Source organism: Streptosporangium sp. NPDC053982, assembly GCF_055585205.1.
This window is the reverse complement of sequence record NZ_JBVJKQ010000023.1, coordinates 1-54,757: the sequence shown is the minus strand read 5'-3', so window position 1 is coordinate 54,757 and position 54,757 is coordinate 1. Positions and strand designations below refer to the sequence as shown.

General features: G+C 72.3%; 54 protein-coding genes and 1 riboswitch (1 of these 55 cut by a window edge). Of the genes, 31 read left to right on the top strand and 23 right to left on the bottom strand.

Annotated features, from left to right (window positions below; genetic code table 11):
• Positions 1-505: the 5' portion of a M28 family metallopeptidase gene (locus tag ACZ6W9_RS33975; RefSeq protein ID WP_470121442.1), read on the bottom strand. The gene continues 1,067 nt to the left of window position 1, outside the view; the window shows 505 of its 1,572 coding nt (coding positions 1-505); it begins with the start codon at positions 503-505; its stop codon lies off the left edge, out of view.
• A 222-nt stretch (positions 506-727) separates the two neighbouring features.
• Positions 728-2,461, bottom strand: a complete 1,734-nt coding sequence (locus tag ACZ6W9_RS33970) for a M28 family metallopeptidase (RefSeq protein ID WP_389962348.1) — start codon at positions 2,459-2,461, stop codon at positions 728-730.
• A gap of 271 nt (positions 2,462-2,732) precedes the next feature.
• Between ACZ6W9_RS33970 and ACZ6W9_RS33965 the strand changes: the two genes are divergently transcribed.
• Both ACZ6W9_RS33965 and lipB read left to right on the top strand, forming a co-directional pair.
• Positions 2,733-2,921 (top strand): PspC domain-containing protein, encoded by a 189-nt coding sequence (locus ACZ6W9_RS33965; protein WP_362936580.1) that lies wholly within the window; start codon positions 2,733-2,735, stop codon positions 2,919-2,921.
• Positions 2,922-3,048: 127 nt separating this feature from the next.
• A complete protein-coding gene (gene lipB, locus ACZ6W9_RS33960) occupies positions 3,049-3,699 on the top strand; it encodes a lipoyl(octanoyl) transferase LipB (protein ID WP_362936583.1) in 651 nt (216 codons plus the stop codon).
• A 41-nt stretch (positions 3,700-3,740) separates the two neighbouring features.
• On the opposite strand, the gene ACZ6W9_RS33955 is transcribed toward lipB, so the two are convergent.
• Genes ACZ6W9_RS33955 through ACZ6W9_RS33945 form a run of 3 tightly spaced genes read right to left on the bottom strand, consistent with a single transcriptional unit; the run spans position 3,741 to position 5,730 of the window.
• Positions 3,741-4,370, bottom strand: a complete 630-nt coding sequence (locus ACZ6W9_RS33955; RefSeq protein ID WP_470121437.1) for an HAD-IA family hydrolase — start codon at positions 4,368-4,370, stop codon at positions 3,741-3,743.
• Positions 4,306-5,025, bottom strand: coding sequence for a thymidylate synthase family protein (locus ACZ6W9_RS33950; RefSeq protein ID WP_470121433.1), 720 nt, complete (start codon positions 5,023-5,025; stop codon positions 4,306-4,308). The genes ACZ6W9_RS33955 and ACZ6W9_RS33950 overlap by 65 nt, the downstream gene beginning before the upstream one ends.
• Positions 5,026-5,730, bottom strand: a complete 705-nt coding sequence (locus tag ACZ6W9_RS33945) for a hypothetical protein (protein ID WP_362936592.1) — start codon at positions 5,728-5,730, stop codon at positions 5,026-5,028.
• A gap of 355 nt (positions 5,731-6,085) precedes the next feature.
• On the opposite strand from ACZ6W9_RS33945, the gene ACZ6W9_RS33940 reads away from it, so the two are divergent.
• Positions 6,086-7,054, top strand: a complete 969-nt coding sequence (locus ACZ6W9_RS33940) for an anti-sigma factor RsbA family regulatory protein (RefSeq protein ID WP_389962334.1) — start codon at positions 6,086-6,088, stop codon at positions 7,052-7,054.
• On the opposite strand, the gene ACZ6W9_RS33935 is transcribed toward ACZ6W9_RS33940, so the two are convergent.
• A complete protein-coding gene (locus ACZ6W9_RS33935; RefSeq protein WP_389962331.1) occupies positions 6,938-7,477 on the bottom strand; it encodes an STAS domain-containing protein in 540 nt (179 codons plus the stop codon). The two genes, ACZ6W9_RS33940 and ACZ6W9_RS33935, sit on opposite strands and share 117 nt — an antisense overlap.
• Before the next feature lie 48 nt (positions 7,478-7,525).
• Positions 7,526-8,527: an MBL fold metallo-hydrolase gene (locus ACZ6W9_RS33930; protein WP_470121430.1), complete on the bottom strand. Its 1,002-nt coding sequence runs from the start codon at positions 8,525-8,527 to the stop codon at positions 7,526-7,528.
• A gap of 286 nt (positions 8,528-8,813) precedes the next feature.
• Between ACZ6W9_RS33930 and ACZ6W9_RS33925 the strand changes: the two genes are divergently transcribed.
• Positions 8,814-9,617, top strand: a complete 804-nt coding sequence (locus ACZ6W9_RS33925) for an SAM-dependent methyltransferase (RefSeq protein WP_389962325.1) — start codon at positions 8,814-8,816, stop codon at positions 9,615-9,617.
• Between the two features lie 110 nt (positions 9,618-9,727).
• A riboswitch (ZMP/ZTP riboswitch) is annotated at positions 9,728-9,810 on the top strand.
• 12 nt (positions 9,811-9,822) lie between these two features.
• Positions 9,823-10,899 carry a bifunctional 5,10-methylenetetrahydrofolate dehydrogenase/5,10-methenyltetrahydrofolate cyclohydrolase gene (locus ACZ6W9_RS33920; protein WP_470121428.1) on the top strand — a complete coding sequence of 359 codons (1,077 nt, stop codon included), beginning with the start codon at positions 9,823-9,825 and terminating at the stop codon, positions 10,897-10,899.
• Between the two features lie 156 nt (positions 10,900-11,055).
• On the opposite strand, the gene ACZ6W9_RS33915 is transcribed toward ACZ6W9_RS33920, so the two are convergent.
• Together ACZ6W9_RS33915 and ACZ6W9_RS33910 are read right to left on the bottom strand one after the other, a co-directional pair.
• Positions 11,056-11,415 (bottom strand): DUF1801 domain-containing protein, encoded by a 360-nt coding sequence (locus ACZ6W9_RS33915; RefSeq protein WP_362936610.1) that lies wholly within the window; start codon positions 11,413-11,415, stop codon positions 11,056-11,058.
• A gap of 222 nt (positions 11,416-11,637) precedes the next feature.
• Positions 11,638-12,225 (bottom strand): flavoprotein, encoded by a 588-nt coding sequence (locus tag ACZ6W9_RS33910; RefSeq protein ID WP_389962319.1) that lies wholly within the window; start codon positions 12,223-12,225, stop codon positions 11,638-11,640.
• Between the two features lie 317 nt (positions 12,226-12,542).
• On the opposite strand from ACZ6W9_RS33910, the gene ACZ6W9_RS33905 reads away from it, so the two are divergent.
• Positions 12,543-13,421, top strand: a complete 879-nt coding sequence (locus tag ACZ6W9_RS33905) for a GNAT family N-acetyltransferase (protein WP_470121426.1) — start codon at positions 12,543-12,545, stop codon at positions 13,419-13,421.
• Positions 13,422-13,514: 93 nt separating this feature from the next.
• Here ACZ6W9_RS33905 and ACZ6W9_RS33900 read toward each other — a convergent pair whose 3' ends face one another.
• Complete coding sequence (locus ACZ6W9_RS33900) at positions 13,515-14,324, bottom strand: MBL fold metallo-hydrolase (protein WP_470121424.1); 810 nt, start codon at positions 14,322-14,324, stop codon at positions 13,515-13,517.
• Between the two features lie 435 nt (positions 14,325-14,759).
• Between ACZ6W9_RS33900 and ACZ6W9_RS33895 the strand changes: the two genes are divergently transcribed.
• The gene (locus ACZ6W9_RS33895; protein ID WP_362936622.1) at positions 14,760-15,002 is read left to right on the top strand and encodes a cell division protein SepF; all 243 of its coding nucleotides are present in this window, start codon (positions 14,760-14,762) and stop codon (positions 15,000-15,002) included.
• 103 nt (positions 15,003-15,105) lie between these two features.
• Here the strand turns inward: ACZ6W9_RS33895 and ACZ6W9_RS33890 are convergent, their stop codons facing one another.
• Positions 15,106-15,321, bottom strand: a complete 216-nt coding sequence (locus ACZ6W9_RS33890; protein ID WP_389962310.1) for a hypothetical protein — start codon at positions 15,319-15,321, stop codon at positions 15,106-15,108.
• Between the two features lie 147 nt (positions 15,322-15,468).
• On the opposite strand from ACZ6W9_RS33890, the gene epsC reads away from it, so the two are divergent.
• From epsC to araA, 9 genes are all read left to right on the top strand, one after another.
• Complete coding sequence (gene epsC, locus ACZ6W9_RS33885; protein ID WP_389962307.1) at positions 15,469-16,257, top strand: serine O-acetyltransferase EpsC; 789 nt, start codon at positions 15,469-15,471, stop codon at positions 16,255-16,257.
• Positions 16,258-16,365: 108 nt separating this feature from the next.
• Complete coding sequence (locus ACZ6W9_RS33880) at positions 16,366-16,728, top strand: ArsC/Spx/MgsR family protein (protein WP_362936631.1); 363 nt, start codon at positions 16,366-16,368, stop codon at positions 16,726-16,728.
• A 637-nt stretch (positions 16,729-17,365) separates the two neighbouring features.
• Positions 17,366-18,358 (top strand): ABC transporter substrate-binding protein, encoded by a 993-nt coding sequence (locus ACZ6W9_RS33875; protein ID WP_389962303.1) that lies wholly within the window; start codon positions 17,366-17,368, stop codon positions 18,356-18,358.
• Positions 18,359-18,449: 91 nt separating this feature from the next.
• Positions 18,450-19,961 (top strand): sugar ABC transporter ATP-binding protein, encoded by a 1,512-nt coding sequence (locus ACZ6W9_RS33870; protein WP_389962300.1) that lies wholly within the window; start codon positions 18,450-18,452, stop codon positions 19,959-19,961.
• Positions 19,958-21,055: an ABC transporter permease gene (locus tag ACZ6W9_RS33865; RefSeq protein ID WP_470121421.1), complete on the top strand. Its 1,098-nt coding sequence runs from the start codon at positions 19,958-19,960 to the stop codon at positions 21,053-21,055. Before ACZ6W9_RS33870 ends, ACZ6W9_RS33865 begins: the two co-directional genes overlap by 4 nt.
• Positions 21,052-22,041 (top strand): galactofuranose ABC transporter, permease protein YjfF, encoded by a 990-nt coding sequence (gene yjfF / locus ACZ6W9_RS33860; protein ID WP_389962294.1) that lies wholly within the window; start codon positions 21,052-21,054, stop codon positions 22,039-22,041. The genes ACZ6W9_RS33865 and yjfF overlap by 4 nt, the downstream gene beginning before the upstream one ends.
• A gap of 58 nt (positions 22,042-22,099) precedes the next feature.
• Positions 22,100-23,749, top strand: coding sequence for a ribulokinase (araB, locus tag ACZ6W9_RS33855; RefSeq protein ID WP_389962291.1), 1,650 nt, complete (start codon positions 22,100-22,102; stop codon positions 23,747-23,749).
• A 162-nt stretch (positions 23,750-23,911) separates the two neighbouring features.
• A complete protein-coding gene (locus ACZ6W9_RS33850; RefSeq protein WP_362936649.1) occupies positions 23,912-24,589 on the top strand; it encodes an L-ribulose-5-phosphate 4-epimerase in 678 nt (225 codons plus the stop codon).
• Entirely contained in the window at positions 24,586-26,067 is a 1,482-nt protein-coding gene (gene araA, locus ACZ6W9_RS33845; protein WP_389962288.1) for an L-arabinose isomerase, read from the top strand. The genes ACZ6W9_RS33850 and araA overlap by 4 nt, the downstream gene beginning before the upstream one ends.
• 58 nt (positions 26,068-26,125) lie before the next feature.
• Here the strand turns inward: araA and ACZ6W9_RS33840 are convergent, their stop codons facing one another.
• On the bottom strand, positions 26,126-26,755 hold the full coding sequence (locus ACZ6W9_RS33840; protein ID WP_470121419.1) for a saccharopine dehydrogenase family protein: 630 nt from the start codon (positions 26,753-26,755) through the stop codon (positions 26,126-26,128).
• Positions 26,756-26,867: 112 nt separating this feature from the next.
• Here ACZ6W9_RS33840 and ACZ6W9_RS33835 point away from each other — a divergent pair, with 112 nt between their 5' ends.
• Both ACZ6W9_RS33835 and ACZ6W9_RS33830 read left to right on the top strand, forming a co-directional pair.
• A complete protein-coding gene (locus ACZ6W9_RS33835) occupies positions 26,868-27,830 on the top strand; it encodes a helix-turn-helix domain-containing protein (RefSeq protein WP_470121417.1) in 963 nt (320 codons plus the stop codon).
• 66 nt (positions 27,831-27,896) lie between these two features.
• Entirely contained in the window at positions 27,897-28,604 is a 708-nt protein-coding gene (locus tag ACZ6W9_RS33830; RefSeq protein ID WP_389962278.1) for a class I SAM-dependent methyltransferase, read from the top strand.
• Positions 28,605-28,644: 40 nt separating this feature from the next.
• Here ACZ6W9_RS33830 and ACZ6W9_RS33825 read toward each other — a convergent pair whose 3' ends face one another.
• Together ACZ6W9_RS33825 and ACZ6W9_RS33820 are read right to left on the bottom strand one after the other, a co-directional pair.
• Positions 28,645-29,145, bottom strand: a complete 501-nt coding sequence (locus ACZ6W9_RS33825) for a hypothetical protein (RefSeq protein ID WP_389962275.1) — start codon at positions 29,143-29,145, stop codon at positions 28,645-28,647.
• Positions 29,146-29,383: 238 nt separating this feature from the next.
• Positions 29,384-29,926 carry a TetR/AcrR family transcriptional regulator gene (locus tag ACZ6W9_RS33820; RefSeq protein ID WP_389962271.1) on the bottom strand — a complete coding sequence of 181 codons (543 nt, stop codon included), beginning with the start codon at positions 29,924-29,926 and terminating at the stop codon, positions 29,384-29,386.
• Between the two features lie 60 nt (positions 29,927-29,986).
• Between ACZ6W9_RS33820 and ACZ6W9_RS33815 the strand changes: the two genes are divergently transcribed.
• The 5 genes from ACZ6W9_RS33815 (at position 29,987) to ACZ6W9_RS33795 (ending at position 35,063) form a co-directional block, all read left to right on the top strand.
• Positions 29,987-31,156, top strand: a complete 1,170-nt coding sequence (locus tag ACZ6W9_RS33815) for an FAD-dependent monooxygenase (RefSeq protein ID WP_470121415.1) — start codon at positions 29,987-29,989, stop codon at positions 31,154-31,156.
• A 161-nt stretch (positions 31,157-31,317) separates the two neighbouring features.
• Positions 31,318-32,088 (top strand): NAD(P)H-binding protein, encoded by a 771-nt coding sequence (locus ACZ6W9_RS33810; protein WP_470121413.1) that lies wholly within the window; start codon positions 31,318-31,320, stop codon positions 32,086-32,088.
• 133 nt (positions 32,089-32,221) lie between these two features.
• Positions 32,222-32,842, top strand: a complete 621-nt coding sequence (locus tag ACZ6W9_RS33805; protein WP_470121411.1) for a helix-turn-helix domain-containing protein — start codon at positions 32,222-32,224, stop codon at positions 32,840-32,842.
• A complete protein-coding gene (locus ACZ6W9_RS33800; protein WP_470121409.1) occupies positions 32,839-34,194 on the top strand; it encodes an MFS transporter in 1,356 nt (451 codons plus the stop codon). The genes ACZ6W9_RS33805 and ACZ6W9_RS33800 overlap by 4 nt, the downstream gene beginning before the upstream one ends.
• 161 nt (positions 34,195-34,355) lie before the next feature.
• Positions 34,356-35,063, top strand: a complete 708-nt coding sequence (locus tag ACZ6W9_RS33795; RefSeq protein ID WP_470121407.1) for an SDR family oxidoreductase — start codon at positions 34,356-34,358, stop codon at positions 35,061-35,063.
• 106 nt (positions 35,064-35,169) lie between these two features.
• Here the strand turns inward: ACZ6W9_RS33795 and ACZ6W9_RS33790 are convergent, their stop codons facing one another.
• Together ACZ6W9_RS33790 and ACZ6W9_RS33785 are read right to left on the bottom strand one after the other, a co-directional pair.
• On the bottom strand, positions 35,170-35,742 hold the full coding sequence (locus ACZ6W9_RS33790; protein WP_470121406.1) for a 2'-5' RNA ligase family protein: 573 nt from the start codon (positions 35,740-35,742) through the stop codon (positions 35,170-35,172).
• Between the two features lie 65 nt (positions 35,743-35,807).
• Positions 35,808-37,022 (bottom strand): hypothetical protein, encoded by a 1,215-nt coding sequence (locus ACZ6W9_RS33785; RefSeq protein WP_389962248.1) that lies wholly within the window; start codon positions 37,020-37,022, stop codon positions 35,808-35,810.
• A 403-nt stretch (positions 37,023-37,425) separates the two neighbouring features.
• Here ACZ6W9_RS33785 and ACZ6W9_RS33780 point away from each other — a divergent pair, with 403 nt between their 5' ends.
• On the top strand, positions 37,426-37,719 hold the full coding sequence (locus ACZ6W9_RS33780) for a hypothetical protein (protein WP_389962245.1): 294 nt from the start codon (positions 37,426-37,428) through the stop codon (positions 37,717-37,719).
• Between the two features lie 375 nt (positions 37,720-38,094).
• Here the strand turns inward: ACZ6W9_RS33780 and ACZ6W9_RS33775 are convergent, their stop codons facing one another.
• Positions 38,095-38,898, bottom strand: coding sequence for an aminotransferase class IV family protein (locus ACZ6W9_RS33775; protein WP_389962242.1), 804 nt, complete (start codon positions 38,896-38,898; stop codon positions 38,095-38,097).
• 118 nt (positions 38,899-39,016) lie between these two features.
• Here ACZ6W9_RS33775 and ACZ6W9_RS33770 point away from each other — a divergent pair, with 118 nt between their 5' ends.
• Positions 39,017-39,361 carry a MerR family transcriptional regulator gene (locus tag ACZ6W9_RS33770; protein ID WP_470121403.1) on the top strand — a complete coding sequence of 115 codons (345 nt, stop codon included), beginning with the start codon at positions 39,017-39,019 and terminating at the stop codon, positions 39,359-39,361.
• A gap of 156 nt (positions 39,362-39,517) precedes the next feature.
• Here the strand turns inward: ACZ6W9_RS33770 and ACZ6W9_RS33765 are convergent, their stop codons facing one another.
• Positions 39,518-39,808 (bottom strand): hypothetical protein, encoded by a 291-nt coding sequence (locus ACZ6W9_RS33765; protein ID WP_470121401.1) that lies wholly within the window; start codon positions 39,806-39,808, stop codon positions 39,518-39,520.
• 195 nt (positions 39,809-40,003) lie between these two features.
• On the bottom strand, positions 40,004-40,456 hold the full coding sequence (locus ACZ6W9_RS33760; RefSeq protein ID WP_470121399.1) for a carboxymuconolactone decarboxylase family protein: 453 nt from the start codon (positions 40,454-40,456) through the stop codon (positions 40,004-40,006).
• 113 nt (positions 40,457-40,569) lie between these two features.
• On the opposite strand from ACZ6W9_RS33760, the gene ACZ6W9_RS33755 reads away from it, so the two are divergent.
• From ACZ6W9_RS33755 to ACZ6W9_RS33735, 5 genes are all read left to right on the top strand, one after another.
• Positions 40,570-43,362: an AfsR/SARP family transcriptional regulator gene (locus tag ACZ6W9_RS33755; protein ID WP_470121397.1), complete on the top strand. Its 2,793-nt coding sequence runs from the start codon at positions 40,570-40,572 to the stop codon at positions 43,360-43,362.
• Positions 43,363-43,503: 141 nt separating this feature from the next.
• The gene (locus ACZ6W9_RS33750; RefSeq protein ID WP_362936712.1) at positions 43,504-44,055 is read left to right on the top strand and encodes a phospholipase; all 552 of its coding nucleotides are present in this window, start codon (positions 43,504-43,506) and stop codon (positions 44,053-44,055) included.
• 307 nt (positions 44,056-44,362) lie between these two features.
• The gene (locus ACZ6W9_RS33745; protein ID WP_470121395.1) at positions 44,363-45,346 is read left to right on the top strand and encodes a BtrH N-terminal domain-containing protein; all 984 of its coding nucleotides are present in this window, start codon (positions 44,363-44,365) and stop codon (positions 45,344-45,346) included.
• Positions 45,347-45,619: 273 nt separating this feature from the next.
• Positions 45,620-46,618, top strand: coding sequence for an ATP-binding cassette domain-containing protein (locus ACZ6W9_RS33740; RefSeq protein WP_389962222.1), 999 nt, complete (start codon positions 45,620-45,622; stop codon positions 46,616-46,618).
• On the top strand, positions 46,615-47,490 hold the full coding sequence (locus ACZ6W9_RS33735) for an ABC transporter permease (RefSeq protein ID WP_389962219.1): 876 nt from the start codon (positions 46,615-46,617) through the stop codon (positions 47,488-47,490). Before ACZ6W9_RS33740 ends, ACZ6W9_RS33735 begins: the two co-directional genes overlap by 4 nt.
• A gap of 27 nt (positions 47,491-47,517) precedes the next feature.
• Here the strand turns inward: ACZ6W9_RS33735 and ACZ6W9_RS33730 are convergent, their stop codons facing one another.
• The 3 genes from ACZ6W9_RS33730 to ACZ6W9_RS33720 all read right to left on the bottom strand — a co-directional run bounded on the left by ACZ6W9_RS33730 (position 47,518) and on the right by ACZ6W9_RS33720 (position 53,069).
• Positions 47,518-50,706, bottom strand: a complete 3,189-nt coding sequence (locus ACZ6W9_RS33730) for an ATP-binding protein (protein ID WP_389962216.1) — start codon at positions 50,704-50,706, stop codon at positions 47,518-47,520.
• A gap of 183 nt (positions 50,707-50,889) precedes the next feature.
• Positions 50,890-51,792 carry an aminoglycoside phosphotransferase family protein gene (locus ACZ6W9_RS33725; protein WP_389962213.1) on the bottom strand — a complete coding sequence of 301 codons (903 nt, stop codon included), beginning with the start codon at positions 51,790-51,792 and terminating at the stop codon, positions 50,890-50,892.
• Positions 51,793-51,794: 2 nt separating this feature from the next.
• Positions 51,795-53,069: an MFS transporter gene (locus ACZ6W9_RS33720; protein WP_470121392.1), complete on the bottom strand. Its 1,275-nt coding sequence runs from the start codon at positions 53,067-53,069 to the stop codon at positions 51,795-51,797.
• Positions 53,070-53,172: 103 nt separating this feature from the next.
• On the opposite strand from ACZ6W9_RS33720, the gene ACZ6W9_RS33715 reads away from it, so the two are divergent.
• Positions 53,173-54,075, top strand: coding sequence for a LysR family transcriptional regulator (locus ACZ6W9_RS33715; RefSeq protein ID WP_470121390.1), 903 nt, complete (start codon positions 53,173-53,175; stop codon positions 54,073-54,075).
• 52 nt (positions 54,076-54,127) lie between these two features.
• On the opposite strand, the gene ACZ6W9_RS33710 is transcribed toward ACZ6W9_RS33715, so the two are convergent.
• On the bottom strand, positions 54,128-54,469 hold the full coding sequence (locus ACZ6W9_RS33710) for an MmcQ/YjbR family DNA-binding protein (RefSeq protein ID WP_470121388.1): 342 nt from the start codon (positions 54,467-54,469) through the stop codon (positions 54,128-54,130).
• Positions 54,470-54,757: the final 288 nt, after the last annotated feature.

Genomic DNA, 54,757 nt, shown 5'->3' with positions numbered 1-54,757 from the left:
TGGAGGTGTTGGGGACGGGCGCGGGCGGGATGACCGGGTCGACGACCTGGATCTCCGCGGTGACGTCCCCGCCGTCGGACGGGGTCACGGTGACGAAGTCGGTGGGGTTGGCGTACGTCTTCGCCTCGGGGGAGACCTTCTGCAGGACCGAGGGGGAGAACTCCTCCCACTTGATCGGGAACTCGACGTCGGTGGTGGACACCTTGTAGCCGGCCCGGGTCACCTTGTCCCTGATGTAGGCCAGCGAGGCGTCGTAGCCGGGCGTGCCCACGGCCCGGTTGCCGCCGTTGGCGCCGGCGACGGCCTGGAGCGCGTCGAGGTGCTTCTTGACGTTCTGGCCCTTGACCAGGTGGGCCACGGCCTCCGCCAGGATGTCGGAGACGCCGGACGCGGCGGGCGCGGCGGTCCCGGCCGTCGCGGCGGGTGCCGCGAGGGCGAGGGGAAGGGCGACGGCCGTGACCAGGACGGCCGTCCTGACCGTGCCGCGGCGTGACGTAAGGCGCATTGCGCTCCTCGGGAGGTGGAACGTGGAAGGTCCCCCGTGTGTACTAAGGCGGAACGTACCGTCATAAACGGCCCGCGCCTAGATCCTCCCGAACGGGGATGTGAAACGTTATGGGGCTCCCCTGGTCGCCGCGGCACGGCCCGCGCGGGCCCCTTCCGGTCCCGCGGTGCGGCCTGCTTCCCGGGTACGGCTCCCGCCCGGCGGGAGCCGTACCCGGGGTCCTCAGAGGAGCCGGTCGGATCCCCAGTTGATCCTGACGTCGTCGACGCCGGCCTCGACGAGCGAGGGGTTGGCCTCGTCCGCGGCCTCGATGAGGATGCGGACGGTCTGACCGGCGAACTGGGAGATGTCCGTCTCCGCGGTGGCCCAGGCGCCGTCGCGGTTGGCGGGCTGGCCGAGCCGTTCGAACACCTGGCGCTTGTCGCGGCCGACGACCGAGACGCGGAAGTAGTCGGCGTCGGTGGCGTTGGCGGCGTGCGCGAGATACCAGGAGAAGGAGAGCTTCAGCGGCCCGCCGGCCGGCAGCGTGATGGGCGGCGACTGGATGCTCGTCCTGCCTCCGTCGATGTCGTTCGCGCCCGCGGACGACCCGGCCCGCCGCCCGGTGACCAGGTCGTTGACGCCGCTGGTCGTGGTGCCGAGCTGCTTGGGGCCCTCGTAGGAGGTGGCCTCGGGGCGGCCGCGCTCCCACCGGCCGCTGGTGGCGGTGTCGGTGCCCGCGGGATTGGTGATCCAGCCGGTCGCCGACTCGAACTCGTCCTGCCAGACGGCCTTCGGGGGCGCGCTCAGCGAGAGCGTCCACACGGCGTAGGGGACGGCGCCGGCATTGCGGCCGAGCGCGGTGTCGTCGATGTTGGAGGTGGTGTCGCACTGCTGGTGGTAGCAGGAGTCGAACGGCCTGCCCGCCGTGCCGCCCCACAGCTGGACCTGGGTCAGGGACTTGATGTCCTCGGCCCCGCTGAAGACGCCGCCCACCGGGATGCCCGCGGCGAGGAACGAACCGTGGTCGGACCGGGCGTTCAGCTGGACCTCCGCGACGGGCACGCCGATGGAGGCGTAGTAGGCCCGGAAAGTCCGCTCCAGCTCCTCGGAGCCCTCCGGGGCCGGGACCCCGGTGGTGTTGTCGGCGTTGCCGCCGTTGTAGACGAAGTAGCCGGGGTTGGGGGAGCCGATCATGTCGATGTTCAGGTACGCCTTGATCTTCGCGCGCTCGGCGGCCGTGAGGTTGTTCACGTAGTGGGCCGAGCCGCGCAGGCCCAGCTCCTCCGCGCCCCACCAGGCGAACCGCAGGTGCCTGGTGGGTTTCAGCGCACGGCGGGAGACCTCCAGCGCGGTCTCCAGCAGGGCGGCGCTGCCGGAGCCGTTGTCGTCGATGCCCGGTCCGGCGTTCACGCTGTCGAGGTGCGCGCCCAGCATGAGGACGTCGTCGGGGTCGCCTCCGGGCCAGTCGGCGATGACGTTGTAGCCGGTCAGGCCGCCGTAGGTGAACGGCTGCAGGGTCGTGGTGAACCCGGCGCCGTCGAGGAGGTTCTTGACGTAGTTCGCCGAGGCGAGGAAGCCGGGGCTGCCGTGGGCGCGGTTGCCGCCGTTGGCGTCGGCGATGGCCTGGAACCGGGCCAGGTGCGCCTTGATGTTCGCCAGCGAGAGGGTCGGCACGGGGAGCGGGGTCGCCGTCGGCGGGGCGAACGTCGCCGGGGCGAACGTCGGCGGAGTGAGGGGCGGGATGAGCGTCGGCACCGCGAGGTCCGGGGGAGCCGTCCGGGCCGGCGCCGGGACGGCGTGCGGCGTCGCCGGGGGAGCGGCGCCCGGGGCTGTGACCGGGACGGCGTGCGGGGCCGCCGGGAGCGTGGCGACGGGCGGCACCGTCGGCGGGGCGGCCGCCGAGACGGCCGGTGCGACGAGCACCAGGGGCACGGTGAGGATCGCCGCCGTTCCGGCGGTCAGGTGGTTGCGCATTCATGCTCCTCGGGTCGGAAAGGACGTGCGGGGCACTCCGAGGGGCGCGCACCCCCGTAAACCGTAAGCGGCGTAAAACCCCGAGGCGGGTCTGACGCGCCGGTCGGGAACGCGAAGGCGGACACGGGTTTTACCAGGTGAAGCGGGTCGCTTCCGGGAAAGGCGAGGCCGGCGCGACCCTGTCAGGGTTTTCTCAGGGTCGCGTGGGGAACGTGGACGTCTCGGGCCCTCGTTGAACGGGGTGGAAACGACGACTCGGAAAGAGGAAGAAATGCACCGTTCGGTCAACCACAAGGTCATCGCCGGCGTCTGCGGCGGGATCGCGGAGAGCCTCGGCGTGCCGCCCACCCTCGTCCGGGTGCTGTGGCTGATCCTCTCGCTCCTTCCCGGGCCGATGTGGGTCGCCTACGTCGTGCTGTGGATCGTCATGCCGAAGGCCTCCGCGGCCCCCCGTTACTAGAAGCCGCCCGCTACCGGGAGCCACCCGAACCGAAGGCGGCCCTAACCGGGAGCCGCCCGAACCGGAGGCCGGCCGCCGACGGAGGGCGGCCGCCGCCGGGACCCGCAGGGGAAAATATGCTGGGGGCATGAGGCAACGTCCCCTGTCGCTGATCCAGGACGAGCTGGTCGAGTACGAGAAGGCCATGGAGCGGATGACCGACCTGGTCGGCGGAAGGCAGCGCGACGAGCGCCCCGACGCCCTCTGGCTCCTCAGCCACCCGCAGGTGTACACCGTCGGGAAGCGTACGCTCCAGGAGCACCTGCCCGATCCGTCCCACGGCATCCCGGTGGTGACCACGGGCCGCGGCGGGCAGCTCACCTACCACGGCCCCGGCCAGCTCGTCGGCTACCTGATCGTCAAGCTCGACGAGACCGAGAAGATCGTCGACTACGTCCGGGAGGTCGAGCTGCGCCTCGTCCGCGCGCTCGGCGCGCTCGGCGTCCCGGCCGAGCGCCGCGACACCCCGCCCGGCGCCGAGCTGCTCACCGGGGTGTGGACCGTCGAGACCGGCCGGAAGATCGTCTCGATCGGCATGCGGCAGAGCCGCGGCGTGACCAGCCACGGGTTCGCCCTCAACGTCGAGGGCGACCTGTCCCCGTGGAACTGGGCGGTGCCGTGCGGCATGCCGGAGGTCGACATGACCTCCCTGAGCCGCGAGATCGGCTCCCCGGTCGGCATGGACCGGGTCCGGGCCGCGGTCGCCGAGGCGTTCGAGGCGTCCCCCGAACCGGTCTGATCCCTTCAGGTCGAGGCGTCCCCCGAACCGGTCTGACCCCTTCAGACGGTTCCGAGATGGGTGACGGTCCGATGGACCGGGACCTCCGGGACGCACGCCGCCCCGGTGCGGTTCACCCAGCAGAAGTCCACCCCGGCGGCCCGCGCGCAGGCGCCGTCGCTCGCCGGGGAGTCGCCGACCATCAGCGCGTCGCCGGCCTCGGCCTCCAGCAGGCCGAGGGCGTGGTGCAGCAGGTCGCCGTCGGGCTTGCGCATGCCCACCTCGGGCGCGATCACCACGTGCCGGAAGAACCCCCCGATACGGGTACGGCGCAGCTTGGCCCGCTGCACGTCGGCCAGGCCGTCGGTCACCAGTGCCAGGGGGAGGCGCCGCGCCAGCCGCCGCAGGGCGGCGCGGGCCTCGGGGAACAGGGCCACGTGCCGCCCGAGCGCGTCCTCGAACGCCGCCGCCACCCCGCGGGGGGCGCCCAGCCGTGCCCAGCGTTCCAGCCGGAGCTCCGCCAGCGTGATCCGGTGTTCGCGGTAGGCGGCCCAGAGCGGCTCGTTGGCGGCGTGGAAGGCCGTCAGGAACTCGGCGTGGTCCATCCGGAAGAACCGGCGGCGGACCTCAGCCAGCGCGGCGCGCTCCGTCCGGGCATAGTCGACCACCGTCCCGTCCAGGTCGACCAGCATCACCCGGTGCCGACCCGCCCTCGCCGAGCCCATCGCGCTCCGACAGCCGGAGGATCTCCTCGACCGCCGCCGCGTCCACCGCGTAGATGTGCGGAACGTCGACGAAGACCCTCATCGCCCCACAGCCCACTCCGAGGTCTTCGGCGACCTCGCCCTGGATACTACGCAGCGGCACGTAGTTCAGGTAGGAGGTGAGGGCGTTCTGTGACCGGAAGGCCGCGGTCATCGCCAGCCGCCCCTCGCGGAGCCGGAAGGCGAGGCTGGTCAGGCAGGGCACCGCGTCCGGCGGCTCACCGGGGACGGTCAGGGAGATCCAGGCGCTCTTGGTGTACGGCTTGGCGCGCAGCACGCCGGCCGCCCAGCGGAGCTGGTCGACGCCGAGGAGCTGCCGGAGCCGGCCTCCGTAGCTGTACTTGAACGGCGGGATCACCACGCGCTCACTGAACTTCCTGGAGTACGGCGGGATCTTCCGGGCGTCGCCGTAGGAGCGCAGGACCGGGTCGTCCCAGCCGAGGCCGGTGATCTCGAACAGCGCCGGCGGGGCCTCGAGGACCGGGCCGCGGTCGTCCTCGGCGGGCAGGCCGTGGCGTCGCACGTGGCGCATCAGCCAGATCCACGTCTCCCCACAAGACGCGAATCTGAGGTAGTCGGACATTCAGGTCTCCACGTTGGGGAAATGGTAGGGATTGTGGGGAAGCCTGCGGCGGCGGGAGACGTTCGCGCGGACGTAGTAGATGAAATAGTGGATCAGCGCGATCAGTCCGATGACCACCATGAGCAACGCCGGATTGGGATCGGCGCCCACCAGGCCGAGCACGCCGACCGCCATGTAGGCGCCGTTGACCACGGCGAGCATCATCACGTTGACGCCCGGCCAGGCGAGCGGCGCGTACGTCTCGGGATAGCGGGGGTCCACCGGCAGGTTGGGGGTCCAGCCCAGCGCGGACAGGTGGTCCTTGAGCTGGACGACGTAGAGCAGGCGGAAGTTGTTGATGGCGCGGGCGGTCCGCATGTGGGCGTTCACGGCCTCGATCAGCCGCAGGAACGGCAGCATGTTCAGCAACCCGAACGCGGTGACCATCGCGAACAGGTAGCCCGGCACACCGTCCCACGAGGTCAGCGCCCGGGGGTCGATCACCTTCGTGCTGGCCAGCGCGATCGCGGCGGCGAACGGCGCCGACAGCAGGCTCATGGAGAGCCTGGTCATCTTGAGCCGTTCGTCCTTGGCGGAGAGGTAGACGTTATAGGTCCCGGTGAAGTCGACGGCCACGAGCTGGAGGAAGTCCTTCGGCTCCACGGGCAGGTCGTCCAGCCGCTCGGGCAACGACTCCGCGGTCATGCGCGGCACCATTTTTCGCATCGGGACCCACTTTCGTGATGTAGTGGACCGTCCCTGGTGACACGATTTTGACGCACCTGTCAGCGCCGCGCGCAGGGTTTCGCGACATCGTTCGAGAAGTTCTCTTTTTTCATTATTTTTCTTGCTTTTTATAGTTAATTCGGCTGACCGCTCCACGGCAGGTGTGCCTCCCCGCGCACGGGGCACGAGAACGCGAGGGCCGTCGTCCCGGGACTCCGGCTCGGGGATCGGAGACCGGGACGCCCGCCGGAGCCGGCTGTTCCGGCGGCGCGTCGTCCGGCGGCCCTCCGCGGTCGCGGCACCGCGCATCCGGGCATCCGGGCCGCCGCGGCCCCGCAAGGACGGGTTGGAGCCGATGGACATCACCGGAACACACGACACACTCACGGGATCCGCGAAGACGCCGGGGCTGCACCACGAGCTCTATCTCTACTCCGGGGAGGCGCAGTTCCTCTCCGGGGCGCTGTCCTTCATCGAGGACGCCCTGACGGCCGACGAGGTCGTCCTGGTCTCCGTGCCCGAGCGGAGGGAACGGATCCTGCGCGCGGCGCTTCCCGCCCCCGACCCTCGCGTGGCGTTCATGGACTCCTCCCGGCTGGGCCGCAACCCCGCCCGGCTCATCCCCGCCTGGCAGCGGTGGACCGCCGAGTGGGCGGGGAGGGGACGACCGGTGCGCGGCATCGGGGAGAGCGGCTGGGACGGGCGGAACGCCGCGGAGACCATTGAGCTGTGCTACCACGAGTGGCTGCTCAACGTGGCGTTCACCGCCTCGCCCGACTGGTGGCTGCTGTGCCCCTGCGACACCGCCGCGGTCGGCGCCCGGACCGTGCGGGAGATCGCCCGCTGCCACCCGTTCGTCCTGGAGCGGGGCGTCCACCGCGGGCACGCGGCGTACAGCGCCGACCCCTTCGTCTGGGACGAGCTCGAACCCGCCCCCGGCCCCCTCGAGGAGATCCCCTACGGGCCGGGGGACCTCGCCGCGGTCCGTGACGCGGTCACCTCCCGCGCCGCGCCGTACGGGCTGCGGAGGGAGCGGCTGAAGGAGGTCCTCGTCGCGGTCACCGAGGCGGCCGCCAACAGCATCGTCCACGGGGGAGGGCACGGCGTCCTCCGCGTCTGGACGTGGCGGGGCACGTTCGTGTGCGAGTTCCGTGACGAGGGGGTGATGGCCGACCCGATGGCCGGCCGCAGGCTCCCCGAGGCCGGGTCACTGGGCGGCCGGGGTCTCTGGCTGATCCACCAGCTGTGCGACCTGGTCCAGATCCGGTCCGCCCCCGGGACCGGCACGGTCATCCGGCTGCACATCGACCTCGATCCGTACTGATCCCGGTTCCGGTTCCGGCCGGCCGGGGTCCCGTTCCGGACCCGTGTCCGCCGCCGTCTCGAAACGCTCCACGGCCTCGGCCGTGGAGGCCGCCGTCTCGAAGTAGGGCAGCAGGCCGGTGATCCGCAGCATGTGGAGCAGGGCGCTGGACGCGCCGGCCAGCACCATGCGGGTCCCGGCCTCCCGGCTCCGGCGCATGCCCCACAGCAGTCCGGCCATTCCGGTGGAGTCGCAGAAGGTGAGCCCGGCGAGGTCGAGGACGAGCAGCTCCGGCGGGCCGGAGTCGCGGTCCAGGGCCCGGGCGAGCTCTCGTTGGAACATCTGGGCGTAGTCGTAGTCGAGTTCACCGGTGGTACGGACGACGGTGACGACGCCGTACGAGTCCGATGATATGAGGAGCGCCGTCGCGCCTTCGGATGACATCAGGGGGCTCCTTAGACCCGCAGTTCTCAGGGCGGGTATCCATCCGTCTTACCAGGTATACGGGCTGCGGGGCGGGATATGACCCGTTTCTGCGGTGATTCTTTCCCGTCCTCCACGGTCCGGGACTCCGTCCGCGCCGCCGGCTCCGGCTGCGGATCCGGTTCCAGGGCCGCCCGGGGCGCTGTCCGGGGCCTCGTTCAGGGCGCTGTCCGGGGCGCTCGGGGCGTCGTCCGGGGCGTCGTCCAGGGCGAAGCGGAGGTAGCGCTCCGCGGAGCGGCGCACGGCCGCGGCGCCGTCGGTGCGGACGACCCGTTTCCACCACCCGCCGTAGACGCGGTCGAAGCCGTACGGCTCCAGCAGCGACAGAGCCCGGCGGACCGTGCGGGGACGCTCCGGGATGAGGTTCGGATAGCTGTACATGAAGCTCACCCAGCGGCGGTCGGGCACCACCTGGAGGATGTCGCCGGAGAACAGCGCGCTCCGGCCGTCCTCGCCGTCACGCCAGTGCATCACCTGCCCGCCGTCGAAATGCACCCCCGCGTTGATCAGCGTGAGGCCCTCGGCGATCTCGTGCGTGTCGCCGTCCCAGAAGACGACCGACTCGTCGGGGCGGGCCACCCACCGGCGGTCGGCCGAGTGGACGTGGATCGGGGCGTCGAAGACGTGCGCCCACTCCACCATCGTGCCGTAGAAGTGCGGATGGCTGATCGCGATGGCGTCGATCCCGCCCAGCTCGTTCACCTGTCTGATCAGGTCGTCGTCCAGGTGGGTGACCATGTCCCACAGCACGTTGCCGGACGGGGTGCGCACCAGCAGCGCCCGCTGCCCGATGGCCGTGGCCGGGTCGGTGCCCACCCCGAACACGCCCGCCCCCTCCTCGGCGACCACGGACCGGTGCCCGGCTCCGCGCAGCTCGCGCAGGGAGGTCCAGCGCTGCCCCTCCCAGCCGACGTACTGCCGCTCGTCCTCGCAGATCGGGCAGTCGTCACGCGGTTCGCCGTACTGGACCCCGCAGGTCACGCAGATCGGCAGATCGCTCACGTCGTCCACATCGTTCCTCCTCCGGCTCGCCGATGGATCCTCACCGCGACGGGGGCCTTCCAAACCGGGGCCGACGGCCTTCCCGGACGGGCCCCTCCTACCCCGGGAGAGCCGGTTCTCCCAGTAGGACCGGTTCCGGGCGACCGCCGCGCGGTCTTCACTCGGGCCGACGCCCGCTCCGGACGCCGCGGGGGAATATGAGCCGGGAAAATGTGAGGAGTTCTCGGCTTTGGTCCGCCATAATCCTCGCCCGCTCCTTTATGATCGGCGGAAACGCGTGAAGGTGGGATGAGACGTGAGCGCTGTGCCCGAGGGGATCGACCCGGCGGTTCCGAGCGTTGCCCGGATCTACGACTACCTCCTGGGCGGCAAGGACAACTTCGCCTCCGACCGGGCCGCGGCCGAGAAACTCATCGAGATCACGCCGAACGTCCGGGAAGGGGTCCGGGCCAACCGGCGTTTCCTGCGCAGGGCCGTACGGTTCATGGCGGAGCAGGGGATCCGGCAGTTCCTCGACGTCGGCGCGGGCCTGCCCACGCAGGAGAACGTGCACCAGGTGGCGCTGGGAGCCGACCCCGACTCCCGTACGGTCTACGTCGACAACGACCCCATCGTGCTCACCCACGGGCGCGCCCTGCTGGCCGAAGACCAGCGGACCATCGTCGTGGACGGAGACCTCAGGGAACCCGAGGCCGTCCTCGACGACCCCCGCGTCACCAAGCATCTCGACTTCACCCGGCCGGTGGGCGTCCTCCTGCTCGCCGTACTGCACTTCGTCCCGGACGACGACCTCGCCGAGCGGATCGTCGCGACGCTGCGCGGCCGGCTCGCCCCCGGCAGCGCCGTGGCGATCAGCCACCTGTCCTTCGGGGACCTCGACGAGAACACCGTCCGCCAGGGGCGCGAGCTGTACACCCGGACCGCCGCGGGCTCCCCGACCCCCCGCACCCACGCGCAGATCCTGCGTTTCTTCGACGGCTTCGAACTGGTGGAGCCCGGCCTGACGACGACCGAGGACTGGCGTCCCGAGGCGGACGAGCCCCGCCTCCCCAAGATGCCCGGCGTCGACGGCTACAGCGGGGTCGGGCTGCTGCGCTGACGGACGCGCCGCCCCGGCCGGCCGTCGGCCGGTCGAGACGACCGGCGGGGCCGGCCGACGCGGATGATCGGCGGGGCCGATTGGCGGGGAAGGGCGGCGATCGGGCATCCTGGAGGCCAAGCGACTGGCGGCACGGGGATGGCGTCAACCATCGGGGAGCTCGTCGTGGGGGTCGACCGCCTGGGCACCCACTCCGAGGAGACACATGTCCCAGCCTCCGTACGGTGACCCCGCGCCCGTGACCTCCGGCTCCTCCGGCTCCTCCGGCGACGCCGCACCCACCGCTTCCGGCCCGTCCGGTTCTCCCGCCGCCTCCGCCGTCTCCGGCGACGCCGCGCCCACCGCGCGGCTCCTTCCCGCCGCCTCCGCCGTCTCCGGCGACGCCGCGCCCACCGCGCGGCTCCTTCCCGGCGGTCCGGTGGCCGAGCGGATCCTCGCCGAGGTGGCCGGACGGGTGGCCGCCCTGGTACGGCGGGGCGTCACGCCCGCCCTGGCGACGGTCCTCGTCGGTGACGACGACGCCAGCGCCGGATACATCCGCATCAAGCAGCGCCAGGCGGCCGAACTCGGCTTCGCCTCCCCGCACGCGCACCTGCCCGCGGACGCGACCCAGGCCGACCTGCACTCCGTCATCGAGTCCTTCAACGCCGACCCCGCGGTGCACGGGCTGCTCGTGCAGTACCCCGTCCCGGCGCACCTGGACTACGACCGGGCGCTGATGGCCGTGGACCCGGACAAGGACGTCGACGGCATGCACCCGCTCAACATGGGACGGCTCGCGCTCGGGCTGCCCGGTCCGCTGCCCTGCACCCCGGCGGGCATCGAGGAACTCCTCGCCCACCACGGCATCCCGGTGTCCGGCCGGGAGGTGGTCATCCTCGGCCGGGGGGCGACCCTCGGCCGCCCCCTGGCGATGCTGCTCGGGCAGAAGCGGCCCACGGCCAACGCGGCCGTCACGGTGGTCCACACCGGGGTGCCCGACTGGACCCGCTACACCCGGCGCGCCGACATCCTGATCGCCGCCGCCGGGGTGCCGGGCATCATCCGGCCCGAGCACGTCAAACCGGGCGCGGTCGTGATCGGCGGCGGCGTGCGCTACGCCGGACGCCGTCTGCTGCCCGACGTGGACGAGTCCTGCGCCCAGGTGGCCGGCGCCATCACCCCCAGGGTCGGCGGCGTGGGCCCGACGACCGTCGCCATGCTGTTCCGCAACGCGGTCGCGGCGGCGGAGCGCGCCACGGCCGCCGCGAACGGCCCCGGGGACCGGAGGATCTCCGGCTGACCGGTCCTCTGCGGGATCCGGGGGCTCTGGCCGGCCGATCCTCTGTGGGACCCGGGGGTCTCCGGCCGGCCGGTCCTCCGGGGGGCCCGGGGCCTCCGGTCGATCGGCCGTCCCGCCCGCGGCCGCGGCCGCGGGCGCGGGCGCGGGCCGGCTCCGTCACTGGTCCATGAGTTTGATCCAGTCGTTCACCAGCTTCTCAAGGGTCTCCCGGCCGGCCTCCACCTCGGCCATGGAGTGGAACTTGACGTAGGCCCTGCCCTTGGGGCCCGCCTCCAGCAGTCCGGTCTCGTCGCTGAGCAGCGACCCCTTGTGGAAGATGACCGCGACGTAGTTCTTCACCCGGGGGTTGAGGCTGGCCATGTCCTCCTTGTAGAAGAAGCTGGGGCCGCCCCACTTGACGTCCTCCTCGATGTCAGGGCTCACCTTGGCGATGATGTCCCTGACGGCCACGATCTCGGCCTTCATCGGGTGGTCGAGCTTGCTCAGGAAATCGTCTACTTTCTTCGTGTCACCCATGGTCGAAACGGTATGCACGCGTGGTGCGCGCGGCCACTTCCTCCGCGTGATTCTGGGGTGTGGCGTTCCGATTCAGGGGTACGCCCGTCCGCCCGGTCCGGCGGTGATCCGGCGAGGGCGCTCCGGCCGCGTCAGGGCTCCGGGGCCGCGGTGAGGTGCTCCGTTTCCGGTCGCCGACCTGGTGGAGGCCCGTTCCGGGGGACCCGGGGACCGTCCCGGGAATCAGGGGCCGCTCACCTCGCCGGGTGTCTCCCGGCGCAGCCGTCCGAGGGCGTCGAGGGCCCGCGCCCACGGCCGGTCCTCCGGGTCCCCGGTCCGGTCGTGGACGGCGGGGGAGCCGGACCCGTCCTGCCCCTGCTTCCACCCCTGCCCGGACAGGATCGAGACGCCCTCGGCCCGCAGGCTCTCGACGCTCCGGCGGAAGGGCGCGCGGGAAGCGAGGGCGTCGTTGACGAACGGCAGTACGACCACCGGGATGCCCAGGCCCGGAGCCTCGGCGAGGAGCCCGAGGGCGTAGGTGTCGGCGATGCCCAGCGCGAACTTGTTGATCGTGTTGAAGGTGGCCGGGGCGACGATGATCGCGTCGGCTCGCGGAGGCTTGGGCTCGTCCGGCCTGCGGTAACGGCTGCGAACCGGACGGCCGGTCTGCCGTTCCAGGGCGGGGACGTCGATGAAGTCCAGGGCGGACGGGGTGGCGACGATCTGGACGACCCACCCCTCTTCCTGGGCGAGCCGGACGAGGCGGCCGACCTCACCGGCCCCGCCGGAAGCGCACACGATGACGTACAGAACGCCGTTTCTTGTGCTCATGGCGACACTGCGTGTCGCGGCTCGGGGTAGTGCTTATTGCGACGCTGGCGCGTCGCGGCTCGGGGGCTCTTACCCGGCGTCTTCCCTCGTCTCTCCGTCGCTTCGCTCCTGCGTTCCTCAGTCCAGACACCGGCGCCCCCTCGCGGGTCCAGGCAGCGGCGTTCCTGAGGCGGGCCCGGGCAGCGGCGCCCCCGAGCGGGTCCGGGCAGCGGCGTTCCTGAGGTGGGTCCAGGCACTGGCACTCCTGAGCGGGTCCTTCGGTCCTGTGAGCGGTGTTCCTCGCGGGAGACTGGTTTCGGGTGATGGGAGGGGACGAAGTGCACGATGTCATGGACATGGGGACGCCTCGGCGGCGGGGGGCCTTCCAGGCCGGGTCCGCCTGGCGGATCGAGCGGTGTGCGGCACTGGCCTGGCCGGCCGCGGTCACCGAGGAGCGGGAGGGGTGGCTGCTCCGGCACAGTCCGGGCGTGACGCGGCGGCGCTCCAACTCCGCGCTGCCGCCGCCCGCCCCCGTGACCTCGATCGAGCACGTGGAGAGGTTCTACCGCGACCGGGGTGCCCCGGTCCGCGTCCAGATCAGCCCGGCCGAGCACCACCGGGATCTGGACGCCCGGCTGGCCGGCCTCGGCTACCACGTCGAGAGCGGGGTCGCCGTCCTCTCCGCGGACACCGGGGACGTCCTCGCCGCCACGTCGTCGGCCGATACGGCGCAGGCGGGCGCGGCGGGGACGACGGGGGCCGCGGCGCGTGAGGCCGTGACGCGGGCGGGCACGGCATCGGCGGGCGCGGCGCGGTCCGTGCCGGTCGAGGTGGCGGGCGAGCCGGACCGGTGGCTCGCCGTCTTCGCGGACCTGGACGGCCACTCCGACAGTGAGACCGTCGGCAGGGAGGTCATCTCGCGGGTCGCCGGGCCCGCCGCCTTCCTGAGCGTCTCGCACGAGGGACGGGCCGCCTCGATGGGGATGGTCGTCGCCGACTCCGGTTGGGCCGGTGTCTTCTGCATGGCCACCCGGCCGGACCTGCGACGCCGGGGGCTGGCGGCCGCCGTGCTGGGGGCCGGCGCGCGCTGGGCGGCGGAACAGGGCGCCGACCGGCTGTACCTGCAGGTGGAGAAGGACAACCGGGCGGCCCTCGCCCTCTACGAGCGGATCGGTTTCACCTACTCACACGGCTACCACTTCCGGACCCTCCCCTGAGCCCGTCTCCGGGGCCGCTCGGAGGCCGCCTCCGGTGCCGGTGCCGGTGCCGCCTCGCGGACGGCTGCGCGGACGGCGTCCGTTCGGAGCGCGTCAGGCGGTGGCGTGGCGCTGGAACTCCCAGGGGTCGTGGGCGGAGAAGACCTCCACTTCGTCGCCGTGGTCATGGGTGAGGGCGCGCAGCCGGTCGCGGCTGCTCAGCCGCAGCCCGGGGTCGACCTGGGAGTCGTTCTGGAGGATGTCCATCAGCGGGTGTGGTTCCGGCTCCCCGGCCCGCAGCTCGCCGTGGTAGAAGTACGCGTCGCCCGCGTGCAGCAGCCACCGGTCCTGATCCCGTACGGCCACGCCCGCGTGACCGGCGGTGTGCCCGCCGAGCGGGATCAGCAGGATCTCCGGGGGCAGTCCTTCCAGGGTCCGCGCGCCGCCGAAGCCGAACCAGGACTCCCCTTCGCCCGCGCCGTAGATGACCCAGTGCGGCCGGTGCGCCCAGTGCGCCGGGCGGTAGCGCCGGCTGGGGGCCTCGGCCATCGCCGCCCGCAGCTCCGCCTCCATGACGTGGACGCGGGCGTCCGGGAAGTCGGGCAGGCCGCCGCTGTGGTCGACGTCGAGGTGGGTCAGCACGATGTGCCGCACGTCGGCGGGCGAGTGGCCCAGGCGTTCGATGCGGCGCAGGGCGGTCTCCGCCGGGTCGAGCGCCGGCCCCACCAGCTCCGCCCACTCCGCCTCCAGTGAGGTCGCGGGGTCCCGGATGTCGCCGAGCCCGAGGCCGGTTTCGACGAGGACCAGGCCGTGGGCGTCGGTCTCGATCAGCAGGCAGTGGCAGACGGCTGCCGCGGGCCGCGGGCCGTCGTAGGTGGCCTCGACCTCGCGCATGGAACTGCAGTTGAGGTGGTGGATCTTCATCGGTGTCCTTCCGTACGGGGCGGCGGAGATCATGCCGCGTTGTGCCCCGTGTCCGAGTGCAGGGTGTGACGTCGCATCGGTGTGGGTGTGTGGCAGGGCTTTGGAGGAGCCCTGCGCCGGCGAGGAGTGCTCCGTCTGGCGCGTGCGACGTCCTCGGCCCGGCTCGCGCCATGCCGTAGACGCTAGACCGATCGGTTCATTAATTTCAAGTAGACCGATCTACCTATTTTTAGGATCCTCGGGGGCCTTCGACCCAGGACGCCGGGGCGCGGGCGGTGACCGGACATCGCGCGTCACGTTCGGCCACCGCTTCCGGCGTGCCGGCCCCGGCCACCGCTTCGGGCGCGCCGCGTTCGGTGGCCGCATCCGGCGTGCCGCGTCCGGACGCATCCCGGCGCGCCTTGACCGGGGCCGTGAACAGGGCAGACTGGAGCGGTGATCAAAACGCTCCGCCCGCAGAACTACAACGAGGCGCTCCATGTGGGGCACTTCTTCCGCACGGGCACACCGGTGGTGATGGACCTCACCGAGCTGCCGGACGACGAGGCCAAACAGTTCGTCGACTTCGCCGCCGGCCTGGTGTTCGGCAGGAGAGGGGACATGGACCGGCTCTCTCCCAAGGTGTTCCTGCTCATGCCCGCCGGGATGGCCGCCCCCGCCGATGACGGGGTCCGATAGGCGGCTGACGGGAAACGGCCTCCGGGCGGCCGTCGTGCCGTTCCCGAGGCGACCACCGGGCTCTCACCGTGGTGTTCCCCGGCGGCACCCGGCGGGCGTCGGCTCAGGGATGACGTCTGTCGGCCCGCCGCATCTCCTGGATGAGCGGCCTCGTGTCGACGCCGCCGTACGCCCGGTGGAGCCGGGCGCCTGTCAGCAGGCTGGGCGGCACGGAGATCCGCCGCTGCTCGGGGCGTCCTCTGAGCCTGAGTACGTCGGCGGCCCAGATCACTCCCGCCCCGCCGAACAGGACGACGAGGACCCATGTGAACGCGTTCATTCCACATCCCTTCCGGGGATCGGGGAGCCGTGTGCCTTCCCTGCGATCAACGGTAACTCCCGGCCCTGCCGGGCGCGATCGTCGCGCCGCCGGCGGCCGGGGACCGCGCCGTCACATGATCCGCACACCGTGAGAACGGATGGCGGCATGCGGGCACGCGCGAAGAAGCGGGCCGGATCCGGCGCCCCCGACGATGAGGTGATGTACCAGCCCCACCCGGCACACGGGAGCCCCGCCGAGCCGACGCCGCGCGGAGACCGCCCCCGGGAGTTGCTGCGCACCCTGGGGGAGGACCTGCGGACGATCGTCGAGCGGGACCCGTCCGTCCGCAGTCGGTGGGAGGCGCTGCTGCACCCGGTGCTGCCGGCGATGTGGCTGCACCGGGTCGCCCACCGGCTTCACCGGCGCGGCCGGCGGCTGCCCGCCCGGCTGCTGATGCTCCTCGCGCGCGGGTTCACCGGGGTGGAGATCCACCCCGGTGCGGTGCTCGGGCGCAGGGTGTTCGTCGACCACGGAGCGGCGGTGGTGATCGGGGAGACCGCCGTCGTGGGCGACGACGTGACCATCTACCACCAGGTGACGCTGGGCGCGGTCGGGTGGTGGCGCGACAACCGGCGGGCCGCCGGGGAGCGGCGGCACCCGGTGATCGGCGCCCGCGTGGTGCTGGGCGTCGGCGCGACCGTCCTCGGCCCGGTGCACGTGGGAGACGACGCCGTCATCGGGGCACGGGCGCTCGTTCTCGGAGACGTGCCCGCCGGCGGGCGGGCCCTCGCCCCGGTCAGGGCCGTGTCACCGGGGCAGGGGGTGTCACCGGGGCCGGTGACCCCGGCGGTGCCGCCGGTGCCGCGCCGGGGGTGGGCCCCGCGGCCGGGACGTCCCGGCGCGGGGCACGCGCAGGCGCACGCCGGGGCGGGCGAGGCGACCGGAACGACGTGACCGCGTCCGGATGGACATCTTTCCGCCGCTCGCCTCTACGCTGCTGGGAAGACCCGCTCCCCGAGTTCCCGCCGCGTACCCGCCGCCCAGGCGCCGAAGGATGACCATATGGAGATCTGGATCAACCCCGACTGCTCCAAGTGCCGTTCCGCGCTGTCCGTCCTGGATTCCGAGCGGGCCGGTTACACCGTCCGCCGGTATCTGGAGGACCCGCCCAATGAGCTGGAGCTCCGCGAGGTGCTGACCCGGCTCGGCCTCGACCCCTGGGACATCGCCCGGCTGGGCGAGCCGGTGGCCGCCGAGATCGGCCTGGCCGACTGGCCCCGTACCCCCGCGGACCGCGACCGCTGGATCCGGGCGCTGGCCGCCCATCCCGTCCTGATCCAGCGTCCCATCATCACCACCGACGACGGATCGGCCGTCGTCGGCCGCAGCGAGGAGGCCGTCCGCTCGGTGCTCCCGCGCCGGTAGCCGTCGCCGACCCGATGCCGGCCGGCGGCGGAGCGCCCGTCGCCGCCGACCGGCACCGGACCGGCCGAGCCGGTCCGCGGTCGACGCGCGGCCGGTGAGGGGGTGCCGAACCCGTCGGCGTGCCTGACATGGGAGCGTCGAACCCGCCGTCGCGTCCGGGTGCCGGACCGGCCGGACCGGTCGTCGTGGCCGGTCGGTGAATTACGGCGGACGGAATTCACGGCGGCCGGCCCGGTGGAATTCGGGCAGTACGGAGTCCGACGGCGGGCACTGCGGAAAACCGCTCCGTCTCATGTGCCCGGGTACGGCGATCCCAGCCGTCCGATCTCTCTCACCTGCGACGTCGCTGCCGTCCGGATGTCGGCGACGTACCTGACCGCCCGGTAGTGAGCGCTAACATCCAGAGCCCGAATCCCATTTAAGAGTGCTTCGGCGGAGACGTCAACGGGTGTTAACGGATTATTTCGGTGTGATCAGAACGTAACCGGAGCCCACCTTGACGACAACTAATGTTAACGCTCACAGTTTTCTCAGGCCGAACGCGACGAGCATTCGGCGGGGCCGAGCGCCGGGCATCGAAGCCGGGCGAAGGGGGGAGCTCCGTCGTCCCGGCACTGACACCCAGAAAGGAACCCCCGTGTTCAAGAGGATCTCGGCGCTGGTCCTGGTCGGCGTCACGACACTGGCCATGGCCGGTTGCAGTGGTTCGGGCGGCTCCGGCGGCTCCGGCGGTTCGGGCGGCTCGTCCGACGGAAAGATCGTCATGGGCTTCGCCCAGGTCGGCGCGGAAAGCGGCTGGCGAACCGCCAACACCAAGTCGGTCCAGGAGTCCGCCCAGTCGGCGGGCGTCGACCTGAAGTTCTCCGACGCTCAGCAGAAGCAGGAGAACCAGATCAAGGCGATCCGCTCCTACATCCAGCAGAAGGTCGACGTCATCGCCTTCTCACCGGTCGTCGAATCGGGCTGGGACACCGTGCTGAACGAGGCGAAGAATGCCAAGATCCCGGTCATCCTGACCGACCGGGCCGTGGATTCGAAGGACACGAGCCTCTACAAGACCTTCCTCGGCTCCGACTTCACCGAGGAGGGCAAGAAGGCCGGCCAGTGGCTGGTCGACCAGTACAAGGACGGCACCGACCAGGTGAACATCGTCCAGCTCGAGGGCACGACGGGCTCCGCCCCGGCCAACGACCGCAAGGCGGGCTTCGAGCAGGTCATCTCCGCCGACCCCAAGTTCAAGGTCATCGCCTCGCAGACCGGCGACTTCACCCGGGCCAAGGGCAAGGAGGTCATGGAGGCGTTCCTCAAGGCCAACCCGAAGATCGACGTCCTGTACGCGCACAACGACGACATGGCGCTCGGCGCGATCGAGGCCATCGAGGGCGCCGGCAAGGCGCCCGGCAAGGACATCAAGATCATTTCGGTGGACGCGGTCCACGACGGCATGCAGGCGCTGGCCGACGGCAAGATCAGCTTCATCGTCGAGTGCAGCCCGCTGCTCGGCCCCCAGCTCATGGATCTGGCCAAGAAGGTCGTGAAGGGCGAGCAGGTTCCCGCCCGCGTCGTGACGGAGGAGACCACCTTCACCCAGGAGCAGGCGAAGGAGGCTCTGCCGGGCCGTAAGTACTGATCCCGGACCGGGTCGCCCCCGCGGGACGGGGGCGGCCCGCCGGCCGGTGAGCACAGCCGGTGAGCACAGCCGACGAGGAGAGAGACGCCACATGGCCCCACCCGCGCCGATCCTGCGGATGAAAGGGATCGGCAAACAGTTCCCCGGCGTGAAGGCGCTGGACGGCGTGGACTTCCGGCTGCTGCCCGGCGAGGTCCACGCGCTCATGGGAGAGAACGGCGCCGGCAAGTCCACGCTGATCAAGGTGCTGACCGGCGTGTACGACATCGACGCCGGCGAGATCGAGCTGGCGGGCCGTCCGGTGGTCTTCTCCGGACCGCAGGCCGCCCGGGAGGCCGGCATCAGCACGGTCTACCAGGAGGTCAACCTCTGCCCGAACCTCTCCGTCACCGAGAACGTCGTCATCGGCCGGGAGCCCCGCCGCCTCGGCCGAATCCGGTGGAAGGAGGCCCGCCGCCGGGCCGCTGAACTGCTGGGCCGTCTCGACCTCCACATCGACGTGTCGGCCCCTCTGTCGGCGTACTCGCCGGCCGTACAGCAGATGGTGTCCATCGCCAGGGCCCTGGACGTCGACGCCCGGGTCCTCATCCTCGACGAGCCGACCTCCAGCCTCGACTCCGGCGAGGTCGCGCAGCTGTTCCGGGTGATGCGGCGGCTGAAGGAGCAGGGCATCGCGATCCTGTTCGTCTCGCACTTCCTCGACCAGATCTACGAGATCGCCGACCGCATGACGGTCCTGCGCAACGGCCGGCTCGTGGGGGAGTACCTCACGAGCGAGCTGAGCCAGGTGGACCTGGTCGGCAAGATGATCGGCCGCGAGCTCGCCGACCTGGAGCGGCTGGAGGACAGGCCGCCGGCCAGGGAGGGCGCGCCGCTCGTGGAGACGGACGGGCTCGGCCGGTCCAGGGCGATCGAACCGTTCACGCTGACCATCCGGGAAGGCGAGGTGGTCGGTCTGGCCGGGCTGCTCGGCTCCGGCCGTACCGAGATCGCCCGGCTGCTGTTCGGCGCCGACCACGCGGGCACCGGCTCGCTGCGGATCGCGGGAGAGCCGGTCGGGCTGCGCACGCCCCGGGCGGCGATCCGCCACCGGCTCGCCTTCTGCTCCGAGAACCGGCGCGAGGAGGGGCTCGTGCCCGACCTCACCGTGCGGGAGAACATCGTCCTCGCGCTGCAGGCGTCCCGCGGGTGGACCCGGCCGATCCCCCGGCGCAGACAGGACGAGCTGGTCGCCAAGTACGTCTCCGCACTGAACATCCGCCCGGCCGACCCCGAGCAGCTCGTCAGGAACCTCAGCGGCGGCAACCAGCAGAAGGTGCTGCTGGCCCGCTGGCTCATCCTGGAACCCCGGCTGCTCATCCTCGACGAGCCCACCCGCGGCATCGACATCGGCGCGAAGACGGAGATCCAGCGCCTGGTGGCCGAGCTGTCCGGCGGCGGGATGGCCGTGCTGTTCATCTCCGCCGAGCTGGAGGAGGTCCTGCGGCTCAGCCACCGGGTCGGCGTGCTGCGCGACCGCCGCCTCATCGCCGAGATCGACAACGACGAGCGGCTGACCACCGGCGCCCTGATGGAGACGATCGCGAGCGGAGCCGCGTCATGACCGCACCCGCACCCTCCTCCGCTTCCGCGCCCGCGTCCGCCTCGCCCGGACGCCGCCTGCTCGGACACCGCCTGTTGTGGCCCGTCGTGATCCTGGCGGCGCTGCTGCTGGTCAACCTGATGTTCACCGACGGCTTCTTCAAAATCGAGCTCAAGGACGGCCACCTCTACGGCAGCCTGATCGACATCGTCAGGTTCGGCGCGCCGCTGATCCTCGTGGCGCTGGGCATGACGCTGGTCATCGCGACCCGCGGCATCGACCTGTCGGTGGGCTCGGTCGTGGCGATCTCCGGGGCCCTCGCGTGCCTGCAGATCAGCGGCCTCGGAGACCAGAACTCGGTGGGCGGCGTACTGGGGGCGGTCGGCCTCGCCCTCGCGCTCTCGGTGGTGCTCGGCGCCTGGAACGGCCTGCTCGTCGCGACCGTGGGCGTCCAGCCCATCATCGCGACGCTGATCCTCATGGTCGCCGGGCGCGGCCTCGCCCAGCTCATCACCGACGGTCAGATCATCACGATCAACAGCGCGCCGTACAAGCTGATCGGCGGGGGTTACTGGCTCACGCTGCCGTTCGGGATCATCATCGTGCTCGCGGTGCTGGCGCTGACCGCGTTCCTCACCCGGCGGCTCGCCCTCGGCCTGCTCATCGAGTCGGTCGGCGGCAACGCCGAGGCGAGCCGGCTGGCCGGCATCAGCGCGCGCGGGGTGCTCCTGACCGTCTACACGTTCTGCGCGCTGTGCGCGGGGATCGCCGGGCTCATGATCAGCTCGAACGTCTCCAGCGCCGACGGCAACAACGCCGGCCTGTGGATCGAGCTGGACGCGATCCTGGCGGTCGTGATCGGTGGCACCCCGCTGTCGGGCGGCCGGTTCTCCATCGGCGGCACCGTACTGGGCGCGCTCATCATCCAGACGCTGACCACCACCATCTACTCGATCGGCGTGCCGCCGGAGACGACGCTGCTGTTCAAGGCGCTCGTGGTGACCGTCGTCTGCCTGATCCAGTCCCCGGCCTTCCGCGCGAAGGTCTTCCACCGGCGCCGCCGCCCCGCCGGTGCGTCCCCGGTGGCGGAAGAGAAGGTGAGGGTCTCGGCATGACCGTCGCGACAGTCCCGGGCCGCCGGCTCCGGGTCCGGGTGCCGCGCAGGTACGTCCCGGTCCTGGTCACGGCCGCGCTGTTCCTCGCCATGTTCGCCGCGGGGGGCATCCGGTACGAGGGGTTCGCCACCGGGCAGATCATCCTCAACGTCTTCATCGACAACGCGTTCCTGCTGGTCGTGGCCGTCGGGATGACCTTCGTGATCCTCGCGGGCGGCATCGACCTGTCGGTCGGCTCGGTGGTGGCGCTGTCCACCATGGTCGCCGCGACGCTGCTGAAACAGGGCTGGTCCCCCTGGCCGGTGATGCTGATCGTGCTGCTCATCGGGGCGGTCCTCGGCCTCGGCATGGGCGCGATCATCCACTACTTCGAGATCCAGCCGTTCATCGTGACGCTGGCCGGGATGTTCCTGGCCCGCGGCCTGTGCTACACGATCGACACCCGGTCGATCCCCATCGAGGACCCGGTGTTCACCGCGTTCGCGCAGACGCGGATCGACCTCGGCGCGGACATGTGGATCTCGCCCGGCGTGCTGGTCGCCGCCGCCGTGGTCGTCGTGGCGGGGTACACGCTCCACTACACCCGGCTCGGCAGGAACGTGTACGCCACCGGCGGGAACGAGCAGTCGGCGCTGCTCATGGGCCTCCCGGTGGCGCGGACGAAGATCGCCGTCTACACGGTCAGCGGCTTCTGCTCCGCCCTCGGCGGCCTGGTGCTGTCGTTCTACATGCTGTCCGGGTACGGCCTGCACGCGGTCGGGATGGAGCTCGACGCGATCGGCGCCGTCGTGATCGGCGGCACCCTGCTGACCGGCGGCTCCGGCTACCTGTTCGGCACCGTGCTGGGCGTGCTCGTGCTCGGCCTGATCCAGACGATCATCAGCTTCGAGGGCACGCTGAACTCCTGGTGGACGCGGATCCTCATCGGCCTGCTTCTGTTCGTCTTCATCCTGATGCAACGCCTGATCACGGCTCGCAGGCGGTAGCCGCCGGGAAGTCCCCACCGTCGGTCCGAAAGATCGCGTGACGAGTTTTGGAGAGCATGTGAGCGGTAACGGCGAGCGCTACGTCGTCGGCGTCGACTTCGGGACCCTGTCGGGCAGGGCCGTGGTGGTGCGGGTGAGCGACGGCGCGGAGCTGGGCGGCGCGGTCCACGAGTACGCCCACGGGGTGATCGAGGACGCCCTCCCCGGGTCGGGCGTCCGGCTCGGCCCCGACTGGGCGCTGCAGTCGCCCCAGGACTGGATCGACGTGCTGCGGCACGCCGTACCGGAGGCCCTGGCGGCGTCGGGGGTCCCGCCGGAGCAGGTGATCGGCGTCGGCACCGACTTCACGGCCTGCACGGTGCTGCCCGCCACCGCGGACGGCGTCCCGCTGTGCGAGTCGCGGCCCGACCGGCCGCACGCCTGGCCCAAGCTGTGGAAGCACCACGCGGCGCAGCCGCACGCCGACCGGATCAACGCGCTGGCCGCCGAGCGCGGCGAGCCCTGGCTGCCCCGGTACGGCGGCCGGATCTCCTCCGAGTGGGAGTTCGCCAAGGGCCTCCAGGTCCTGGAGGAGGACCCGGAGACCTACGCGCTGGCCGAACGCTGGATCGAGGCCGCCGACTGGATCATCTGGCAGCTCACCGGCGTGGAGACCCGCAACGTCTGCACCGCCGGCTACAAGGGGATCTTCCAGGACGGCGGCTACCCTTCCGGCGGCTTCCTGGCCGCGCTCAACCCCGCCTTCGCCGGTTTCACCGGCAAGCTCGGCCGGGAGCTCGCGCCGCTCGGCGGCCTCGCCGGTCGGCTGACCGCGCGGGCCGCCGGGTGGACGGGCCTGCCCGAGGGCGTCGCGGTGGCCGTCGGCAACGTCGACGCGCACGTCACCGCGGCCGCCGCCGACGCGGTGCGGCCCGGCCAGATGGTCGCCATCATGGGCACCTCCACCTGCCACGTCATGTGCTCCGACCGCCTGGCCGAGGTGCCCGGGATGTGCGGGGTGGTGCGCGACGGCATCGTGCCCGGCCTGTGGGGCTACGAGGCCGGTCAGTCGGCCGTCGGCGACATCCTCGCCTGGTACGTGGACAACTGCGTGCCCGCGCCGTACGCCGGGCGGGCGGCGGAGCGGGGTCTCGGCCTCCACGAGTACCTGACGGAGCTGGCCGCGGAGCAGAAGGTCGGGCAGCACGGGCTGGTCGCGCTCGACTGGCACGGCGGCAACCGCTCCATCCTGGTCGACCACACCCTGTCCGGCGTGATCGCCGGGCAGACGCTCGCCACCCGGCCGGAGGACGTCTACCGCGCGCTCATCGAGGCCACCGCGTACGGCGCCCGCCTGATCGTGGAGACGTTCGAGTCCTCCGGCGTGCCGGTGGAGGAGTTCGTGGTCGCCGGCGGCCTGCTGAGGAACCCCTTCCTCATGCAGGTCTACGCCGACGTGCTGCGCCGGCCGCTGTCGGTGATCGGCTCCGGCCAGGGGCCGGCCCTCGGCTCGGCGATCCACGCGGCCGTCGCCGCGGGCGCCCACCCCGACATCACGGCGGCCGCGGCGGCGATGGGCAAGCGCGTCACCGGCGCCTACCTGCCCGACGAGAAGCGGGCCGACGCCTACGACCGGCTGTACGCCGAGTACCGCCGGCTGCACGACCACTTCGCGGACGGCGGCATGCTGCACCGGCTCCGCGCGATCAGGAACGAGGCGAGCGCGTGAGCGGCGACCGGAGACGGGACGGGCGCGTGAGCGGCGACCAGGGACAGGACGAGCGCGTGAGCGGCCACCGGGAACGGGACGGGCGCTCAGGGCGCGACCGGAACGAGGCGTGCGGGTGAACCGCGACCGGAACGAGGAGAAGCGTGTGATCGGGGCGGGCTCATGAGCGGGGACAGGCGTGTGATCGAGGAGCTGCGGGAGACCGTCTGCCGCCTCCATACCGAGCTGGTCCGCTACGGCCTCGTGGCGTGGACCGCGGGGAACATCTCCGGGCGGGTGCCCGGGGCGGACCTTTTCGTCATCAAGCCCAGCGGCGTCTCGTACGACGACCTGACCCCGGAGTCGATCGTCGTGTGCGACCTCTCCGGCGAACTCGTCGAGGGGACGCTCGCGCCGTCCAGCGACACGGCCGCGCACGCCTACGTCTACCGGCACATGCCGGAGGTGAACGGGGTGGTGCACACCCACTCCACGTACGCCTCCGCCTGGGCGGCCCGGGACGAGCCGATCCCCTGCGTGCTGACCGCGATGGCCGACGAGTTCGGCGGCGAGATCCCGGTCGGGCCGTTCGCGCTGATCGGCGGCGACGACATCGGCAAGGGCATCGTGGAGACCCTGACCGGGCACCGCTCCCGCGCGGTCCTCATGCGCAACCACGGGGTCTTCACGATCGGCGAGTCACCGAAGGCGGCCGTCAAGGCGGCCGTGATGTGCGAGGACGTCGCCCGCACCGTGCACGTCTCCCGCCAGCTCGGCACCCCCGTGCCGATCGCCCCGGGCGACGTCGACAGCCTGTACGACCGCTACCAGAACGTCTACGGACAGAGGAGTCACCGGTGAAGCTATGGTTCCTGACCGGCAGCCAGGGCCTGTACGGCGAGGACACGCTGCGCCAGGTGGCCGGGCAGTCCCGCGAGATCGCCGGGAAGCTGGGTGAGTCGCTGCCGTTCGAGGTGGAGTGGCGGCCGGTGCTCACCGACGCGGCGGCCATCCGCCGGGTGTGCCTGGAGGCGAACGCCGACGACGACTGCGCCGGCCTGATCGCGTGGATGCACACGTTCTCCCCGGCCAAGATGTGGATCGCCGGGCTCGACGCGCTGCGCAAGCCGCTGCTGCACCTGCACACGCAGGCCAACGTCGAGCTGCCGTGGAGCTCCATCGACATGGACTTCATGAACCTCAACCAGGCCGCGCACGGCGACCGCGAGTTCGGCCACATCCAGACCAGGCTCGGGGTGCCGCGCAAGACCGTCGCCGGGCACGTCAGCGACCCCGCCGTGGCGGCGCGCGTCGCGGCGTGGGCGCGCGCCGCCGCCGGGCGGGCCGAGTTGACCTCCCTCCGGCTCGCCCGGTTCGGCGACAACATGCGCGACGTGGCGGTGACCGAGGGCGACAAGGTCGAGGCCCAGCTCAGGTTCGGCGTGTCGGTCAACACCTACGGCGTCAACGACCTGGTCGAGGCCGTGGACTCCGCGTCGGACGCCGAGGTGGGCGCGCTGGTCAAGGAGTACGAGGACGTCTACCGGGTGGCCCCCGAGCTGCGCGCGGACGGCGGGCGGCACGACTCCCTGCGTTACGCGGCCCGCATCGAGCTGGGCCTGCGCGCCTTCCTGGAGGCCGGCGGCTTCCGGGCGTTCACCACGAACTTCGAGGACCTCGGCGGGCTGCGGCAGCTTCCGGGGCTCGCCGTACAGCGCCTCATGGCCGACGGCTACGGCTTCGGCGGCGAGGGCGACTGGAAGACCTCGGTGCTGCTGCGCACGCTGAAGGTGATGTCGGCCGGGCTGCCGGGCGGCACCTCGTTCATGGAGGACTACACCTACCACCTCACCCCGGGGGAGGAGCTGATCCTCGGCGCGCACATGCTGGAGGTCTGCCCCACCATCGCCGAGGACACGCCCTCGTGCGAGATCCACCCGCTGGGCATCGGCGGCCGGGAGGACCCGGTGCGGCTGGTGTTCGACGCCCGGCCCGGACCGGCCGTGGTGATCGGCCTGGCCGACATGGGCGACCGGTTCCGCCTGGTGGCCAACGAGATCGACGTCGTCGCCCCGCCGGAGCCGCTGCCGAGCCTGCCGGTCGCCCGCGCCGTCTGGCGGCCGCGGCCCGACCTGCGGACCTCCACCGAGTCGTGGCTGACGGCCGGCGCGCCGCACCACACCGTGCTGTCCGCGGCGGTCGGGGCCGAGGAGCTCACCGACCTCTCCGACATGCTCGGCGTCGAGCTGCTCGTCATCGACGCCGAGACCACCTCCCGGCGGTTCGCCAAGGAACTGCGCTGGAACCAGGCGTACTACCGGCTCGCGCAGGGATTCTGACGCGCCCGCGGCGGCCGGCGAGGGGGAGCTCGCCGGCCGCGCGGTTCCGGAGGACCCGCTACGGAAGCGGCTCGAAGGAGATGTGCGGGGCCAGCGCGCGGAGGAAGCCGGCGGCGTCGAAGATCTCGCCGGCGGAGGCGACGCCGGCCGTCCCGGCCCGCCCGGTGAGGACACGCTCGACCGCCTCCACCGCGAGCGGCGCGGTGACGGCGTAGATGTCCCGGCCGCTCGCCACGGCGCGCCGTTCGGCGCCGCCGGAGCGCACGACGACGTCGACGAGGGAGGTCTGCGCGGACCGCCCGTGCTCGTCGGCCGGGGCCGGCGCCGGAGTGTCCGGGTCCGACAGGTCCCTGGCGGCCTCGGCCGTCATGTAGGTGCGCACCTCGGGGATGGGCAGGTGGCTGGGGATGGTCACGACGTCGGCCATCGTGAACTCCCCGATGACGGTCCGGGGGCCCATCGGGCCGGGGAAGGGCCACTCCAGGACCGGCGGCTCGTCGTCGTGGTACTCCAGCCGGGTTCCGGACGCCATCGCCTCCAGCTTTCCGCTGTCACGGCCGGACAGGACCGGGACGAACCCGCGTTCCCGCAGCCGCGCCACCACGAAGCGCCCGGTGTGCCCGTACGCGCCGAACACCGCCACCTTGAGTTCCGACGCCCCCGACGCCTCTGACATCCCCGATGCCATGGCTTCTCTCCTCGCACTCGAACGCCCTGCCGCGATCCGTGGTGAACATCCTGGTGACGGCGGGCGTCCCACCGTGAGTGTCCGGAATGCCATTGCCCGTACCATTCCGGACATGAACACTGTCGCGCTGGCCGCCACCGACGGCATGCTGCACTTCGAGCTGTCCCTGGCGTACGAGGTCTTCGCCACCGCCCCGGCCGGCGTGACGGTCCCCTGGTACGACGTCACCGTCTGCGGGCCGGGCACCGTACGGCTCGGCCGGTTCCTGCTGGAGCCCGACCACGGCCTCGACCGGCTCCGGCACGCCGGCACCGTGATCGTCCCGGGCTGGGCCGACGTCGACGTCGATCCGCCCGCCGACCTGGTCGACGCGGTGCGCGAGGCCCACGAGGCGGGCGCGCGCGTGGCCTCCCTCTGCACGGGCGCGTTCGTGCTGGCCGCCGCCGGCCTGCTGGACGGCAGGCGCGCGACCACGCACTGGGCGCACACCGGGGACCTGGCCGCCCGCCACCCCCGGGTGGAGGTGGACCCGGACGTCCTGTACGTGGACGACGGCAGCGTGCTCACCTCGGCCGGCAAGGCCGCGGCCATGGACCTGTGCCTGCACCTCGTCCGTCTCGACCATGGCTCCTCGGTCGCCAACACGGTCGCCCGCCGCCTGGTCGTGCCACCGCACCGGGGCGGCGGTCAGGCCCAGTTCGTCACCGCCCCGGTGCCCGCCCCCGACGACCACCCGCTCGCCGAACTGTTCCCCTGGGTGATCGAACGGCTGGACCGGCCGCTGACCGTGGAGGACCTGGCCCGCCGGGCGCGGATGAGCTCACGGAACCTGAACCGCCACTTCAGGTCGGTGACCGGCACCACCCCGCTGCAGTGGCTGCTGACCCAGCGGATCCGTCACGCCCAGGAACTGCTGGAGACCACCGGTGACGGCGTCGACGCCATCGCGGCGGCCACCGGCATGGGCACCGCCACGACGCTGCGCCGGCACTTCAACCGCACGGTCGGCGTGCCCCCGGACACCTACCGCCGCACCTTCCGCTCACGGACCCGCCCCGCCCCGGACAACCGGTGAGGATCTTCCGCCGAGGCTGGGGATTCATCCCGCTCGGCGGTCTGTCCGTGGGTAGCGTTGCCCGCCATGACCGACTTCATCGCCCTTCCCTTCTACGACCTCATCCACGAGAACGCGCACGTGCCGGAGATCCGCAGGACGCTGCCCCCGCTCCTGGCCGGGGTGCGGCGGAGCGTTCTGGAGATCGGCGCGGGGACCGGCCTCATCACCACGTCGCTGGCCGACTGGACCCCGGCCGAGATCTTCGCGCTGGAGCCCTCGGCCGGCATGCGCGGGGTGCTGCTGTCCCGGCTGACCGCCCGCCCGGAGCTGCTGGAGCGGGTGACCGTGCTGCCCTGCGACGCGCTGAGCCTGGACCTGGCCGAACCGGTCGAGGCCATGGTGATGATCAATGTGATGTACGCCCTGGAGCCGGACTACCGGGCGCGGCTCTGGCCGGTGCTGGCCGCCCACCTGGAGCCCGGCGGCCTGCTGGTCCTCACCTGGCGTGACGGCGGCCCGCCGGCGGTGGGCCCGATGCGGGAACTGGACTCGCGCCGCGTGGGCCGGCACACCTACACGGTCCTGTCGGAGATCCTCGAATCGGACGGGGAGGAGGCGTGCCGGGCCCGCTACCTCTACCGGATCACCGAGGGCGACCGGGTGATCGACGAGGAGGAGATCGTCGGCCACGCCTACCGCCCCGCGTGGGAGGTGATCGAGAAGGAGCTGACCGGGGCGGGCTTCACGCGGGCCGGCGCGCCCGACGGCCTCCTCGCCTGGCGGCTCGCCTAGAGCCCGATCCAAAGCCTGGAGGCGCCGCCGGGCGGCGGGTTCATGTCCTCGGGCCCGGCGTGCGGTCGTCGCAGACCCGGCACCAGCCGAGCTCGGAGCAGTGGACGCCGTGAGCGGGGCAGAACGTCTCCTCGTCGTCCGCGCCCGGCCAGCTCCACGTCCCGGACGGGCCGTACCGCGCGGGCAGTTCGAACCGCTCGACGATGTCCCGGTACGCGCGCAGGTGCGGCTCCGCGAGGGCCGGGTCGTAGCACAGCTCGTCCCAGCGGTGGCGGGTGCCGGCCAGGTCGATGGCGCGCAGGAGGAACGCCTTCTGCCGGGGGAATTCCGCCGGGTCCCAGGCGATCTCCTTCAGGTCGAAGCCGACGCAGCCGCGGCCGGCGAGGTTCTGGTCGTGCCAGGCGATCCACTGCGCCAGCGCCCGTTCCCATCGGTCGGCGGCCAGGTCGGACAGGGCGAACTGCAGCACGGACAGGAACGCGTCGGTCGCGCCGTTGGAGAGCCTCAGGACACGAGGACCGTCGCCGAAGCGGTTGGCCATGGGCGCGACTCCTCTGCGGGCGGTTGCCGGGGGCCGGCGTCGATCGTAGGGGAGTTCGGGCCGGGCCTCCAGAGCGGTGGCCGGTGCGCGTGGCGACGGAGATGACGGCCATAGCCGCCCGGCCGTGAGGCGGCCCTCCGCTTGACGCCGTGCCCGGCGAGTTCATGTTCGAAGGCCCGGCGGCATCACCACGGCGAGCCGTGATCCGCCGCGCCGTCACCGCCTGCGGTGCGCGGCCTCACCCCTCGGACGGCATCGGCGCGGGCCCCATCAGGACGCGCAAGCCCTCCAGCAGGTCCGCCGGATCCGGCGCGCCGTCGGGGTCCACCAGCCACTGCGCCGCCAGGCCGCCCACCAGGGTCTGGATCACGGCTCCCACCTTCTCGGAGTCGGAGCCGAACAGCTCCGCCAGCCCCAGCCTGGCCTGCCGTCCCGCCTCCGCGAAGGACTCGCGCATCTCGGGGGTGCGCGCCATGTGCGCGACCAGCTCGAACTGGATCACCCACAGTGGCCTGGCACGGGTGAAGGACTCGATGACCTTGGCCCAGGTCGTCTCGAAGTCTCCCGGCCCGGCCAGCGCCCGGCCCAGGTCGTCGGCCCATTCCTGCATCGCCTCCACCACCGCCTCGTTGAGCAGCGCGTCTTTCGTGCCGTAGTGGTAGCCGATCGCGGCCAGGCTGACCCCCGCGGCCGTGGCGATGTCACGCGCGGTCGTGCGGAAGTAGCCCTTCTCGTAGAGGCAGTGCTTGGCGCCTTCCAGAAGGTCTTCTCGATTTCCCATGGACCCGAGCTTACACAGCCGTCTTGCACATGTGTCTAACACATATGTACTATTCGTGGCGTGACGAACATCCTGATCTCCGGCGCCAGCATGGCGGGCATGACCCTGGCCTACTGGCTCCGCGAGCACGGCTTCACCCCGACCGTCGTCGAGCGCGCCGCCGACATCCGCGAAGGCGGCTACAAGGTCGACATCCGGGGCGCCGCCCTCGACGTCGTCGAGAGGATGGGCCTGCTGGAGGAGATCCGCGCCCTGCGCACCGACGTCCGCGCCGGCTCGGTCGTCGACGGCGAGGGCCGCCGGGTGGCCAGCATGGACGGCGACAGCTTCGGCGGCCGCGTCCACCAGGACGCCGAACTGCACCGCGGCGACCTCGCCCGGCTCCTCCACGAGGCGACCGCCGGCGTCGAGTACGTCTTCGGCGACTCGATCGCCGCCATCGACGGCACCCGGGTCACCTTCGCCGGCGGGCTCGTCCGCGACTTCGACCTCGTCATCGGCGCCGACGGGCTGCACTCCAACACCCGCGCCCTGGCCTTCGGCCCCGAGGAGCGCTTCGTCCACGACATGGGCTACAACGTCTCGATCTTCAGCGTGCCCAACCACCTCGGGCTCGACTGCGAGGAGCTCACCTACGTCGGCCCCGGCCGCACGGCGCTGCTCTACAGCACCCGCCAGGACGCCGGCGCGAAGGCCATGTTCCTGTGGGCCGCCACCGGCAAGGCAGGCGACCGAGCCGAGCAGGAGCGTGCGCTGGCCGAGGCCTACCGCGGATCAGGGTGGGAGGTGCCACGCCTGCTGGAGGCCATGACCGGCGCCCCCGACTTCTACTACGACTCCATGAGCCAGGTGCGCATGGACACCTGGCACGCCGGCCCGGTCGCCCTGGTCGGCGACGCCGCCTACTGCGCCTCACCCGCCTCCGGCCAGGGCACCAGTCTCGCGCTGGTCGGCGCGTACGTGCTGGCGGGTGAGCTCAAGCGGGCCAGCGGCGACCACACCGCCGCCTTCCCCGCGTACGAGGCGCGGATGCGGTCCTTCGTCGCGGCCAACCAGGCCCTGGGAACCGCCAACATCAAGCGCATGGTCCTGTCGAGCCGCTCCCAGGTCCGCATGTCGATGCTGATGCTGCGTCTGGTCAACCTGCTGCCCGGCAAGGACCGGATCATGGCCAAGGTCGTCGAGCCGATCCACCGCGCCGCCACCGCCATCGACCTGCCCGCCTGGTGACACCTCGCGGACGCCCCGTCCGGACCCGCGGCCGCCAGGCGTCAGCGGAGGGCCGAGACGGGGGTCTCCGCCCGGAAAACGATCCGCCCGGAAAACGAGTGGCGACGCGCCTCCCGCCGGGAGTTCACTGAGGGCCCATCGCACGCAGAGGGAGTCCTCCGTTGATCGCAGTCTCGGCCGCCTCGGGCGCGCTCGGCCGCCTCGTCATCGCTCACCTGCGCACCCGGGCGGAGGTGGTCGCCGTGGTGCGCGACCCCGGGCGGGCCCCGGAGGGCGTCCCGGTACGGCGCGGCGACTACGACGACCCGGAGAGCCTGCGTGAGGCCTTCGACGGGATCGGCCGCCTGCTGCTGATCTCGTCTCCGGAGCTCGACACCGCCCGCAGGACCGGGCAGCACCTGGCCGCCGTGGCCGCCGCGAAGGACGCCGGCGTCGGCGCCGTCGTCTTCACCAGCTTCCTGGGGGCCGACACCGCCGCCACCGGCCTGACCGAGGCGTACCACGCCACCGAACAGGCCATCCTCGGCAGCGGCCTGCCGTACACGATCCTGCGGCACCCCTTCTACGGCGACGCGTTCGTCCCGCGGGTCTCCGGCGGGGAGTTGACCGCGAGCACCGGGGGGCGCGGCCTGAACACCGCGTTCCGGTCGGATCTGGCCGAGGCGGCCGCGAACGTGCTGACGGGCGAGGGGCATCTGGGCCGGGCGTACGACCTCACCGGCCCGCTGTGGAGCCACCCGGAGGTGGCGGAGGCGCTGGGGGTGCCGTACCGGGAGGTCCCGGACGCCGGTCCGGCCGCCATGAGCTGGATCAACGCCCAAGTGCGCGCAGGTGCGCTGGAACGGCAGACCCCCGACCTGGAGAAGGTGCTCGGCAGGCCCGCGGAGACGGTCGTCTCCCGCGCCCTGGAACTGCACGGCGCACCGCGCTGACCGCCGCGCATGTCATGCCGGCCGGCCGGTGACGATGCCGCCGGCCGTCCGGTCCGGAATCACTTGCCGGTGTGCCCCGGACATATATACAAGAGACATTGCACAATGACTCTTGTGCATTTACGGTGGGGTGATGCGTGATCATCAGACGAGCGGTACGGCGGACGGGACGCCGGAAGCTCGCGCGGCGGACGAAGTACACGAGGTGCGCGAGGTGCGCGACTCGAAGGTGCTGGCCGCGATGTCCCACCCGCTGCGCCGGCGCCTGCTGGACATCCTGCGGGTGGACGGCCCCTCCACGGTGTCCGTGCTCGCCGGAAGGACCGGGCAGGCCGTCGGCAACATCAGCCATCACCTGAAGGTCCTCGCCGCGGGCGAGCTGGTGGAGGAGGTCCCCGAGCTCGCCCGCGACCGCCGGGAACGCTGGTGGCGCAGATCGCCGGGCGTCCTCAGCTGGTCGTCGGCGGACTTCCCCGACGACCCCGTGGCGGTGGCGGCCGAGTCCCTGGTCCTGGAGCGGCAGACCGCCCTCGTCCGGCAGTGGTTCGCCGAGCGTGAGAACCACCCCGAGCCGTGGCGGCGGGCCGCGTTCACCACCGACCACTGGGCGAGGTTGTCGGTCGCCGAGCTCGCCGAGCTGGAGGAGAAGGTCTTCGCCCTGCTGTCCTCACTGGCGGACCGGGAGATCCCCGACGACGGGCAGGAACGCGAGCTCGTCTTCCTGTCCGTCCGCGCCGTTCCCGGGCAGCCGTGACCGCGGCGGCCGCCACGCAGGCCGTACGGAACGGTCCGCCGAGGACGCGCGACTTCCGGCTGCTGTGGATCGGCGAGACGACGAGCATGCTCGGCAGCGCCGTCGCCGGTGTGGCGCTCCCGCTGGTCGCCGTGGTGACGCTGCGCGCCGGGACCTTCGCCGTCGGCCTGCTGACCGCGGCCGCCTGGCTGCCGTGGCTGCTGGTCGGACTGCCCGCGGGTGCGTGGGTGGACCGCCTGCCGAAACGGCCGGTGATGCTGGCGTGCAACACCGTCTCGATGGCGGTGTTCGCGAGCGTGCCGGTCGCGGCGTGGTGCGGCGTGCTCACGATGACGCACCTGCTCGTGGCGGCCATCGTGGGCGGTGTGGCGAAGGTGTTCTTCAACCTCGCCTACCGCGCATACCTCCCCGCCCTGGTCGGAGACGAGCGGCTGCTCGCGGCCAACACCAGGCTCCAGGGCGGCGAGTCGGCCGCCCAGGTCGCCGGCCCGGGGCTGGCGGGGCTGCTCGCGCAGGGCTTCGGCGCGGTCAGCGGCGTGCTGGCCGACGCGCTCAGCTTCGGCGTCGCCGTACTGTGCCTGCGCTCCATCCGCACACGCGAAACACGCCGGGACGGCACGGCGGGCGAGCCGCGCCGAGGTGGCGGGGGGAACGAGCCGCGCCGGGACGGCACGGCGAGCGGAGCGTACGGGGGCGGTACGGCGAAGCGGCGGCTGCGCGCGGAGATCCGCGACGGGCTGCGGTTCGTCGTGGGTGACCCGTACCTGCGCACACTCACCGTCTTCAGCGCGCTGTCCAACATCGCGCTGATGGGCTACCAGTCGATCCAGGTTGTGTTCCTGACCCGGAACCTCGGCGCCCAGCCCGGACAGGTGGGCCTGGTGCTGGCCCTGGCCGGCGCGGGCGGTTTGCTGGGGGCGGCGCTGGCCGGCCGGATCGCCGCCCGGTTCGGGACGGCGCGGGGGTTCCTGCTGTGCGAGGCGTTCGCCGCGCCGATGCTGCTGCTCGGCCCGGCCGGCAGCGGCGGCACGGGCCTGGTGTCCTTCACCGCCGCCGGTTTCGGCGCGGGCGCGGGCATCGTCGCCTCGAACATCCTGACCTCCACCTTCCGCCAGCGGTACTGCCCGGCGGAGCTGTTCGGGCGGATCACCGCGAGCACGTCGGCGCTGAACTACGGCGCGATCCCCCTCGGCGGGCTGCTCGGCGGCGTGCTGGGCGAGACGGTCGGCGTCCGCGGGACCATGTGGCTGATGGCCGCCGTCCAGCTCCTCTCCATCACCGTCCTGCTGCTCGGCCCGCTCCGCCTCCTGCGCGACTTCCCCACACGCCCGCCAACGCCCAGCCGTCCATGACCGGCCCCGCATCTCCTCCGCCCGGTCAGTGATTACGGGACCGGTGTTCCGACGACATCGCAGATGTCTCATCTGGGGGGGCGGCCTCTCCGGCCTTTCTGATGGGATCCTTGAAACCATGGCTGACGAGGGGAAGACTTCTCCCGGTGATGGCCCCATCGATGGCGTCTGCCGACCGGCTGCCGCTCGACGTTCGCGACCGTACGGCCGTGGCCGCTCTGATCGGCGAGTTCGGCCCCGATGTCGTCGTCAACGCGGCCTTCCGCCAATCGGACTGGGCGACGACGGCCATGGGCGCCGCTCACGTGGCCGTCGCGACCTCCGGGAACGGCGGACGTCTGGTGCACGTGTCCAGCGACGCCGTCTTCTCCGGTGAGGCGGTCACCTATACCGAGGACCGCGTTCCCGATCCGATCACCCCGTACGGAGCGGCGAAGGCGGCCGCGGAGACGGCCGTGCAGGTGATCGACCCAACCGCGGTGATCGCACGGACGTCTCTGATCATCGGTGACGGCGGGTCTCCCCATAAGGACCTGGTGCGCTCGCTGGCCGCAGGCCGCAGGAGCGGGGTGCTGTTCACCGACGACGTGCGCTGCCCTGTGCATGTCCGTGACCTGTCAGCGGCTCTCCTGGAGCTCGCGAGCTCCGATCGCGCGGGGATCCACCACGTGGCCGGGGCGGACGCGGTGAGCCGGTACGAGCTGGGATGTCTCATCGCACGGCGTGACGGATTCGATCCGGCCCGGTTGTCGACCGGCCGGCGCGCCGACACCGGCCTGCCCGGGCCGGTCGATGTGCGGTTGGACTGCGGTCTGACCCAGCGGCATCTGCGGACCAGGCTGCGTGGTGCGCGAGAGTTCATGAAATAGCCTGCGATGCCCTTCACCGCCTCGCCGATCCGGCGTCCGGTGAGCCGCCTATCAAGATCTCTTCTGGTTGTACAGCCGGCCTGAAGCCGTTCGGTTCCCGTCCCCATCAGAGGGTGTCACCTTCGCCGAGAAGGAGTGCGGAGCCGACGTGCTGCCAGTCCCACAGGCGTTCGGGGCCGTGCTGGATGACGAGGCTGACGGAGTCGACCGTGAGTTCACGCGGAGGGAGGCACGTTTCCAGGGCTTCGATCAGCGGGGCGGCGGGCTGGTCGGCGGTGCTGTAGGCGATGGTGGCGTGGGGGGTCCAGGGAGCGGCACCTCCGGTGCACCCTTGACGGCCGGTGACGGTTTCGGCGGCGGTCTGGACGGCGTCGCGGATGGGTTTCAACTCGGAGGCGGACTCGACGCCGAGCATGATCGCTTGTGGGTGATAGAGGATGCGGCCCAGCGTCACGGTGACGGGTGGCACGTCTGCAAGCAGGCGTGATACCTCGGTGAGCATCGTGTGTCCCTGGTCTAGAGAGACGCTGCCGGTCGGGCCGACGACGAGTGCGGTCATGTGCAGCCACTTGGCGGGTGTGTAGTGCAGGCCGGAGAAGGGAGCGAGCCGGTCCCGTGCTTCCTGAGCCATCGCGCGGACCTGCGGATAACGGCCGATGAGCAGGTGCCAGTAGAACACGCCTTCACCCGGCCGGGGCTCTGGCCGATGAGCCCAGCGGTCTTCCATCCGGGCGGGGAGGGGGCTCATGCGCTCTCCGTGACGGGTTCATCCGGTAGCGCGGCGGCCTTGAAATCGCGGATCTGTTGTCTGAGTCGTACGGCGTCGGCACTGTCGGCGAAACGGGAACGGGCAAGCCGATGGGACAGGTCCTCCAGATAGCCGGTGACCGTGGTCAGACGTAGCTCGGGCGGCATGGCCAGGACGGGTGTGGTCTCGTGGATGACTCCGGCCAGGTCGTCCTTGAGTAGATGGGCGATGCTCGCGGTGACTCTGATCTGTGCCCAGTTGGCGGGGGCGGGCCGGTCACCCGCGGCCGTCGCCTGGTCGGTGTGGGCGACCGTTCGCAGGGCACCGTCCGGATCTCCGGTTCGTACGGCCACCGCGAGGCTGAAGAGCGTCCGCCGGGGCGCGGGGAAGGACCAGACAGAGCGGGTAGAGTCCGCTGTTCTCCCTGAAACATTGGGCATGTCGGCACGGTGGGCGGCCTCACGGGCTCGCCCGGCGTCTCCGAACAGGGCCGCGGAGTTGGCCTCATACCATGCGAGCTGCTGTTTCATCGGGCCTGCAGGGGTGGCGTCGTATCCGCGCCGGGCGAGGTCGGCGGCCTCGATGTAGCGGCCCTGCCATCGCGCCGTCTTGGCACGCGCGTACCAGGCGGGCCCGGGATTGGAACCGGCTTCTTCGGCGAGCCGGACGGCGAGCCGACCGTACTCTTCGGCTGCCTGGTCGCGGTCGATGTCACCGAGCAGTACGGCGGCGTGGGCGATCAGGTCGGCGTCGATCCGCAACAGATCCCGCGTCTGGCGGAATCCGAGGTCACGTCTGTCAATCAGGTCACGGACCTGACGATGTACGCGTCTGACATGACACAGCAGGTTCCTGGGAGGGACCTCGGTGTGTGCGTCGGCCATGGATGCCGCCGCCTGTTCGATTTCCCCGATGGCATCGGCGTGACGGCTGCCCCGATTCAGCCAGGCCATGATGTCCGCGATCTCGTCGATCTCCGGCGACGCGTCTCGGATGAAGGGCGTGGATCTTTGGGCCATCCCCGCCTTATCTCGTTGTGAGCGTATGAAACCCAGTTCATCCGGTGACAGACCGGTGAGCTGAGTCAGGGCCAACCGGTACGGCGTACTCGGCCACTTGACCTCTCCGGTCTCCCAACGGCGGATCCGCTCCTCGTCACACGCCAAGCGTTCGGCGATGCCCGTCGCCGTGGTGTTGATCCGCTCAGCCATCTCCACACGCGTAAGCCGGTGGGCACTCCGCCAGGCCCGCAACAGGGCATTGGGCGCCTTCTGTGACATGAAGGACCTTCCTCTCGGCGAGGGGGTCGGGGAGGGGGGCATGCGGGGGTCCCTTGACGTCCCGGCCAACGGTGGACTTGTCATCAGGCAATCACGGTACGTCAACCCACGTCCGGCCGCAGGGGACGCGGATCACAACGAGGGGATGGCCGGCGGCGACTCGGTCGGAGGGGAACAGGGAGACATGCCCCTGCTCTGCGTGCCGGGGACGTGGAACCCCATTCGGCTCGCGCCGTGCGCTCGTCCTCGAAGGGAGCAGTGATGACCACGACAGGTATGGAGAACAGGAATGTCTGGATCGCCTCGCGGGCGGCCGGGCCGGAGGGAGCGTCGGATGAATCCGATCATGCAGGCCACTGCGGCCTTCACCGAGTACCAGCGTCGGCAGCGCGAGGTGTTCGCGCTCACCCGGTTGCGCGATGAGCTGCTGAAGCACGGCATCCATGCCGAGCTGCGTGACGACGACAGTGCCCTGATGGTCCACCGTCCCGGCGGTGCCGGTCTTCCGGTGTGGGTGTTCGTCGGGTACGGCGGGGCCTACTACTCCTGGCGGTCCGCGGAGAAGCGTCACCCGGTGAGCGACCTTCAGGGCGCCGCACAGGTCTTGGCCGACTACGTCGGTCGCTGAGACGGGCACGGCGAGGCGGAAAGTCCGCCGGCAAGGAGGGAGCCGGAAGGGCGTTACCCCTTCCTCGCCGTGTCCCCTAGCTCCCCGGCGGACAGTAGAGCACGGTCGCGCGGCCCACCCCCTGTCCGCGCGTCTTTCCCCCGTCTCTCCTGCCTGCCGGGGCCGCTCCACAGTCGATCACTGCATATGCGAGACGCGCGACCGCGTTTCGGGGTGCAGGCTCCGGGAGCGCGGCCACCGGGAACGACGTTCACTCTCTCCTGGGGCCGCCCGGCCGGCCGTGACCGGCCTCGTGTGCCGCCAGGCCGGTCGACATCGGTGAGTCCGGCGGATGGTGGTGGACGGCCTCATCGGGAGAGACGGCCGGACGGGCACTCACGGCGAGACGAGTGGTTCGGACTCGTAGGCCCGGTGCAGCAGTTCCATGAAGGACGGCGCGTCGGGCAGGGACACGGCGCCGATCCGGCGCACCGCCACTCCTGGGGTCCACGAGTTCATGACCACGGCCCCCGCCAGTGTCGGCAGGTCGGCGGGCGTGACCTCCCGGACGCGCTGGGGCACGCCGAGGTGGTCCAGCCGCCGGCGGACGATGCCCATCGTGATCCCGTCCAGCACCTCGGCCTCGGGCCACACCACGGCGGTGCCGTCCCAGAAGGCCAGGTTCCAGATCGTCGCCTCGCTGAGCCGCCCCCGGCGGTCGACGAAGGCGGCGTCGTCGAAGCCCTGATCGACGGCCTGGCGGAGGAGGTACGTCTTGGCCACCTCGCCGACGTGCTTCACGGCGGGAAGGAAGCGCTCGTGCTCGACCATCGCCAGCGCGAGCGGCGCCCAGGGGCCGGACACGGCCGGCCTGGTGCGCACCAGCACTTCGAGCGGCACATCGGCTCCCGCCGTCGTGAACTCGCCCGTGGGGGAGTACACCGTGGCCGTCAGCGAGAGGTCGGCCGGCCCGGCCTGCACCGCCGCTCGCAGGCACGCCCGCACCCGGTCGTCGGGCAGTGCCCGGCCGAACAGCGTCACCGAGGCGGAGCGGAGGCGTTCCAGGTGCAGGTCGAGGCCCCGTACCCGGCTGTCACGTACCTGCATGGCGGTGAAGTGGGCGTAACCCGCGAAGGCCAGCGGCGCCAGTTCGCCGGCGCTCGCCGTACGGCCGTCAAGGTGGGCGACGAAAGACGACATGAGGTGCTCCAGCGGTGCGAGACGAAACGGATCGCGGGCGGTCCGTCCGGAATGTCCGCCCGTGGGACGACGTTAGGGCTTCGCATCAGTGTGAAGGTCAACCTTGGGAGCGGGTCGCATGCTGATCGGGGAGCTGTCCCGGCGCACCGGAGTCAGCACGCGGCTGCTGCGTTACTACGAGACGCAGGGGCTGCTCGAGGCCGGGCGCGGGCCGAACGGCTACCGCCACTACGCCGACGACTCCGTGGTCACGGTGCGGCAGATCCGCGCCCTGCTGAGAGCGGGCCTGACCACCGAGGTGATCCGCATCGCGCTGCCGTGCGCGCGGGACGAGCGTCCGGACTTCGACTGGTGCGCGGAGCTGTGGGACATCCTGAACGGGGAGCTGACGGCCATGGACGAGCGCATCGAGAGCCTCCAGCGCAGCCGCGGCGCCCTCGCGGACTTCCTGACGCGGCCCTGAGCCGTGGAGCCGTACGGCCGGCGCCTCCTCTCCCGGGACCGAGGTGATTCGCGGCGGACGAACGGCCGGATCCCGGCGGCGTCCCGGGCGCCGGGACGGCCGCGTGAGCGGTGTCCCGGCACCGGACGGTGAGGGCCCGGCGAGGCCCGTGCGGTGTCAGTGCTCGTCGACGACCCGGCCGTTCAGGGCGGTGGCGCCCTCGGTGAGGGCCATGGTCAGCGGCGCCTCCGGGAAGGTGGGCAGCGCGGCGAACGCGGCGCCCATCTGCTCGGCGGTCTCCCAGTGCCAGGTGTCGGTGTAGGTGCCGTCCTCAAGCCGGACCAGCACGGTGCGGGTGAGCCCGGGGTATCCCTCCCGGACGGTCGCGATCAGCGAGTTCCGGCGGGCGAGGAACTCCTCCAGGTCGGTGCCGGCGACGGAGTAGCGGTGCGAGCGGACGACGGACATGTCGGTGTCTCCTGTGCGTGAGGGGTGGTTCGGTGGAGGGGGCCGCCGGGGCCGGCGTCTTCCGCAGGGGGCCGGGTCGTGGCGACCGGCGTGCGGCCGATGAACCGGGGCCGGCGTCTCCCGTACGGCGGCCGGGGCAGGCAGGTGGCCCTCCGGCTCTCCGGGGCCGGCGTCTCCCGTGCGCGGGGCCGGGGTTCACCAGCTGCCGGCGACCTGCCGGATCGGGGCGTTCAGGCGGTTGAAGAGGTTGGTGACGGCGGTCATCAGCAGGATCGAGGCCATCTGCCGCTCGTCGAAGTGGGCGGTGGCGTTGTCCCAGATCTCGTCGGGGACGGCGCCGGTGCGGTCGGCCAGCCGGGTCGACGCCTCCGCCAGCTCCAGCGCGGCCCGCTCGGCGTCGGTGTAGTAGGGGGCCTCGCGCCAGGCGGACACCAGGCCGACGCGCTCGTCGCTCGCGCCGAGCTTGCGCAGGTTCTTGTAGCCGGTGTCGACGCAGAAGCTGCAGCCGTTGATCTGGCTGACCCGCAGGTGGATCATCTCCATGAGCTCCTGGGGGAGCCCCTGCGACTGGGCGGCCCGCATCAGCTCCATGATCGGCTTCATCGCGGCGGGGATGATCGTGGCGGGGTTCTTCATCCGGGCTTCCATCGTGTCTCCTCCGTCTCGGTCCGGGTGGGACCCTCGGTTCGTGTGAGATCAGGTTGTCCGACCGGGTTGATACATTCGCGATGCGCGCACGATGTGGTGATCATGGGGGGACGATGCTGCGGTTCACTCTTCTCGGCCCCGTCCAGGTGATCCACGACGGCGAACCCCTGACCGGCATCGCCCCGCGTCACCGCGCCGTGCTGGCCTACCTCCTGCTCAACGCCGGTCGCGTGATCGGCATCGAGCGGCTGATCGAGGCGATGTGGGGCCACGACCGGCCCGACACCGCCCGGTCGCAGATCCACGCCTCGATCACCGCGCTCCGCAGGGTGCTGCGCGGCGCGGGAGCCGCGGAGCTGCTCGAGACGCGTGCCGGCGGCTACGTCGCGCGGCCGGAGCCCGGGCAGGTCGACGCGCGGGAGTTCACCGGACTGGTGGCCGCGGGCGCGTTGCGCGAGGCCCTCGACCTGTGGGGCGGCGAGGCGCTGGAGGACGTGCACGCGCACTACGCCGACGGCGTCCGGGAGCTCTGGAACGACCGGCGCCTTTCGGCCTACGAGCGCCTGGTGGAGGACGAGCTCGCCGCCGGGCGGCACGGCGACCTGCTCGACGGGCTCGCCGCCCAGGTGGCCGTCAACCCGCTCCGCGAGAAGCTCAACGGCCATCTCGTCCTGGCCCTGCACCGGGCGGGACGGCAGGCCGACGCCCTCGCCGCGGCGCGCGCGTACCGTACGGCTCTCGCGGACGAACAGGGCCTCGACCCCGGGCACGCCTTCACCGAGCTGGAGCGGGCGGTCCTGGCGGACGACCCTGCCCTGCGCCTCGCCGGCACGGCTCCGGTCGTTCCCGGGCCGCCACGCCGCTCCACCTTCCTGCCCTACGACATCCCCGACTTCTCCGGGCGGGCCGCCGAGCTGGAGCGGCTCGTCGGCGAGCGGCGCGGGCCGGCGGTCGTCACGATCGACGGCATGGCCGGGATCGGCAAGACCACGCTCGCCGTCCACGCGGCCCACCGGCTGGCCGCCCGCTACCCGGACGGCCGGCTCTTCATCGACCTGCTGGCCCACACCGCGGGCCGGGAGCCGCTCGACGCCGCCTCCGCGCTGGAGGCGCTCCTCCGCCAGCTCGGGGTGCCCGCGGACCGCATCCCGGTCTCATCCGCCGAGCGGGGCGCCCTCTGGCGCGCCGAGCTGACCGGCCGCCGGGTGCTCGCCGTACTGGACAACGTCCTCGACGCCGAGCAGGTGCGTCCCCTTCTGCCGGGGCACTCCGACACCCTCGTCCTGGTCACCGGCAGGCGGCGGCTCGTCGACCTGGACGGCGCCCAGGCGCTCTCGGTCGACGTGCCGAGCGAGGAGGACGCCGCCGGGCTGTTCGAGCGGATCGTGGGCGAACGCGCCCGCCACGAGCCGGACGCCGTACGCGAGGTGCTGCGGCTCTGCGGGCGTCTCCCGCTGGCCATCCGGCTCTCGGCCGCCCGCCTCCAGCACCGGCCGCGCTGGCCCGTCTCCTACCTGGCGGACCGGCTGCGGGAGCGCCGCCGGCTGCTGGACGGGGTGTCGGCGGCCTTCACCCTCTCCTACGAGCAGCTGGACGACGCCGAGCAGCGCATGTTCCGCCTGCTCGGGCTGGTGCCCGGTCGTGACATCGACGCCCGCGGCGCGGCCGCGCTGGCGGGAATCCCGGAGGACGAGGCGGAGGAGATCCTCGAAGGTCTCCTCGACGCCCACATGATCCTGCAGCTCGAACCGGGCCGGTACACCTTCCACGACCTGCTCCGCGAGCACGCGCGCTCGATCGCCGAGGACGATGGAGCCGTCCTGCGGCTGCTCACCTACTACCTGCACCGCGCCCGCGCGGCGATGGACCTGCTCTTCCCCGACAGCCTGAGCGAGCGGGAGGGCATCCCCCGGCCGGACACCCCGATCGCGCCCGTCCGCGACGCCGCGGAGGCGATCGCCTGGCTCGACGCCGAGCGTTCCAACATCATCGCGACCGCCGTCCACGGGCCGGAGATCTGCCTCGGCATGCTGGCCCTGGCGATGCGCCCCTATCTGGACCGGCAGGCGCACCACGACGACGCGCTCACCCTCCACACCCTGTCACTCCGGCGCAGTCGTGCGCTCGGCCGCCGCGAGTTCGAGGCGCGGGCGCTCACCGACCTGGCGTGGACGCACTGGCGGCTCGGCGAGTACGAGCGGGCGGAGGAGCACGCGCACCAGGCCCTCGACGTGTGCGAGGAGACCGCCGAACGGGCTCGGGCCCTGCTCACCCTGGGCAACGTGGCCCTGCGGCGGAGGCAGGACGAACCGGCGGAACGGTACCTCAGGCAGGCGCTCGACCTCACCCGGATCGGCGCCGACACGTGGGGCGAGGCCCACGTGCTCGGCATCCTCGCCCTCGTCCTCGACCGGACGGGTCGTCCGCAGGAGGTCCGGCGCCACCTCGACCTGGCGCTGGAGCTCCACCGGAAGATCGGCAACCCGGCCGGGGAGGCGACGACCCTCGACCATCTCGGCGTCGTCCTGCGGCACCAGGGTGAGCTCGTCCGGGCGCGCACCCACCACGAGCAGGCCGCGGCTCTCCACCGAGGGTTCGGCGACACCGCCGGCGAGGCGTCCGCGCTCAACGGGCTGGCCGAGGCGGCGGGAGACCCGGTCCGGGCGGTGGAGGAGCACACGGCCGCGCTCGCCCTCGCCGACCTGACGCGCAACCGGCCGGAACAGGCGCGCGCCCACGACGGTCTGGCCCGCGCCCACCTCGCGCTCGGGGACCCGGCGCGGGCCCATGAGCACGCGCGGCTGGCCCTCGACCTGTACGGCGAGCTCCGGGTTCCGGAGGCCGAGGAGGTCCGCGCCCTCCTGGGACGCACCGGAGAGCCCGTACGGTCTTACGTCGAACTGTAAGTGCCGTAAACGGCCTTTGTTGACAAATGTTGACCTTGGTCTTGACGAAGATCCGTTCCGGTGCGCCGGGGAATTCCAGGCCATTCTGGGCGATGGCAGGATCCTGCCCGAGAGGTACCCCCCAGCCTGAGGCGGAGCCCCATGGTCAAACGAGCCCTCGCAACCGTCGCCCTCTCCCTCGTCGCGTCACTCGGGGCGGCACTGCCCGCCTACGCGGTGACACCGGAACAGAAGCTCGCCGCGCTTTCGAATTTCAGCCAGCCCACGTCGTCCAGCGCCGCCGCCTGGCGCTCCGCCTGGCAGAACCAGGGGAGCTGGGCGGAGTACGCCTTCGACTGGTCGACCGACCTCTGCTCGGCGAGCCCCGATCAGCCGCTCGGCTTCGACTTCAGGATGCCGTGCCGGCGTCACGACTTCGGCTACCGCAACTACAAGGCGGTGGGTCAGTTCCCGGCGAACAAGTCGCGCATCGACGACTCGTTCTACTTCGACATGAAGCAGGTCTGCGCCGGCTACTCCACCATCCCCAGGAGCACCTGCAACGGCCTCGCCTGGAGCTACTACCAGGCGGTCAGGGAGTTCGGCACGCTCAACGTCACCCAGGCGCAGATCGAACGGATCCGCCAGGCCTCCGAGCAGGCCGCCCGGGAGGACCAGGCCTCTGAGCAGGCCGCCCGGGAGGACGGCGTCTGACCCTCCCGCCCCCGGGGACCACTCTCGCCCGCCTGCTCCCCGGGGGCGATGCCGTGCCGGCGAGGCCCGATCGCGGCCGGGGCGGCGGCCACGCGCGGAACCGGGAGGATCCCGGAGGCGATCAGGGCCCGGACCGGGAACCCCCGGTCCGGGCCCTCGCCGTCGGAGCGGGTGGGCGGGGCCGGCCTCGCCGATCCAGCTGGACTCTCCCCCTGTGGGAGATCCCATGATTGCCGCTGACGATCCTGGCCGCCGGCCAGGGAGGCGGCGGGCGCGCCGGTAGCCCGGTTGTCGAGGAGGGCGACGTATGACCATCGTGAAGGGCGTCGAGGCGCGTGACACGCACCACTGCGAGACGACGGCGCTGGGGGTGCTGCTGCGGCACGAGGGACTCGACCTGTCAGAGCCAATGCTGTTCGGGCTGGGCTCGGGCCTGTCCTTCGTCTACTGGGACGCCAAGGGCATGGAGTTCCCCTTCCTCGGAGGCCGCGTCAGGCCCTTCGAGCTCACCAGGAACCTGACCGCCAGGCTGGGACTGACCCTGGAGGTCAGGGAGACCGCCTCGCCGCGCAGGGCGTGGGAGAACGCGGCCGCCCCCGTCGACTCCGGCCGGCCGGTCGGCCTCCAGCTCGACTGCCACCACATGGAGTACTTCCGGTCCAAGGTGCACTTCGGCGGCCACGTCGTCGCCATGTACGGCTACGACGAGCACGACGTGCATCTGGTGGACACCTGGCGGCAGGGCGGGGCGGTGCGCACCAGCCGGGCGAGTCTGGCCCTGGCGCGGGCCGAACGCGGCCCGATGACCGCCAGGAACCGGTCCTTCACCATCGCCCTGCCGGAGCGCCCGCCCCGCTGGCAGGACCAGGTCGTCCCCGCCGTCAGGGACTGCGCCGCCGCCTTCCTGTCCGCTCCCATCGCGAACCTCGGCCACCGGGGCATCGGGAAGGCCGCCGAGCGGGTGCCCGGATGGCTGCTGCGCGCGGGCGACCCGCGGCGGGACCTGCCGCAGGCGGCCGTCCTCATGGAGGAGGCCGGCACCGGCGGCTCCCTGTTCCGCGCTCTCTACCGCGACTTCCTCGGCGAGTGCGCCGAGCTGGTCGGCGACGCCGGCCTCCGCACCGGTCAGAGGCTGTACGCCGAGGCCGCCACCCTGTGGACGGACGTGGCCGCCCTGATCGCGAAGGCCGGGGAGAGCGGCGACGCGGGACATCTCGAACAGGCCGGGGTCATCCTCCGCGATCTCTCGCGCATCGAGGGGGACGCCATGGAGGTGCTGCGCCGGCTTTGACGCGCTCTCCGCCGGACGCCCGCGCGCGCTCTCCGCCGGACGCCCGCGCGCGATCCCCGGCGGACGCCCGCGTTCGCCCGGCGGCGAGACCGCCGGGCGGGATCGAGGTCGCCGTCGCCGGCCGTGTCCGGGGCGCCGGAGCCGGTGAAACCGCCGGTCCGGTGATGAAACCGCCGGTCCGGCGGTGAAACCACCGTGAAGCCGCGGTGAAGCCGGCGACGCGGAAGCTCTTCTCCGAGGCCGGGAGGTACCCGGCGTCAGAGAGGAGACGTCATGGCGGACCTCGACGCCGTCCGGGCCGACGGCCTGGTCAAGGACTTCGGAGACTTCCGGGCCGTCGACGGAGTCGATCTCCACGTACGGCAGGGCGAGATCTTCGGGGTCCTGGGCCCCAACGGGGCGGGCAAGACCACCATGCTCCGGATGCTCGCCACCCTGCTCCCGATCGACGGCGGACACGCGGAGATCTTCGGTGTCGACGTCCGGCGGGAACCCCACCGCATCCGGCAGCTGGTGGGCGTCACCGGTCAGTACGCCTCGGTGGACGAGGACCTGACCGCCCGGGAGAACCTGCGGCTGTTCGCCCGCCTGCAGGGCCTGACGAGCACCCGGGCCAAGGCCGTCGCCGGTGACCTGCTGGAGCGCTTCGGTCTCCAGGAGGCGGCCGACCGTCCCCTGGCCCACTTCAGCGGTGGTATGCGCCGCCGCCTGGACCTGGCGTCCAGCCTGATCACCCGCCCGCCCCTGATCTTCCTGGACGAGCCCACGACCGGCCTCGACCCGAGGACCCGGGGCCAGATGTGGGACACGATCCGCGAGCTGGTCACCGACGGCTCCACGATCCTCCTCACCACCCAGTACCTGGACGAGGCCGACCAGCTGGCCGGTCGCGTGGCCGTGATCGACCGGGGCCGGAAGGTCGCCGAGGACACTCCCGACGCCCTGAAGACCCAGGTCGGCGACTCGACCCTGCAGCTCGGCCTCGCGGACGGCTCCGACATCGCCCTGGCCGCGGACGTCGTCCGCCGGCTGCTGGCCGAGGAGCCGGTCCTGACCCCGGAGTCGGGACGGATGAACATCCCCCTGCCCGACCCCGACCGGGCCGCGGACGTCCTGATCGGCCTGCGGGAGGCGGGCATCGGCATCTCCTCGATGAGCGTCGCCAAGCCGACGCTGGACGAGGTCTTCCTGGCGCTGACCGGCCACGGCGCCGACGAACCCCGAACCGGCGAACCCCAGGCCGGCGAACCCCTCATGGAGGCGGCCCGATGACCACGAGCACCCCGGCCCCGGCGACCCTGACGACCCCGGCGACCCCCTCCGGCCGCGCCGCCCGGCGCGTCGACCCGGCCGCCGCGGTCGCCCGCACCACGTCCCACAGCTCGCTCCAGGAGACCGGGGTCCAGACCCTGTCCATGGCGTGGCGGGCGCTGAAGAAGATGCGCCGCAAGCCCGAGCAGTTCTTCGACGTCCTCATCCAGCCCCTGCTGTTCACCGCGATGTTCGCGTTCATCTTCGGCGGCGCGATCTCCGGCAGCGTGTCGGACTACCTCCCGGTGCTGATCCCCGGCATCCTCGCCCAGACCGCCCTGACCGTCTGCATGGCGACGGGCGTGCAGCTGCGTGAGGACATGGACAAGGGGGTCTTCGACCGCTTCAAGTCCCTGCCGATCGCGAGGATCGCCCCCCTGGCAGGCCCGATGATCGCCGATCTGATCCGTTACGGCATGGCGTCGGTCCTGACGCTCCTCACCGGCCTGCTCATCGGATACCGCCCCGGCGGCGGCGTGTTCGGCTGCGTCGGGGGCATCGCGCTCACCGTGTTCGCGGGCTGGTCGCTGGCGTGGATCTTCACCTGGCTGGGCACGATGGCGCGTTCGGCGCAGAGCGTCCAGGGCATCTCGATGATGATCATGTTCCCGCTGACCTTCCTGTCCAACGCCTTCGTCCCCGCCGAGACGCTGCCCGGCTGGCTGGAGGCGTTCGTCAAGGTCAACCCGGTGTCGCACGTCGTCTCAGCGGTGCGCGACCTCTTCAACGACGGGGCCGTGACGGCCGAGGTCGGCTGGGCGGTCATCGGCTGCGTGGTCGTCATCGCGATCTTCGCTCCGCTGGCGGTCCGCTCCTACTCCCGCAAGATGTAGCCGGTGCCCGACCCCCGCTCCGGAGTGTCAGACCAGCCGCTCCAGGGCGGCACGGGCCTCGGCCAGCAGGTCGGGGCCGCGTCGTTCGCCGTACTCGGCGTCGATCCGGGAGAGGACGCCGGGAGCGACACGCTCGGCGTGCGCGGACAGCACCGCCCACCGCATCGTCGGGGTGAACCGGTTGTAGGCGAACCGGTCGGCGAGCACGAGCAGCCGGACGGCCTCCTCGGCGGGCATCGCCCCCTTCAGCAGGCCCCAGACGCCCAGCCCGGCGAGCACCATCCCGATCACCGGCAGGTCCGGGAAGACGTGGTCCGGCCGGAACGCGGCCAGGGCCTCGGTCCGCAACGACTCGAAGAGGTCCGCGCCGTCGTCGCCCTCGCCGTACTGCGCGAGCGCCGAGAGCGCGACGACCTCGCCCAGGACGGCCCACGGCGGGAAACCCCCCGGTGTGCCCGAGACGCGCAGGTTCCTGAGCGCCTCGGCGGTCTCGCGGTGCCGCCGCAGACCCTCGGCGACGTCGCCGTCGGCGAGGGCCAGCTCGGCCCGGGCGGCGGCGACCGACATGGTCTCGCCGTAGGCGCCCTGACAGGCGCCCCGGGAAGCCAGCGCCTCCAGCTCGTCGATCATCCGGGCGGCCTCGTCACGGCGCCCCTCGGAGAGCACCGTCATGGCGAAGGCGGCGCGGAGCTGGATGGCGTCCTCCAACGCCCCGAGGCGTTCGAGCACCGGGATCGCCTCGGCGGCATGCCCGGCCGCCGCCGCGGAGTCACCGAGATGCGCGTACATGCCGGCCAGCTGGGCGTGCAGCATCGCCCGGTGCCAGGGGCCGCCGCCGCCGTCGTCGCCGACGAGTTCGAGGGCGGCGCGGGCGGCCTCGATCGCGCCGACCGGGTCGCCGGCGTTCTCCCGGCCGTGACTCAGCCAGTGCAGCGCGATCCGGCGGGTCAGCGGATCGGGACCGGAGGCCAGTTCGTCCAGGCCGTGCTCGGGATCCGACACCATGGCGAGCAGCGCGGTCACCAGCGCCCGGACCGCCGGGTTCGCCGAGTCTGCTCCCAGCTCGGACAGCAGCCGGGCCGGCCCCTCGGCCTCCTCTGGGGAGGACATGACGATGCTGAACAGCGCCATGCTCAGGGCCATCCGGGCCGGGTCGAGGAGCCGGGGCGGAGGCGTCCAGCCGGCCAGGGCGGCGGCGACGGCCGGGCTGAGGACGATGCTGCGCGGATGGTCCCCGCGGATCGTCCAGTAGCCGCTCAGCGTGGAGAACAGCACCGTGACCGCTTCGGGGTCGGGCTCGGTGACGGCCTCGCGCAGGACGTCGGCGAGGTTCGTCTCCTCCGGACGCAGCCGGTCCATCGCGTCGACCTGCTCCGGCGAGTACAGCCGGACGCCGTGCCGGCCGGCGTACCCCACGGCCCACGCGCGTACGGCGGCGCGCGCCCCGGCGGTCTCGCCGGCCGCGTCCAGCCGCATCCGGCCGAACTCGCGCACCGTCTCCAGCATGCGGTAACGGATCCCGTCGGCCGTCTCCACGACGGTGAGCAGGGACTGCTCCACGAGTTCCTCGACATCCCCGAGGGCGTCACCGAGGGGGCCACCGGAGGCGTCACCGAGGGGGCCGCCTGGGACGTCGCCGGGGGCGTCGCAGCCGAGCACCTCCTCCGCCGCGTCGAGGGCGAAGCCGTCCGGGAAGGCCGAGAGGCGGCGCAGGGCCCGGCGCTCCCGCTCACCGAGGAGGTTCCAGGACCAGTCGATCACCGCCAGCAGCGTCTGGTGCCGGGAGGGGGCGCTCCGGTCGCCGCCGCGCAGCAGCGTGAACCTGTCCTCCAACCGGCGGGCGATCTCGGCCGGTGACATCACCCGCACCTTCGCGGCGGCCAGTTCGATCGCGAGGGGCAGGCCGTCCAGACGGGCCACGACGGCGTGCACGTCGCCGGTGTCGAGGCGCACGCCCGGCCGGGCCGCGGTCGCGCGGTCACGGAACAGCCGGGCGGCGTCACCGGTCCCCAGCTGGGGCAGCGGATAGACGCGTTCGGCGGCGATCGCCAGCGGCGAGCGGGTCGTGGTGAGGACGCGCAGCTCCCGCGTGGTCGCGGCCAGATAGGAGACCAGGTCGGCGACCGCCTCCACCAGGTGCTCGCAGTTGTCGAGCACCAGCAGCGCCGGGGCCAGGTCGAGCTGCTGGGCGATCCGGGCGCGGACGTCGGCGCGCTGCCGCGGGCTGAGCGTGCGGCGCCCGGTCACCGAGTCGCGGACACCGAGCGCCGACCCGACCTCGCCGACCAGGTCCTCGGGCGCGGTCACGCCGACCAGCTCGACGAAGTGCACCACCGGCTGCGGGGCCTCGCGGGCGACGGCGTGGGCGAGCCGGGTCTTGCCGAGCCCGCCCGGACCGAGGACTGAGACCACCCGGGAGGCGGCGAGCAGCGCCCGCACCCGCCGGAGGTCCTCGTCGCGGCCGAGCAGCGGGGTCGCGTCGAACCGCACACCGGCGCGCACGGGGCTGTCGAGTGCCAGCAGCTCGCGGTGGACCCGCCGCAGCTCCGGGCCCACGTCGGCGCCGATCCGGTCGCGAAGGTCCGACCGGTAGCGCTCGAAGCGGTCCAGCGCGGCGCCCGTTCCGCGCACCGCCGCCTCACTGTGCAGCAGGTCGGCGAGCAGTCCCTCGTCCTCGGGGCGGACGCGGACGGCCTCCTCCAGGCCGGGCAGGGCGGGGCCGTGGTCACCGCTCCGGCTCCGGGCCCGGGCGAGCACGACCCGCGCGGACGCCAGGTCGTGTTCCGCGCGGCGGCGCACTTCGGCCAGCGGGCCGCCTCCCTCGGGCGGCAGCGCCCCGGCTCCCAGCGTGAGCGCCTCCTCCGCCGCCGCGGCCGCCGCGGCGGGATTCCCGGCGAGCAGCGCCTCCGCCCGGCCCGCCAGAGCGTGCAGCCGGCCGGCGTCGATCCGGTCGGACGGAACCCCGAGCCGGTAGCCGGTCCCCTCCGTGACCAGCGACGCGGGCCCCATGACCGACCTGGTCCTGGACACCAGGACCTGCAGCGCCTTCGCGGGGTTGGCCGGCTCGCCGTCCCCCCACACCTCCGCGACGAGCCGGTCCGCGCTCACGGTCCGGCAGTCGAGCGCGAGGGCCGCGAGCAGAGCCTGAGCCCTCTCGCCGACCACCGGCCGTCCCTGCCACCGCACACCGTCGAGCAGGGTCAGGTGGATCGGCATGCCGTAAGTCTAGGCTTCGCCGGGCCGTCCACCCGTGCCTGTTTCCACCGATCCCGGTGGACCGGTCCGTTTGACGCAGATGAGCCCTCCCGCGACCGCCCGCCGGTCGGCGGGGAAGCGTACGGTGAGGACCTGCGAAGGACGATCCGGGGCCTCGGCCTCATCGCGGGCGCCTGTTTCCCGCTATCGGCGCGGGGAGAGGGGCTCCGCCAGGATGCGCTTCAGGGTGCGCCGGCCCATCCGGCTCATGGCCGGGTTGGTCTCCAGGTAGTACCAGACGACCCCCATCGCCTGCTGGAAGGCCCACGCCCTGCCCCGCTCCCATTCGAGGTCGTCGCACCCGAGCTCCCGGCGGAGCACCCGCCGCGGCCCGGCTTCGAGCAGGTGCCAGGCGCCCACGAGGTCCAGGGCGGGGTCGGCCGGCCCGAAACCGCCGACGTCGAGGATCCCGGCCAGCCGTCCGGCCGACACGAGCACGTTGCCGGGGATGAGGTCGCCGTGGGTCATCACGTCGCCCGCCGTACGCGGGAGGCTCCGGAGGTCCTCCCACATCCGGCGGAGCCGGCGAACGTCCAGGAGTCGTTCGCTGTTCTCGAAACAGGTCTCCATCCACGCGTCGTGGGACCTCAGATCGCCGCCCCTGCCGTCGCCGGCGAACGTACGGCCGTCCGTGCCGATCGCGCGCAGGTCACGGATGAACTCGGCCAGGTCGCGGGCGAACGCGACGGATCCCCCCGGATCCTCGTCGGTCGCCACGACGCCGGGCAGCCACGTCTGCACCGACCACGGAAGCGGGTACCCCGCGCCGGGCTCCCCGAGCGCGACCGGCTCGGGCGTGGGGAACCGCGTACGGCCCGCCAGCTCGCGAGCCGCTTCGGCCTCGGACTCCAGCCACCGCCGCGTCGGTCCGACCTGCCCGGCCCGCAGGGGGAACCGGGCCGTGAAGCGGTCGCCCAGGCGGAAGATGGCGTTGACCGTCCCCTGGGAGGCGACGGCGGCGACGGGCAGGTCCCGCCACCGGGGGAACTGCTCGTCCACCAGCGCGCGCACCGTCTCCGGCGACACCGTCAGCTGATCGTCGTGCATCTTCACACCGGGCAGCCTTCCACCTCCCGCCCTTCTCCCGCCACGGCATCAGCGTCAGGCGCGGCCCTCCGGCGGATCGGCCGTCCCCTCCCGCCCGCGACACCCGCGACGCCCGCGACACCCGCGCCGGCCACGGCGAGCGCCGCTCCCGCCCACATCACCGCGGAGAGCGACACGCCGTCCACGATCCGGCCGCCGGCGAACGAGCCGAACGCGATGGAGACGTTGAAGGCGCCGACGAAGAGGGCCGTGCCCATCTCCCCGCCGCCCGACCGCATGATCCAGAGCTGGAGCGCCACCCCCACGCCGCCGTAGCCCAGACCCCACACCACGAGCATGATCAGGGGCGGGACGGCGAGGGGCAGCGCCGCCGTGGAGAGCGCGATCAGCGCGGCCAGTGTGATCAGGACCGGCCTGGGGTTCCTGGCCGCCCACGCGCCCGCCGCGAAGTTGCCGGCCACGCCCGCTGCGCCGTACAGGAGCAGGGCGGCGCTGACGAAGGCGGGACCGGCGTGTGAGACCTGCTCCAGGAACGGCCGGACGTAGGTGTAGGCCGCGAAGTGTCCGGACACGATCAGGCCGGTCAGGACGAGGACGACCTTGAGCGGGCCGGAGAGCCGGGGGGACCGTCCCTTCGGCGTGGGGGAGGCGGTCTCGCGGGGCGACGGCTCGGCCGCCCCCGCCGGGGATTCGCCGGGGAGGGGCGGCAGGGTGGCGGCCAGCAGCGCGAGCAGGGCCAGGGCCAGCACCCCCACGGAGACGAACGCGGTCCGCCACCCCGCGAACGAGGAGATGAGGGTCCCCGCGGGCACCCCCAGCACCGACGCCACCGACACCCCGGACAGGATGATCGACGTGGCCCGGCCGACGGACCTCTCGGGTACCAGCCGGGGGCCGAGCCCCGCCGCGAAGGCCCAGAACCCGCCGATGCTCACTCCGGTCAGCACCCGGGCGGCCAGCATGACGGGGTGGTTCGGCGCGAACGCGCCCAGCAGGTCGGCCACCGCCAGCAGCGCCATCAGCCCCAGCAACGTGACACGGCGGTCGAGCCGCCGGGCGGTGACCGCCAGTACGGGCGCGGAGACGGCGGCGACCAGTCCGGGCGCCGACATCATCAGCCCGGCCGTCCCATCGGAGACACCGAGGGTGGCGGAGATCGAGGTCAGCAGGCCGACGGGCAGCATCTCGCTGGTCACGATGGCGAAGGTGCCCACCGAGACCGAGAACACCGCGAGCCAGCGCGCCCGGACGGCGAGGGAGACGTCAGTGATGGTCATGCCGTCCAGCCTTCTGCCGTCCACCGGCGGGAACAATGCCGAAGTCCGGAGGCTTGGTTTAGGTGGACTAAACGATCGGACAGAGGTTCAGGCGGAGGTGAGGATGGAGTTCAGGGAACTGGAGTGCTTCATCGTGCTCGGTGAGGAACTGCACTTCGCGCGTACGGCCGAGCGCCTCTACCTGTCACCCGGCCGGGTGAGCCAGCTCATACGCTCACTGGAGGACAGGATCGGCGGCCGGCTCTTCCAGCGGACCAGCAGGCGCGTGAGCCTCACACCCCTGGGTGAACGGTTCCTGGCCGACCTGCGCCCCTCCTACGACGGCCTCGCGAACGCCGTCAGCCGAGCCAGGGCGGACGCCCGCGAGGTGACAGGTGTTATCCGGATCGGCTTCCTCGCCACACCCACGGACGTCGTCACCGGCAGCGTGCGCGCCTTCGAGCACCGGTACCCGGGGTGCCGGGCGGAGCTCGTGGAGATCCCGCTCTCCGATCCCTTCGGGAAGCTGCGGGCCGGGCAGGTGGACATCGCGTTCACGCTGCTCCCGGTGGAGGAGCCCGACCTGGCGGCGGGCGAGGGGCTGAACCGGGTCTCTTACCGGCTGGGCGTGTCCTCGCGCCACCCGCTGGCCGCCCGTTCGAGCATCAGCGCGGAGGAACTGGCCGGTGTTCCCCTGATCGGCCTGGACGGCCCGGCCCCGCGCACGTGGCGGGAGCGTACGGCGCCGTCCGCCACCCCCTCCGGTCGTCCCGTTCCCAGGGCCGGCGCGGTGACCACCGCTCAGGAGGGCCTGACCCAGGTGGCGCTCAACCGGGGTGGCATGTTGTTCTGCGCCCCCACGGCGGTGCACCACCGGCGCCCGGACGTCAGTTTCGTTCCCGTCAGGGGGCTGCCCCCCTCGATCCTCGGTCTGGCCTGGGTGAGGGCGGCGGAGACGGCGGCCATCCGGGCGTTCAACGAGACGGCCGTCGGGCACGCCCTCGGAAGAGCGGTCCTGGTGGCATAGGCCATGGCGGCGGCCGGCCCTCGGTCCGAGCGCCCTTCGCGCTTCGTGGATCTCAGTTCCCGAGGTGCGCGGCGGCGACCCGCCGGGGCACGACCATGCGCCAGGCGTCGGTCACGATCTCCGTGAGCTCGGCGGCGTCGAGCGTGGCCGGCCGTACCCGGACCCAGTTGAACCGCTCGTCGGACGGCACCGGCATGAGGAACCTGTCCGGGTCGGAGCTCACCAGCGCCGCGCGCTCCTCGCGGGGAAAGGCGAACCCCATGAGGGTCTCGTCACGGGACAGCGAGACGTAGACGATCCGCCCCATCCGGAACTTGATCCGGTCGCGGATCAGATGCTCGGTCGTGCGGGGCAGCGAACACGCCACCCGCCGTACGTCCTCCGTGGTCACCATGCTCGCCTCCTGGAAGACGCGCGCCGGTGAGCGGTACGGCCCGCCGGCGGTGGGCGCCGTGATCCGCATCACCGTACACGGACCGCACCCGGCACGGCGGGCGCGGCGGGCTCGGCACCGTGCCGAACCCGCCGCTCCATGCCTGCCCGGTCTCCGGTCAGGACCACCCGGGCCCGTGCCGGGTCGTCAGTGTTGCTGGGTCAGCAGGCCGGGCCGGTAGGGCAGCAGGCCGTAGTCGCCGCCGGAGCTGGGGCTGCGGCCCTGGTAGAGGAGCTGGAGGTTGCAGGG

Coding starts and splice junctions, on each gene's coding strand:
- ACZ6W9_RS33970 (WP_389962348.1), bottom strand. CDS start 2,461: ATGCGCAACCACCTGACCGCCGGAACGGCGGCGATCCTCACCGTGCCC.
- ACZ6W9_RS33965 (WP_362936580.1), top strand. CDS start 2,733: ATGCACCGTTCGGTCAACCACAAGGTCATCGCCGGCGTCTGCGGCGGG.
- lipB (WP_362936583.1), top strand. CDS start 3,049: ATGAGGCAACGTCCCCTGTCGCTGATCCAGGACGAGCTGGTCGAGTAC.
- ACZ6W9_RS33955 (WP_470121437.1), bottom strand. CDS start 4,370: ATGCTGGTCGACCTGGACGGGACGGTGGTCGACTATGCCCGGACGGAG.
- ACZ6W9_RS33950 (WP_470121433.1), bottom strand. CDS start 5,025: ATGTCCGACTACCTCAGATTCGCGTCTTGTGGGGAGACGTGGATCTGG.
- ACZ6W9_RS33945 (WP_362936592.1), bottom strand. CDS start 5,730: ATGCGAAAAATGGTGCCGCGCATGACCGCGGAGTCGTTGCCCGAGCGG.
- ACZ6W9_RS33940 (WP_389962334.1), top strand. CDS start 6,086: ATGGACATCACCGGAACACACGACACACTCACGGGATCCGCGAAGACG.
- ACZ6W9_RS33935 (WP_389962331.1), bottom strand. CDS start 7,477: ATGTCATCCGAAGGCGCGACGGCGCTCCTCATATCATCGGACTCGTAC.
- ACZ6W9_RS33920 (WP_470121428.1), top strand. CDS start 9,823: ATGTCCCAGCCTCCGTACGGTGACCCCGCGCCCGTGACCTCCGGCTCC.
- ACZ6W9_RS33915 (WP_362936610.1), bottom strand. CDS start 11,415: ATGGGTGACACGAAGAAAGTAGACGATTTCCTGAGCAAGCTCGACCAC.
- ACZ6W9_RS33910 (WP_389962319.1), bottom strand. CDS start 12,225: ATGAGCACAAGAAACGGCGTTCTGTACGTCATCGTGTGCGCTTCCGGC.
- ACZ6W9_RS33900 (WP_470121424.1), bottom strand. CDS start 14,324: ATGAAGATCCACCACCTCAACTGCAGTTCCATGCGCGAGGTCGAGGCC.
- ACZ6W9_RS33890 (WP_389962310.1), bottom strand. CDS start 15,321: ATGAACGCGTTCACATGGGTCCTCGTCGTCCTGTTCGGCGGGGCGGGA.
- epsC (WP_389962307.1), top strand. CDS start 15,469: ATGCGGGCACGCGCGAAGAAGCGGGCCGGATCCGGCGCCCCCGACGAT.
- ACZ6W9_RS33880 (WP_362936631.1), top strand. CDS start 16,366: ATGGAGATCTGGATCAACCCCGACTGCTCCAAGTGCCGTTCCGCGCTG.
- ACZ6W9_RS33870 (WP_389962300.1), top strand. CDS start 18,450: ATGGCCCCACCCGCGCCGATCCTGCGGATGAAAGGGATCGGCAAACAG.
- ACZ6W9_RS33865 (WP_470121421.1), top strand. CDS start 19,958: ATGACCGCACCCGCACCCTCCTCCGCTTCCGCGCCCGCGTCCGCCTCG.
- yjfF (WP_389962294.1), top strand. CDS start 21,052: ATGACCGTCGCGACAGTCCCGGGCCGCCGGCTCCGGGTCCGGGTGCCG.
- ACZ6W9_RS33850 (WP_362936649.1), top strand. CDS start 23,912: ATGAGCGGGGACAGGCGTGTGATCGAGGAGCTGCGGGAGACCGTCTGC.
- ACZ6W9_RS33840 (WP_470121419.1), bottom strand. CDS start 26,755: ATGGCATCGGGGATGTCAGAGGCGTCGGGGGCGTCGGAACTCAAGGTG.
- ACZ6W9_RS33835 (WP_470121417.1), top strand. CDS start 26,868: ATGAACACTGTCGCGCTGGCCGCCACCGACGGCATGCTGCACTTCGAG.
- ACZ6W9_RS33830 (WP_389962278.1), top strand. CDS start 27,897: ATGACCGACTTCATCGCCCTTCCCTTCTACGACCTCATCCACGAGAAC.
- ACZ6W9_RS33825 (WP_389962275.1), bottom strand. CDS start 29,145: ATGGCCAACCGCTTCGGCGACGGTCCTCGTGTCCTGAGGCTCTCCAAC.
- ACZ6W9_RS33820 (WP_389962271.1), bottom strand. CDS start 29,926: ATGGGAAATCGAGAAGACCTTCTGGAAGGCGCCAAGCACTGCCTCTAC.
- ACZ6W9_RS33805 (WP_470121411.1), top strand. CDS start 32,222: ATGCGTGATCATCAGACGAGCGGTACGGCGGACGGGACGCCGGAAGCT.
- ACZ6W9_RS33795 (WP_470121407.1), top strand. CDS start 34,356: ATGGCGTCTGCCGACCGGCTGCCGCTCGACGTTCGCGACCGTACGGCC.
- ACZ6W9_RS33785 (WP_389962248.1), bottom strand. CDS start 37,022: ATGGCTGAGCGGATCAACACCACGGCGACGGGCATCGCCGAACGCTTG.
- ACZ6W9_RS33780 (WP_389962245.1), top strand. CDS start 37,426: ATGAATCCGATCATGCAGGCCACTGCGGCCTTCACCGAGTACCAGCGT.
- ACZ6W9_RS33775 (WP_389962242.1), bottom strand. CDS start 38,898: ATGTCGTCTTTCGTCGCCCACCTTGACGGCCGTACGGCGAGCGCCGGC.
- ACZ6W9_RS33770 (WP_470121403.1), top strand. CDS start 39,017: ATGCTGATCGGGGAGCTGTCCCGGCGCACCGGAGTCAGCACGCGGCTG.
- ACZ6W9_RS33765 (WP_470121401.1), bottom strand. CDS start 39,808: ATGTCCGTCGTCCGCTCGCACCGCTACTCCGTCGCCGGCACCGACCTG.
- ACZ6W9_RS33760 (WP_470121399.1), bottom strand. CDS start 40,456: ATGGAAGCCCGGATGAAGAACCCCGCCACGATCATCCCCGCCGCGATG.
- ACZ6W9_RS33755 (WP_470121397.1), top strand. CDS start 40,570: ATGCTGCGGTTCACTCTTCTCGGCCCCGTCCAGGTGATCCACGACGGC.
- ACZ6W9_RS33750 (WP_362936712.1), top strand. CDS start 43,504: ATGGTCAAACGAGCCCTCGCAACCGTCGCCCTCTCCCTCGTCGCGTCA.
- ACZ6W9_RS33745 (WP_470121395.1), top strand. CDS start 44,363: ATGACCATCGTGAAGGGCGTCGAGGCGCGTGACACGCACCACTGCGAG.
- ACZ6W9_RS33740 (WP_389962222.1), top strand. CDS start 45,620: ATGGCGGACCTCGACGCCGTCCGGGCCGACGGCCTGGTCAAGGACTTC.
- ACZ6W9_RS33735 (WP_389962219.1), top strand. CDS start 46,615: ATGACCACGAGCACCCCGGCCCCGGCGACCCTGACGACCCCGGCGACC.
- ACZ6W9_RS33730 (WP_389962216.1), bottom strand. CDS start 50,706: ATGCCGATCCACCTGACCCTGCTCGACGGTGTGCGGTGGCAGGGACGG.
- ACZ6W9_RS33725 (WP_389962213.1), bottom strand. CDS start 51,792: ATGCACGACGATCAGCTGACGGTGTCGCCGGAGACGGTGCGCGCGCTG.
- ACZ6W9_RS33720 (WP_470121392.1), bottom strand. CDS start 53,069: ATGACCATCACTGACGTCTCCCTCGCCGTCCGGGCGCGCTGGCTCGCG.
- ACZ6W9_RS33715 (WP_470121390.1), top strand. CDS start 53,173: ATGGAGTTCAGGGAACTGGAGTGCTTCATCGTGCTCGGTGAGGAACTG.
- ACZ6W9_RS33710 (WP_470121388.1), bottom strand. CDS start 54,469: ATGGTGACCACGGAGGACGTACGGCGGGTGGCGTGTTCGCTGCCCCGC.